This is a genomic window from Duganella sp. OV510, assembly GCF_900100205.1.
In the GTDB taxonomy this organism is placed as follows: domain Bacteria; phylum Pseudomonadota; class Gammaproteobacteria; order Burkholderiales; family Burkholderiaceae_D; genus Rugamonas.
Genome location: NZ_FNEQ01000001.1, coordinates 450,979 through 507,974, shown reverse-complemented (window position 1 = coordinate 507,974; position 56,996 = coordinate 450,979). Strand labels below are relative to the sequence as shown.

At 63.5% G+C, this 56,996-nt stretch carries 52 protein-coding genes (2 of these 52 only partly in view); 16 read left to right on the top strand and 36 right to left on the bottom strand.

Annotation, left to right across the window (positions count from 1 at the left end):
- Window positions 1-4,370: the 5' portion of a HAMP domain-containing protein gene (locus tag BLS51_RS02420; protein ID WP_090178863.1), read on the bottom strand. Its footprint begins 526 nt before the window's first position; the window shows 4,370 of its 4,896 coding nt (coding positions 1-4,370); the start codon lies at window positions 4,368-4,370; its stop codon lies off the left edge, out of view.
- A gap of 3 nt (window positions 4,371-4,373) precedes the next feature.
- On the bottom strand, window positions 4,374-6,236 hold the full coding sequence (locus BLS51_RS02415; protein WP_090178866.1) for a putative bifunctional diguanylate cyclase/phosphodiesterase: 1,863 nt from the start codon (window positions 6,234-6,236) through the stop codon (window positions 4,374-4,376).
- Window positions 6,237-6,556: 320 nt separating this feature from the next.
- Here BLS51_RS02415 and BLS51_RS02410 point away from each other — a divergent pair, with 320 nt between their 5' ends.
- Genes BLS51_RS02410 through recD form a run of 4 tightly spaced genes read left to right on the top strand, consistent with a single transcriptional unit; the run spans window position 6,557 to window position 18,655 of the window.
- Window positions 6,557-9,559, top strand: coding sequence for a CHASE domain-containing protein (locus BLS51_RS02410; protein WP_229207415.1), 3,003 nt, complete (start codon window positions 6,557-6,559; stop codon window positions 9,557-9,559).
- Between the two features lie 36 nt (window positions 9,560-9,595).
- Window positions 9,596-13,012, top strand: coding sequence for an exodeoxyribonuclease V subunit gamma (recC, locus tag BLS51_RS02405; protein ID WP_090178873.1), 3,417 nt, complete (start codon window positions 9,596-9,598; stop codon window positions 13,010-13,012).
- Window positions 13,009-16,701 carry an exodeoxyribonuclease V subunit beta gene (gene recB, locus BLS51_RS02400; RefSeq protein ID WP_090178876.1) on the top strand — a complete coding sequence of 1,231 codons (3,693 nt, stop codon included), beginning with the start codon at window positions 13,009-13,011 and terminating at the stop codon, window positions 16,699-16,701. The genes recC and recB overlap by 4 nt, the downstream gene beginning before the upstream one ends.
- Entirely contained in the window at window positions 16,691-18,655 is a 1,965-nt protein-coding gene (gene recD / locus BLS51_RS02395; protein WP_090178879.1) for an exodeoxyribonuclease V subunit alpha, read from the top strand. The genes recB and recD overlap by 11 nt, the downstream gene beginning before the upstream one ends.
- A gap of 159 nt (window positions 18,656-18,814) precedes the next feature.
- Here the strand turns inward: recD and BLS51_RS02390 are convergent, their stop codons facing one another.
- From BLS51_RS02390 to BLS51_RS02380, 3 genes are all read right to left on the bottom strand, one after another.
- Window positions 18,815-19,693 (bottom strand): serine hydrolase, encoded by an 879-nt coding sequence (locus BLS51_RS02390; protein WP_090178882.1) that lies wholly within the window; start codon window positions 19,691-19,693, stop codon window positions 18,815-18,817.
- 256 nt (window positions 19,694-19,949) lie between these two features.
- Window positions 19,950-20,171 carry a TOBE domain-containing protein gene (locus BLS51_RS02385; protein ID WP_090178885.1) on the bottom strand — a complete coding sequence of 74 codons (222 nt, stop codon included), beginning with the start codon at window positions 20,169-20,171 and terminating at the stop codon, window positions 19,950-19,952.
- 83 nt (window positions 20,172-20,254) lie between these two features.
- Window positions 20,255-21,271, bottom strand: coding sequence for a sulfate ABC transporter substrate-binding protein (locus BLS51_RS02380; RefSeq protein WP_090178890.1), 1,017 nt, complete (start codon window positions 21,269-21,271; stop codon window positions 20,255-20,257).
- 190 nt (window positions 21,272-21,461) lie between these two features.
- Here BLS51_RS02380 and BLS51_RS02375 point away from each other — a divergent pair, with 190 nt between their 5' ends.
- Window positions 21,462-21,992, top strand: a complete 531-nt coding sequence (locus BLS51_RS02375; RefSeq protein WP_090178895.1) for a GNAT family N-acetyltransferase — start codon at window positions 21,462-21,464, stop codon at window positions 21,990-21,992.
- On the opposite strand, the gene BLS51_RS02370 is transcribed toward BLS51_RS02375, so the two are convergent.
- Complete coding sequence (locus BLS51_RS02370) at window positions 21,989-22,792, bottom strand: class II glutamine amidotransferase (RefSeq protein WP_090178900.1); 804 nt, start codon at window positions 22,790-22,792, stop codon at window positions 21,989-21,991. The two genes, BLS51_RS02375 and BLS51_RS02370, sit on opposite strands and share 4 nt — an antisense overlap.
- A 158-nt stretch (window positions 22,793-22,950) precedes the next feature.
- On the opposite strand from BLS51_RS02370, the gene BLS51_RS02365 reads away from it, so the two are divergent.
- A complete protein-coding gene (locus BLS51_RS02365; protein ID WP_090178903.1) occupies window positions 22,951-23,772 on the top strand; it encodes an EAL domain-containing protein in 822 nt (273 codons plus the stop codon).
- Window positions 23,773-23,779: 7 nt separating this feature from the next.
- Here the strand turns inward: BLS51_RS02365 and BLS51_RS02360 are convergent, their stop codons facing one another.
- Window positions 23,780-24,115: an energy transducer TonB gene (locus tag BLS51_RS02360; RefSeq protein WP_175472495.1), complete on the bottom strand. Its 336-nt coding sequence runs from the start codon at window positions 24,113-24,115 to the stop codon at window positions 23,780-23,782.
- A gap of 413 nt (window positions 24,116-24,528) precedes the next feature.
- On the opposite strand from BLS51_RS02360, the gene BLS51_RS02355 reads away from it, so the two are divergent.
- The 5 genes from BLS51_RS02355 (at window position 24,529) to BLS51_RS02335 (ending at window position 29,219) form a co-directional block, all read left to right on the top strand.
- A complete protein-coding gene (locus BLS51_RS02355) occupies window positions 24,529-25,107 on the top strand; it encodes a YcbK family protein (protein ID WP_090180761.1) in 579 nt (192 codons plus the stop codon).
- Between the two features lie 46 nt (window positions 25,108-25,153).
- Window positions 25,154-25,564: a hypothetical protein gene (locus BLS51_RS02350; RefSeq protein ID WP_090178909.1), complete on the top strand. Its 411-nt coding sequence runs from the start codon at window positions 25,154-25,156 to the stop codon at window positions 25,562-25,564.
- Window positions 25,565-25,588: 24 nt separating this feature from the next.
- A complete protein-coding gene (locus tag BLS51_RS02345) occupies window positions 25,589-26,362 on the top strand; it encodes a transporter substrate-binding domain-containing protein (protein WP_090178913.1) in 774 nt (257 codons plus the stop codon).
- A 3-nt stretch (window positions 26,363-26,365) separates the two neighbouring features.
- On the top strand, window positions 26,366-27,028 hold the full coding sequence (locus BLS51_RS02340; protein ID WP_090178916.1) for an amino acid ABC transporter permease: 663 nt from the start codon (window positions 26,366-26,368) through the stop codon (window positions 27,026-27,028).
- Between the two features lie 73 nt (window positions 27,029-27,101).
- Window positions 27,102-29,219 (top strand): putative bifunctional diguanylate cyclase/phosphodiesterase, encoded by a 2,118-nt coding sequence (locus BLS51_RS02335; RefSeq protein ID WP_229207417.1) that lies wholly within the window; start codon window positions 27,102-27,104, stop codon window positions 29,217-29,219.
- Here the strand turns inward: BLS51_RS02335 and BLS51_RS02330 are convergent.
- The 12 genes from BLS51_RS02330 to flgB all read right to left on the bottom strand — a co-directional run bounded on the left by BLS51_RS02330 (window position 29,216) and on the right by flgB (window position 39,233).
- Window positions 29,216-30,277 (bottom strand): hypothetical protein, encoded by a 1,062-nt coding sequence (locus tag BLS51_RS02330; RefSeq protein ID WP_090178922.1) that lies wholly within the window; start codon window positions 30,275-30,277, stop codon window positions 29,216-29,218. The genes BLS51_RS02335 and BLS51_RS02330 overlap by 4 nt on opposite strands.
- A gap of 19 nt (window positions 30,278-30,296) precedes the next feature.
- Window positions 30,297-31,208 carry a flagellar hook-associated protein FlgL gene (gene flgL, locus BLS51_RS02325; RefSeq protein WP_090178927.1) on the bottom strand — a complete coding sequence of 304 codons (912 nt, stop codon included), beginning with the start codon at window positions 31,206-31,208 and terminating at the stop codon, window positions 30,297-30,299.
- Window positions 31,209-31,218: 10 nt separating this feature from the next.
- Entirely contained in the window at window positions 31,219-32,589 is a 1,371-nt protein-coding gene (flgK, locus tag BLS51_RS02320) for a flagellar hook-associated protein FlgK (protein WP_090178930.1), read from the bottom strand.
- Window positions 32,590-32,670: 81 nt separating this feature from the next.
- On the bottom strand, window positions 32,671-33,096 hold the full coding sequence (locus tag BLS51_RS02315; protein WP_090178935.1) for a rod-binding protein: 426 nt from the start codon (window positions 33,094-33,096) through the stop codon (window positions 32,671-32,673).
- Between the two features lie 9 nt (window positions 33,097-33,105).
- Complete coding sequence (locus tag BLS51_RS02310; protein ID WP_090178938.1) at window positions 33,106-34,218, bottom strand: flagellar basal body P-ring protein FlgI; 1,113 nt, start codon at window positions 34,216-34,218, stop codon at window positions 33,106-33,108.
- Window positions 34,219-34,244: 26 nt separating this feature from the next.
- The gene (gene flgH / locus BLS51_RS02305) at window positions 34,245-34,910 is read right to left on the bottom strand and encodes a flagellar basal body L-ring protein FlgH (protein ID WP_090178943.1); all 666 of its coding nucleotides are present in this window, start codon (window positions 34,908-34,910) and stop codon (window positions 34,245-34,247) included.
- Window positions 34,910-35,701, bottom strand: coding sequence for a flagellar basal-body rod protein FlgG (gene flgG, locus BLS51_RS02300; protein WP_175472493.1), 792 nt, complete (start codon window positions 35,699-35,701; stop codon window positions 34,910-34,912). The genes flgH and flgG overlap by 1 nt, the downstream gene beginning before the upstream one ends.
- A gap of 21 nt (window positions 35,702-35,722) precedes the next feature.
- Window positions 35,723-36,451 (bottom strand): flagellar basal body rod protein FlgF, encoded by a 729-nt coding sequence (locus tag BLS51_RS02295; protein ID WP_090178951.1) that lies wholly within the window; start codon window positions 36,449-36,451, stop codon window positions 35,723-35,725.
- 10 nt (window positions 36,452-36,461) lie between these two features.
- Complete coding sequence (locus BLS51_RS02290; protein WP_090178954.1) at window positions 36,462-37,739, bottom strand: flagellar hook protein FlgE; 1,278 nt, start codon at window positions 37,737-37,739, stop codon at window positions 36,462-36,464.
- A gap of 12 nt (window positions 37,740-37,751) precedes the next feature.
- Window positions 37,752-38,429 (bottom strand): flagellar hook capping FlgD N-terminal domain-containing protein, encoded by a 678-nt coding sequence (locus BLS51_RS02285; protein WP_090178958.1) that lies wholly within the window; start codon window positions 38,427-38,429, stop codon window positions 37,752-37,754.
- A 2-nt stretch (window positions 38,430-38,431) separates the two neighbouring features.
- Window positions 38,432-38,854, bottom strand: coding sequence for a flagellar basal body rod protein FlgC (flgC, locus tag BLS51_RS02280; protein WP_090178962.1), 423 nt, complete (start codon window positions 38,852-38,854; stop codon window positions 38,432-38,434).
- 16 nt (window positions 38,855-38,870) lie between these two features.
- Window positions 38,871-39,233, bottom strand: a complete 363-nt coding sequence (gene flgB, locus BLS51_RS02275; RefSeq protein ID WP_090178965.1) for a flagellar basal body rod protein FlgB — start codon at window positions 39,231-39,233, stop codon at window positions 38,871-38,873.
- A 231-nt stretch (window positions 39,234-39,464) separates the two neighbouring features.
- Here flgB and flgA point away from each other — a divergent pair, with 231 nt between their 5' ends.
- Window positions 39,465-40,112, top strand: a complete 648-nt coding sequence (gene flgA / locus BLS51_RS02270) for a flagellar basal body P-ring formation chaperone FlgA (protein WP_229207418.1) — start codon at window positions 39,465-39,467, stop codon at window positions 40,110-40,112.
- On the opposite strand, the gene BLS51_RS02265 is transcribed toward flgA, so the two are convergent.
- The 17 genes from BLS51_RS02265 to BLS51_RS02185 form a co-directional block, all read right to left on the bottom strand.
- Window positions 40,093-40,845 carry a glucosaminidase domain-containing protein gene (locus BLS51_RS02265; RefSeq protein ID WP_229207419.1) on the bottom strand — a complete coding sequence of 251 codons (753 nt, stop codon included), beginning with the start codon at window positions 40,843-40,845 and terminating at the stop codon, window positions 40,093-40,095. The two genes, flgA and BLS51_RS02265, sit on opposite strands and share 20 nt — an antisense overlap.
- Window positions 40,846-40,861: 16 nt before the next feature.
- Complete coding sequence (flgN, locus tag BLS51_RS02260; protein ID WP_229207420.1) at window positions 40,862-41,296, bottom strand: flagellar export chaperone FlgN; 435 nt, start codon at window positions 41,294-41,296, stop codon at window positions 40,862-40,864.
- Window positions 41,293-41,565 (bottom strand): flagellar biosynthesis anti-sigma factor FlgM, encoded by a 273-nt coding sequence (locus tag BLS51_RS02255; RefSeq protein ID WP_090178972.1) that lies wholly within the window; start codon window positions 41,563-41,565, stop codon window positions 41,293-41,295. Before BLS51_RS02255 ends, flgN begins: the two co-directional genes overlap by 4 nt.
- A gap of 39 nt (window positions 41,566-41,604) precedes the next feature.
- Window positions 41,605-42,654 (bottom strand): flagellar motor protein MotB, encoded by a 1,050-nt coding sequence (locus BLS51_RS02250; RefSeq protein ID WP_229207421.1) that lies wholly within the window; start codon window positions 42,652-42,654, stop codon window positions 41,605-41,607.
- The gene (gene motA / locus BLS51_RS02245) at window positions 42,638-43,555 is read right to left on the bottom strand and encodes a flagellar motor stator protein MotA (protein WP_090178974.1); all 918 of its coding nucleotides are present in this window, start codon (window positions 43,553-43,555) and stop codon (window positions 42,638-42,640) included. The genes BLS51_RS02250 and motA overlap by 17 nt, the downstream gene beginning before the upstream one ends.
- Window positions 43,556-43,607: 52 nt before the next feature.
- Window positions 43,608-44,345: a FliA/WhiG family RNA polymerase sigma factor gene (locus tag BLS51_RS02240; protein ID WP_090178977.1), complete on the bottom strand. Its 738-nt coding sequence runs from the start codon at window positions 44,343-44,345 to the stop codon at window positions 43,608-43,610.
- Between the two features lie 31 nt (window positions 44,346-44,376).
- Complete coding sequence (locus BLS51_RS02235) at window positions 44,377-44,859, bottom strand: flagellar basal body-associated FliL family protein (RefSeq protein WP_090178981.1); 483 nt, start codon at window positions 44,857-44,859, stop codon at window positions 44,377-44,379.
- An 8-nt stretch (window positions 44,860-44,867) separates the two neighbouring features.
- Window positions 44,868-46,340 carry a flagellar hook-length control protein FliK gene (locus BLS51_RS02230; RefSeq protein ID WP_090178984.1) on the bottom strand — a complete coding sequence of 491 codons (1,473 nt, stop codon included), beginning with the start codon at window positions 46,338-46,340 and terminating at the stop codon, window positions 44,868-44,870.
- A complete protein-coding gene (locus BLS51_RS02225) occupies window positions 46,337-46,654 on the bottom strand; it encodes a hypothetical protein (protein WP_090178987.1) in 318 nt (105 codons plus the stop codon). Before BLS51_RS02225 ends, BLS51_RS02230 begins: the two co-directional genes overlap by 4 nt.
- Complete coding sequence (fliS, locus tag BLS51_RS02220; protein WP_090178990.1) at window positions 46,647-47,039, bottom strand: flagellar export chaperone FliS; 393 nt, start codon at window positions 47,037-47,039, stop codon at window positions 46,647-46,649. The genes BLS51_RS02225 and fliS overlap by 8 nt, the downstream gene beginning before the upstream one ends.
- 37 nt (window positions 47,040-47,076) lie before the next feature.
- A complete protein-coding gene (gene fliD / locus BLS51_RS02215) occupies window positions 47,077-48,495 on the bottom strand; it encodes a flagellar filament capping protein FliD (RefSeq protein WP_090178992.1) in 1,419 nt (472 codons plus the stop codon).
- Between the two features lie 100 nt (window positions 48,496-48,595).
- Window positions 48,596-49,027: a flagellar export protein FliJ gene (fliJ, locus tag BLS51_RS02210; protein WP_090178995.1), complete on the bottom strand. Its 432-nt coding sequence runs from the start codon at window positions 49,025-49,027 to the stop codon at window positions 48,596-48,598.
- On the bottom strand, window positions 49,024-50,337 hold the full coding sequence (gene fliI / locus BLS51_RS02205) for a flagellar protein export ATPase FliI (protein ID WP_090178998.1): 1,314 nt from the start codon (window positions 50,335-50,337) through the stop codon (window positions 49,024-49,026). The genes fliJ and fliI overlap by 4 nt, the downstream gene beginning before the upstream one ends.
- Window positions 50,334-51,050, bottom strand: coding sequence for a flagellar assembly protein FliH (gene fliH, locus BLS51_RS02200; RefSeq protein WP_090179000.1), 717 nt, complete (start codon window positions 51,048-51,050; stop codon window positions 50,334-50,336). Before fliH ends, fliI begins: the two co-directional genes overlap by 4 nt.
- Window positions 51,047-52,087, bottom strand: coding sequence for a flagellar motor switch protein FliG (locus tag BLS51_RS02195; protein WP_090179003.1), 1,041 nt, complete (start codon window positions 52,085-52,087; stop codon window positions 51,047-51,049). The genes fliH and BLS51_RS02195 overlap by 4 nt, the downstream gene beginning before the upstream one ends.
- Window positions 52,071-53,837, bottom strand: coding sequence for a flagellar basal-body MS-ring/collar protein FliF (gene fliF, locus BLS51_RS02190; RefSeq protein WP_090179006.1), 1,767 nt, complete (start codon window positions 53,835-53,837; stop codon window positions 52,071-52,073). Before fliF ends, BLS51_RS02195 begins: the two co-directional genes overlap by 17 nt.
- Window positions 53,838-53,858: 21 nt before the next feature.
- Window positions 53,859-54,209 carry a flagellar hook-basal body complex protein FliE gene (locus tag BLS51_RS02185; protein ID WP_090179009.1) on the bottom strand — a complete coding sequence of 117 codons (351 nt, stop codon included), beginning with the start codon at window positions 54,207-54,209 and terminating at the stop codon, window positions 53,859-53,861.
- A gap of 598 nt (window positions 54,210-54,807) precedes the next feature.
- Here BLS51_RS02185 and BLS51_RS02180 point away from each other — a divergent pair.
- The 4 genes in view from BLS51_RS02180 to fliQ are tightly spaced (at most 13 nt apart) and all read left to right on the top strand, a layout consistent with a single transcriptional unit that may run on beyond the window.
- Entirely contained in the window at window positions 54,808-55,704 is an 897-nt protein-coding gene (locus tag BLS51_RS02180) for a FliM/FliN family flagellar motor switch protein (protein WP_090179012.1), read from the top strand.
- Window positions 55,705-55,706: 2 nt separating this feature from the next.
- On the top strand, window positions 55,707-56,078 hold the full coding sequence (locus BLS51_RS02175) for a FliM/FliN family flagellar motor switch protein (RefSeq protein WP_175472492.1): 372 nt from the start codon (window positions 55,707-55,709) through the stop codon (window positions 56,076-56,078).
- Between the two features lie 8 nt (window positions 56,079-56,086).
- A complete protein-coding gene (fliP, locus tag BLS51_RS02170) occupies window positions 56,087-56,842 on the top strand; it encodes a flagellar type III secretion system pore protein FliP (protein WP_090180770.1) in 756 nt (251 codons plus the stop codon).
- A 13-nt stretch (window positions 56,843-56,855) separates the two neighbouring features.
- On the top strand, window positions 56,856-56,996 hold the 5' portion of the coding sequence (fliQ, locus tag BLS51_RS02165) for a flagellar biosynthesis protein FliQ (RefSeq protein ID WP_090179020.1). The gene runs 132 nt beyond the window's last position; only the first 141 of its 273 coding nucleotides appear in the window; its start codon is at window positions 56,856-56,858; its stop codon lies beyond the right edge, outside the window.

Here is a 56,996-nt window from a genome sequence, read left to right as displayed (position 1 = left end):
TTCGCCACTTCCTTGCGATCCAGGTCTTTGGCGGTATTGATGACCACCGGCAGGTCGCGCAGCGAGCCGTCCTTGCCGATGATGTCCAGCAGGTCGAAGCCGCTGATATCGGGCAGCGTCAGGTCCAGCACCATGCAATCGAAATGTTGTTCGCGCAAGGCATTCAGCGCCGCCTGTCCGGTATCCACCGCGACGATATGAATGTCCACATCGCCGATCAGCGCCACGATGGATTCGCGCTGTGCCGGTTCATCATCAACCACCAGCAGGCTGCGCTTCCCGCCCAGCAGGAACTTCTGGATGCGTGAGAACTCCTCCTGCAAGGCTTCCTTGCTGACTGGCTTGTTAAGGTAGGAAATCGCTCCCAGTCGCAGCGCACGCTCACGTTCGCGCAGCGACGACATCACATGCACCGGAATATGCCGCGTGCTCGGGTCGCGCTTCAGTCGGTCCAGCACCGTGAAGCCGTCGATGTCCGGCAAGTCCAGGTCCAGCAGGATGGCCGATGGCAGATAATCGCGCGCCAGGCTCAGGGCCGAATCGCCATGCATGGTGACGATGCCCTTGAAATTCTTCTCGCGCGCAAAGCCCAGTACCACCTGCGAGAAGCGCTCGTCGTCTTCGATGATGAGCACCGATGGATCGCCCGGCGCCACCAGCCCGCGATCATCGCTGCCGCTGAACTCATCGAGATCGGCGTCCAGCTCACTCAGGCTGCTGTGCTCCGCCAGCACCGTCTCGACCTGCGCCGGCGGCGTGTAGACCACCTGCGGCGTTGGCAGCGGCAGACGTACCTGCGGTGCGCGCACCATGTCGTAATTGATGAAGCCCGCGCGGTTATACGGCAGGAACAGCGTGAAGGTCGAGCCGCTGCCAACCACCGACTCGACGCGGATCTCGCCACCCAGCAGACGCGCCAGCTCGCGCGAAATCGACAGGCCCAGGCCGGTGCCGCCGTATTTGCGCGCGGTCGAACCGTCGGCCTGCTGGAAAGCTTCGAAGATCAGTTGCAGCTTGTCCGAGGCGATGCCGACGCCCGTATCGCTGACTGCGAACGATAGCACCGCATCGGCATGCAGAAGATTGGGGTGGTCGCTGGTGAAACCGCTGCTGACAAGGCTGATGCGCAACGACACCTGGCCGTGGGTGGTGAACTTGAAGGCGTTTGACAGCAGGTTTTTCAGCACCTGCTGCAAGCGCGTGGTGTCGGTCATCATGGCTGTCGGCAGATTGTCCTTCAGCTCCACCGAGAAGCCCAGGTGCTTGGCTTCCGCCATGTGGCGGAAGGTGCGGTCCACATAGTTGCGCAGGTTCTGGAAGCGGTATTCGGAAACATCCAGCGTCACCGTGCCCGACTCGATCTTCGACAGGTCGAGAATGTCATTAATCAGCGTCAGCAAGTCGGAGCCGGAGCCGTGGATGGTCTTGGCGAATTCCACCTGCTTGCCGGACAGGTTGCCGTCCGGATTGTCGCCCAGCTGCTGCGCCAGGATCAGCAGCGAATTCAAAGGCGTGCGCAGCTCGTGCGACATATTCGCCAGGAACTCGGACTTGTACTTGGACGACAGCGCCAGCTGGGTGGCTTTCTCTTCCAGCGCCAGCTTGGCCTGTTCCACCTCGCGGTTCTTGCGCTCCACCTCGATATTCTGCTCGGACAGCAGGCGCGCTTTCTCCGCCAGCTCCTGGTTGGTCTGTTGCAGTTCCTGCGCCAGCGACTGCGATTGCGTCAGCAGCGACTCGGTACGGCTGTTCGCCTCGATGGTGTTCAGCACCACGCCGATCGATTCCATCAGCTGGTCGAGGAAGGACAGGTGGGTCTCGGTAAAGCGGTCCAGCGAAGCAATCTCGATCACCGCCTTCACCTGCTGCTCGAACAGGATAGGCAGCACCACGATATTGTTGGGCGGCGCCGCGCCCAGACCGGACGACACCACGATGTAATCGCGCGGCACATCGGTCAGCCAGATACGCACCTTCTCCAGCGCGCACTGGCCCACCAGGCCTTCACCCGGCAGGAAGGAGGTCGGCAGCTTGCGGCTGGAACGGTAACCATAGCTGGCGATCATGCGCAGGCGCGCGTCGGATTCCTGCGAATCCATCATGTAGAACACGCCGTGGTGCGCCGATACCAGCGGCGCCAGCTCGGACAGAATCAGCTTGGTCACTGCCTGCAAGTCGCGCTGGCCCTGCAACAGGCGGGTGAAGCGCGCCAGATTGGTCTTCAGCCAATCCTGCTGCGCGTTCTTCAGCGTGGTGTCCTTCAGGTTACGGATCATCTCGTTGATGTTGTCCTTCAGGTAGGACACCTCGCCGCGCGCCTCCACCTGAATCGAGCGCGACAAGTCGCCGCGCGTCACTGCCGTTGCTACCTCGGCAATCGCTCGCACCTGGTTGGTCAGGTTGGCCGCCAGCTGGTTGACGTTCTCGGTCAAGTCCTTCCACGTGCCGGCCACGCCGGAAACGTTAGCCTGGCCGCCCAGCTTACCTTCGGTGCCCACCTCGCGCGCCACGCGCGTCACCTCGGAAGCGAAGGAGGACAGCTGGTCCACCATCACGTTGATGGTGTCTTTCAGTTCAAGAATTTCGCCTTTGACGTCCACCGTGATTTTCTTCGACAGGTCGCCACGGGCCACCGCTGTCGTCACCGCCGCAATGTTACGTACCTGGCCGGTCAGATTGGACGCCATGAAGTTGACGTTATCGGTCAAGTCCTTCCACGTGCCGCCGACGCCCGGCACATACGCCTGGCCACCCAGCTTGCCCTCGGTGCCCACCTCACGCGCCACGCGCGTTACTTCGGAAGCGAAGGAGGACAACTGGTCCACCATCACGTTGATGGTGTTTTTCAGTTCCAGAATCTCACCTTTCACGTCCACCGTGATCTTCTTCGACAGGTCGCCGTTGGCCACGGCGGTGGTCACGTCGGCGATGTTACGCACCTGACCGGTCAGATTGCCCGCCATCGAGTTCACGCCATCGGTCAAGTCCTTCCAGGTGCCGGCCACGCCGGGCACGTTCGCCTGGCCACCCAGCTTGCCCTCGGTGCCCACCTCGCGCGCCACACGCGTTACTTCCGAGGCGAAGGAGTTCAGCTGGTCCACCATCACGTTGATGGTGTTTTTCAGCTCCAGAATCTCACCTTTGACGTCCACCGTGATTTTCTTCGACAAGTCGCCATTCGCCACGGCGGTGGTCACATCGGCGATGTTACGCACCTGGCCCGTCAGGTTACCCGCCATCGAGTTCACCGAGTCGGTCAAGTCCTTCCACGTGCCGGCCACGCCTTTCACCTGCGCCTGGCCACCCAGCTTGCCTTCGGTTCCCACCTCGCGCGCCACGCGCGTTACCTCGGAAGCGAAGGAGGACAGCTGGTCCACCATCACGTTGATGGTGTTTTTCAGTTCGAGAATCTCACCTTTCACGTCCACGGTGATCTTCTTCGACAGGTCGCCATTGGCCACCGCTGTCGTCACCGCCGCGATGTTACGCACCTGACCGGTCAGGTTGGACGCCATGAAGTTGACGTTATCGGTCAAATCCTTCCAGGTGCCGCCGACGCCCGGCACATACGCCTGGCCACCCAGCTTACCCTCGGTGCCTACCTCTCGCGCCACGCGCGTCACCTCGGAAGCGAAGGAGCGCAGCTGGTCCACCATCACGTTGATGGTGTCTTTCAGTTGCAGGATCTCGCCACGCACGTCTACCGTAATTTTCTTCGACAAGTCGCCATTGGCCACTGCCGTCGTCACCTCGGCGATGTTACGCACCTGCGAGGTCAGGTTACCCGCCATCGAGTTCACCGAGTCGGTCAAATCCTTCCACGTGCCGGCCACGCCTTTCACCTGCGCCTGGCCACCCAGCTTGCCCTCGGTGCCCACCTCGCGCGCCACGCGCGTCACTTCGGACGAGAATGACGACAGCTGCTCCACCATGGTGTTTGCGGTCATCGCCGCGCGCAGGTACTGGCCTTTCAGCGGATGGCCGTCGACCTCCAGCGCCATGGTCTGCGACAGGTCGCCCTTGGCCACCGCGCCGATCACGCGCGCCATTTCGGTGGTCGGGCGCACCAGGTCATCGATCAGGGTGTTGACGGAGCTGATAATGGTGCCCCAGCCACCGGTGGTGTTGGTAGTTTCGGCGCGCTGCGTCAGGCGGCCTTCGCGGCCCACCACGCGGCTGACTTCCGTCACTTCGCGCACCATGCGCGCCTTGGTGTCGATGATATCGTTGAGCGTATCGGCGATCTTGCCGGCCATGCCGACCCAGTCGGACGGCATGCGCACTGAAAAGTCTCCTTTTTTCAGCGCCATCAGTGTGAACAGCAAAACCTTGGCATCCAGCTGTTCGCCCAAGTCGGTCATATTATTCATAGCTTATTCCTCGTTGCTTAGGAGGGAAGGTGAGTTGATATCGCTGGTTTGCTCCAGCAGTCCGGCCGCCGGTAGCGGCGGATAAAACAGGTCGCCCTGGCAGGCCTGGCAGCCCAGTTCCTGCAGCACTTCCAGCTGCAATCGCGTTTCCACGCCCAGCGCGATAACGCGCATCGACAGCGCCCTGGCCAGGTGCACGACGGCAGCCACGATGTCGGTGCCGCCTTCGTCGTTGCCAATGCCGTGCACAAAGCTGCGGTCGATCTTCAGCGCGTTCAGTTGCCAGCGCTTGCACGCCGCCAGCGACGAGCGCGCGCTGCCGAAATCGTCCAGCGCCAGGCGCACGCCACCGCTCTGCATTTGCGTCAGCAGTTGCGCCAGCGGCTCGCTGGGCCCGAGCAGCAGCTTTTCATTCAGTTCGATACCGATGCTGCAAGCGGGCAGGCCATGCTTGCGCATCGCCGGCAGCAGCACTTGCAGCAGATCCGCATGCAGCAGCGGCGCCGCCAGGTTGATCCAGATGCACAGCGGCCGGCCGGGCGGCGTGGCGTTCAGGCTTTGCCACAGCGAGGCCTGGGCGCAGCTTTGCGCGATCACCCAGGCGTCGACCCGGTCCAGCAGCGTACGATCCATCACATGCGGCAGAAACTGCGCCGCTTCCAGCAGGCCGCGCAGCGGATGGCGCCAGTACAGCAGCGCCTCGGCACCGATGACACGGCCGCTGGTCAGCTCCACCTGCGGCTGGTAACGCAGTTCCAGCTGGTTGGCGGCCAGCGCCTTGCGCAACTCCAGCGACCATTGCTCGCGTTCGCGCTCACGGACATTCAGTTCCTCGTGGAAGAACTGCACCGGCGTGGCGCCATTCTGCTTGGCGTGGTACATGGCGGTGTCGGCGTTCTTCATCAGCACCTGCGCGTTGGCGCCATCTTCCGGATACAGTGCGATGCCGATGCTGGCTCCGGTCTTCAGCCGCTGTCCGCCGACCTCGAACGGCAGGGCGCAGGCCATCTCGATCTTGCGGCCCACGCGCGCCGCATTGGCGGACGCCGCCTTGCCTTCGATCAGCACCACGAACTCATCGCCGCCAAGGCGCGCCACGATGTCGGCCACGCGCACCGCCGCCGTCAGCCGCGCCGCCACCTGGCGCAACAGTTCGTCGCCGGCCTCGTGGCCATGGCTGTCGTTGATCTGCTTGAATTTATCCAGGTCGAGGAACAGCAGGGCGAAACCGACGCCGCTGCGGTCTGCGGTCGCCACCGCATGCTCCAGCTGCTGAATCAGCGCGCGGCGGTTCATCAGGTTGGTCAGCGCATCGCGTGTCGACAGGTCGTGCGCGCGCTGCTCCGCCAGCTTGCGTTCCTTGATCTCCTGTTCCAGCTCGCCGTTGATGCGCTCCAGGTCTTGCAGGCGCTGCACGCGCAGGTCTTGATTCAGCCGTGCCAGCTCATCGCTCTTGATGCGCAGTTGCAGGTGGTTGGCCGCCAGTTCGACAAACACCGCCACCTTGGCCTGCAGGATTTGCGGTATCACTGGCGTGAACAGGTAGTCGGCTGCGCCTTTCTGGTAGCCCTTCAGGCGGTTCAGTTCATCCGCATAGTGGGCGGTGATGAAAATGATGGGCGTGCCGGCGGAACGAGGATGCGAATGAATGGCTTCCGCCGTTTCATAACCATCCATGCCAGGCATGCTGACATCCAGCAGGATGACGGCGAATTCATGTAGCAGCACCTGGCGCAGTGCCTCCTTGCCCGAACTGGCGGTGATCAGTTCATACAATTGCTGATCCGCCGCATCCAGCAGCAAGCTTTCCAGTGCAAACAGGCTGGCCTGGTCGTCGTTGACGAGAAGAACTTTCGGGATCTGCACGGCGGCGGTTAACGGTAGCGGTTTGGGAGTTAAAAGATACTCTTGTATTGGACGGAGTCAAGCAAAATTGTGCGCTGCCGCATGCCAGCGGCGCGTGCCATTTTATCGTTTTAATAATTATGATTCCACTATTTCTAGCTCGGAAAATATTATCGGAATATAATTTTCCTCAGCGCACGATTGCCAGCACATTCTGTGCTGAATTCTCACCAATTGTTCCTCTGGTTCCCGCACGGCATTGATAGTATGCTGCTGTGATGCAAAATTCTTCCACTTCAAAAGTCGGCTCGCGGCTGGTGTTCTGGGGCGTAGGTTGTCTTTTGGCAACTGGCACCGGTGCTTTGTTGTACAGCGCCGCCTCGCGCACCGTTGAAGAAGATGCGGCGCAGCGGTTTGAGAACCTGGCGCGCAGCACGCAATACGGCATTTCGGCGCGCATCAAGTCGTATTCCGACCTGACGCGCGGTCTGGCTGCCTTGTTCCAGACTTCGGACCAGATCAGCCGCACGCAATTCCACCGCTATGTCGCCAGTCTGGGCATTCCGCACCACTTCCCGGCCATCGAAGCGCTGACGTGGGCGCCGGTCATCAGCGACGCCCAGCGCGATGCCTTTGTCGCCGGTGTGCGCGCCGAAGGCTATCCGCAGTTCGACATCAAGCCGGCGGGGCGGCGTGCGCAGCATGTGGTGCTGAGCTATCTGGAGCCGATGGTGGCCGAGCGCCACGGCATCGACCTTGCCGCCAACCCGGCCATCGCCAGGATGCTGGAACTGTCGCGCGATACCGGCAACGTCGCTGCATCCGGCCAGCCTATTGTGTTTCAGCGGCCGGCGCCGCATTACGGCCTCGGCGTGCGCCACCCGGTCTACCGCAGCGGCATGCCGCTGACCACGGTGGCCGAACGCCGCGCTGCCTATCTGGGATCGGTCGGCGCCGGTTTCAGCATTCCCAAACTGATCCAGGGCGCGATCGATGAAATGGCGGTGCGCCAGGTGCATCTGATGCTGTATGCCGACGGCAGCGCCCACGTCGAGCAGCGCCGGCTGGTCATCGAGGGCAGCGACCGCCTGCTCTTTAATGACACCGGCGAGATTACTGCGACCCCGCTGCCGGCCGCCCAGCGCGCCGACTATCTGGAAACCGTGCTGCCGATCGACTTCAATGGCAGCTTATGGAAGGCGCAATTCCAGGTCCGCAAGGATGTGCTGATGACCGGCTTCGATGTGTATTTCCCATGGATCGCGACGCTGACCGGCTTTGCCGGCACGCTGCTGATATATAGCTATCTGTTCGTGCTGTATTCATCGCGGCGGCGCGCCATCAAGCAACGCGTGCTGCTCGACACGGTGCTGAACAATGTCGATGCCCACGTCTATATGAAGGACCAGAACCGGCGCTTCCTGTATGTCAATGCGCGCATGGCAGAGTGCCTGGGCCGGCCGGTTCATGACATCATCGGCAAGCTGGATCGCGAGCTGATGCCACCCGCCGAGGCGGATGCTGCCTGGGCGCAGGAGCGGCCGGTGTTTGCCGATGGTGTCAAGCGCACCGGCGAAACCCAGTTCGTCGACCGTGACGGCGTGCTGCAGCAGCTGTGGACCGTCAAGGTGCCGGTGGAGCTGGGGCGTTCGGCAGCGGCGGTGATCGGCCTTGCCACCGATGTGACGGCGCTGCACAAGCTGAAAGACGAAGCCGACGCGGCCAACCAGGCCAAGAGCGACTTCCTGTCGAATATGAGTCACGAGATCCGCACGCCGATGAACTCCATCATCGGCATGGCCCATCTGGCGCTGAAAACGGTCACGCACCCGAAACAGCGCGACTATTTGCAAAAGATCTACCACTCCGGCCAGCACCTGCTGGGCATTATCAACGACATCCTCGACTTCTCCAAGATCGAAGCCGGCAAGATGGACCTGGAGGTGCTGGACTTTACGCTGGATGCGCTGCTGGCGAATATCTCCAGCCAGCTGGGCGAGAGCGCACAGGCGCGCGGGCTGGAGCTGGTGTATGAAATCCGCCCCGGCCTGTCGCACCAGTTGCGCGGCGATCCGCTGCGGCTGGAGCAGGTGCTGCTGAATTTCGTCAGCAACGCTATCAAGTTCTCGGACAACGGCAAGGTGATCATCCGCGCGCGGCCGGTGGAGGAACGCGACAGTCACATCATGGTGAAATTCGAAGTGGTCGACCACGGCATCGGCATGACGACCGAACAGGTGGAGCAGCTGTTCCAATCCTTCCACCAGGCCGATACCTCGACCACGCGGCGCTACGGTGGCACCGGCCTCGGACTGGTCATCAGCAAGCAGCTGGCGGAGCTGATGGGCGGCGGCGTGGGCGTCGACAGCACGCCGGGCCAGGGCAGCACCTTCTGGTTCACCGCGCGCCTGGCCAAGGGCGTGTGCTTCCTGGCGCAGGGCGACGAGGCAGTGCGCCAGGAGGTGCTGGATAGCATACGCGGCGCCTCCATCCTGCTGGTCGAGGACAATATCTTCAGCCAGCAGGTGGGCCAGGAACTGCTGGAAGACGCCGGCGCCACCGTCTGCGTCGCCAACAACGGCAAGGAGGCCATTGACCTGCTGCTGAAGGAGCGCTTCGACTGCGTGCTGATGGACGTGCAGATGCCGGTGATGGATGGCTACGAGGCCACGCGCCTGATCCGCGCCCATCCCAAGCTGTCGGCAACGCTGATTATCGCCATGACCGCGAACGCCGGCCGTGGCGACCAGCAGCGCTGCCTGGACGCCGGCATGGACGAATTCGTGACCAAGCCAATCGCGCCCAAGCTGCTGTTCAACATGCTGTGCAAGTGGATGAGCCAGCGGACCAGGACGTCCAGCGACCTGGCGCGTCCGCTGGCGCCACCACCGCCGTCGTATTTCACCATGGCGTCGCCGCCAGTGTTCGTGCCACGCCAGACGGCGCCTTCGGCGCCGGCCATGCCGGCTCCTGCGCCGGCGCCCGAAGCGCCGGCGCTGCTGTTCGATGTCGACGCGCTGGCGCAGACCTTCGGCGGCAAGGCGGACAAGATGCGCAAGTACGCGCTGCTGTTTCTTTCCTCCGCCCGCGACGGTCTGGCCGAAATGGACGAGGCGCTGGCGATGGAAGACCTGGCGCACCTGGCAGAGCTGGGACACCGCACCAAGTCGGCCGCGCGCGCGGTCGGCGCCATGCAGTTCGGGAACCTGTGCTACGCCCTCGAACAGGTGCGCAACGACGCCGACAGCGACAACGCCGAACGCTTGATCCGCGAACTGCACGCCATGCTGACTGTGCTGGATCAACATATCGAACAGGAACTGCTGGCATACGACCCAAGCTAGAGCGATAATACAGCCTCGATCACTTTGAACAGTCCTATGCACCCTGGCATCACCCCCGGCCTGCTGATTTTGCACGGCAATCAGATGGAACAGTTGCGCGCCGCCGTCTTCCAATGGCTGCGCAACCACCCGCTGGGGGCGCTGGAGTCGGAAATCTTCCTGGTGCAATCGAACGGTGTGGCCGAGTGGCTGAAGATCGCGCTGGCCGAGGAGATCGGCATCTGCGCTGCCTCGCGCGTGGCGCTGCCTGCGCGCTTCCTGTGGGACGCCTACCGTGGCATGCTGGGACGCGAGCGCGTGCCACCCATTTCCGCTTTCGACAAGGGCCCGCTGACCTGGCGTCTGATGCGCCTGTTGCCGACGCTGCTGGCCGAGCCGGTGTTCGCGCCGCTGCGCCACTTCCTCGCCGACGGCGAAGCGGAGCGCCGCCTGCAACTGGCCGAACGCCTGGCCGACCTGTTCGACCAGTACCAGGTGTACCGGGCCGACTGGCTGGACGACTGGGCGGCGGGCCGCGACCAGCTGCGCAATGCGCGTGGCGACATCACGCCGCTGCCGGACGACCAGCGCTGGCAAGGGCAGTTGTGGCGCGCGGTGATCGCCGACGTCGAACCGCACGAGCGTGAACTGGGCCGCGCCACGGTCCACACCGAATTCGTCCGCGCCAGCGCTGCCGGCGAGGAGCCGATGGGCCGTCTGCCGCGTCGCGTGGTGATCTTCGGCGTCTCGGCATTGCCGTTCCAGACCTTGCAGGCGCTGGCCGCGATCGCCCGCTACACTCAGGTGCTGCTGGCGGTGCCGAATCCTTGTCAATACTACTGGGGCGACATCATCGAAGGACGCGACCTGCTGCGCAGCGCGCACCGTCGCCAGCAGCTGCGCAACGGCCAGGACCTGGGCCAGATTCCGCTGGAAGAACTGCACGCGCACAGCCATCCGCTGCTGGCCAGCTGGGGGCGGCAGGGCCGCGACTTTGTGCGCATGCTGGACGAATTCGACGAAGCTGCGCAGGCTCATGCCGCCGACAACGATGACGTGGCGCCGCTGCGCGTGGACCTGTTCAGCGAAGGCGACGGCGACACGTTGCTGACACAGGTGCAGGCCGCCGTACGCGAACTGCTGCCACTGTCCGAGCATCCCGGCGTGCCGCCGGCAGACAAGGACCGGTCGATCGAATTCCACGTCACCCACAGCGTGCAGCGCGAAGTCGAAGTGCTGCACGACCAGTTGCTGAAAATGTTTGCCGACGCCGAACGTGGCGGTCGGCCGCTGCGCCCGCGCGACGTGGTGGTTATGGTGCCGGACATCGATACCTTCTCCGCCGCCATCCACGCGGTTTTCGCCCAGCACCGCCGCAGCGACGCCCGCTACATCCCGTTCGAGATCGGCGACGTCAATGACCGCAGCGTCAATCCGCTGCTGGTGGCGCTGGAATGGCTGCTACGGCTGCCGCAGCAGCGCTGTCGCCAGAGCGAGGTGCGCGACCTGCTGGACGTGCCGGCTTTGGCCGGCCGGTTTGGTCTGCATGAAGACGACCTGCCGACGCTGGGCCGCTGGATCGAAGGTTCCGGCGTGCGTTGGGGCCTGGATCAGCAGCACCGCAGCGGCCTTGGCCTCGGCCCGGCCGGCGAGCAGAATGCCTGGATCTTCGGCGTGCGCCGCATGCTGCTCGGTTACGCCAGCGGCGCTGGCGACAGTTTCGCCGGCATCGAACCTTACGGCGAAGTCGGTGGACTGGATGCCGCGCTGGCCGGCTCGCTGGCGCAACTGGTGGAGGCGCTGCTGCACTGGCGCGCCGTGCTGGCCGAAGCGCGCTCGCCAGCTGAATGGGGTGTACAGGCGCGCGCCTTGCTGGCCGCCTTCTTCAAATCCGGCGAAGAGGGCGACCGCCTGACGCTGGCGCAGCTGGACGACGCCCTGAACAAATGGCTGGACACCTGCGAAGGCGCCGGCTACGACGAAGCCGTGCCGCTGGCTGTATTGCGCGAAGCCTGGCTGGGCCTGATGGACGAGCCGACGCTGAATCACCAATTCGTCTCCGGCGGCGTCACCTTCTGCACCTTGATGCCGATGCGCGCCGTGCCGTTCCGCGTGGTCTGCCTGCTCGGCATGAACGATGGCGACTTCCCGCGCCGCGCGCCGAAGGCCGACTTCGACCTGCTGGCGCTGCCCGGCATGTCGCGTCCCGGCGACCGCTCGCGCCGCGACGACGACCGCTACCTGATGCTGGAGGCAGTGCTGGCCGCGCGCGACAAGCTTTATATCAGCTGGGTCGGACGGAATGTGCGCGACAACAGCGAGCAGCCGCCGTCGGTGCTGGTGTCGCAGTTGCGCGATTACCTGGTCAGCGGCTGGCAGCTGGACCTGCACGCGCGCACCACCGAGCACGCCTTGCAGCCGTTCAGCCGGCGTTACTTCGAGGCTGGCGGCCTGCTGACCTATGCGCGCGAATGGCGCGAGGCGCACGGCGAGGAGGGTACGGCCAGCGAGACGGCCGAACTGCCGCCATTCGACATCGACGACAAGTTCCGCCTGAAACTGGGCAGCTTGAACAACTTCATCCGCCAACCGGTGCGCTTCTTCTTCCGTCAGCGTCTGGGTGTGATGTTTGGCGAAGCGGCGCTGGTGGGCGAGGACGAGGAACCGTTCTCGCTGGACGCGCTACAACGCTACGTGCTGGAAGATACGATGCTGGATGACGCCGAAACGCCGGAACTGATCGAAGAGGTCTACGACAAGCTGACGCAGCGTGCCGGGCGCCTGGCGCGTGAAGGCCGGCTGCCGATAGGCCTGATCGGTCAGCAGTATCAGGACAAGCTGGTCGATGCGCTGGTGCCGGTGCGCTGCGCCTGGCTGACGCTGCGCCAGCATTACAGCTTGCCGGCGCCGAAGGTCGCATTGAACCTGGTGCTGGCCGGCGTGCCGCTGGACGACTGGATCGACCAGCTGCGCACCAATGGCAACGACACTGTCTGGCTGGCGCAGATGTCCTCGCGCGTGGCCGACAAGCAGGGCAAGCCGCGCGGCGACAAGCTGATCGCGGCCTGGCTGCGCCAGTTGGCCATCTCCGCCACCGGCATGCAGGTCACCGGTTACCTGGTTGCGCGTGACGCCATCGTGACCATGCAGCCGCTGGACCGGGAGCAGGCACAGGAGGCCCTGCGCGAGCTGGTCTGCCTTTGGCGCGACGGCATGAATCGTCCCTTGCCCACCGCCTGCAAGACCGCGCTGGCGCTGGTGCGCGAGGGCGATCCGCGCGCCGTCTACGACGGCGGTTTCGACCTTCATGGCGAAAACGAAGACCTGTGCCTGAAGCGCATGTGGCCGGACTTCGCGGCGCTGAGCGCCGAGGCGGATTTTCATGATGTCTCGCTGGCGCTGTATGGACCACTGGCGGACTGGATGGAGCAGTGCATCACAGTCGAGCAGATCGAAGGCGAGGGCACAGCATGAGCAACGTCGCCAACCAGCTTGCGCCGCTGACCTTCCCGCTGCACGGCTCGCGCCTGATCGAGGCCAGCGCCGGCACCGGTAAGACCTGGACCATCGCCGCGCTATACGTGCGGCTGGTGCTGGGCCACGGCGGAGACGACGCCTACCGGCGCCCGCTGCTGCCAGCCGATATTCTGGTGATGACCTTCACCCGCGCCGCCACGCGTGAACTGTCCAACCGCGTGCGCGAACGGCTGGTGGAGGCGGCAGCCTACTTCCGTGAAGCCGCGCCGCACGCCAATCCGGACGACTACCTGGACCAGATCCTCGAATCCTATCCGGATTACGCCGCCCAGCAGCAGGCCGCACACCGCCTGCAACTGGCGGCGGAAACCATGGACGAAGCGGCCATCTTCACCATCGACGCCTGGTGCCAGCGCATGCTGCGCGAGCACGCCTTCGACAGCGGCAGCCTGTTTGACGAAGAACTGGTCAGCGACGAGCAGGCGCTGTTCGAGGACGCTGCGCACGATTACTGGCGCCAGCAGGTCTATCCGCTGAATGCTGTCTCGCTGGACGCGTTGCTGTCGTGCTGGAGCGATGTCGGTGCGCTGAAGTTCTCGATCCGTGAGCTGGTGAAACGCGCAGACATCATCGGCCAGGCCAGTGGCGATTCGCTGGGCGTATTGATCGCTAACGTGCAGCGCGAGCAGCAGGCGCAGCTGGCCGAACTGAAAGCCGGCTGGTACGAACGCGCCAACCGCATGGAACAATGGATCGCCCAGCTGCGTGCTGCCGATCCCAAGTGCCTCAACGGTAACAAGATGCGGCCTGACTCCCTGGTCGCCTGGTTCAACGGCCTGCGCGAATGGGCGCAGAACCCGGTGAGCGTGCGGCCGGATATTTCGGACACCGCCTGGAACCGCCTGACCACCGAAGGCGTGGAAGACGCTTTCGCCAAGAATTTCAGCACCGTCGTACCGGAAGATTTCGAAGCCACGCTGCCGCTGAAATTCGCGCTGGCGGAAATCGCCCCGCTGTCGCATGCGCTGTATCGCCACGCCGCCGCCGCAGTCGCCGCGCGCATGGCCGAGCTGAAAAAGCGCAGCCGCCAGTTCGGCTTTGCCGACATGCTGGATCGCCTGAACGCCGCCCTGCAAGGCGAAAACGGCGCCGCGCTGCGCAAGCGCATCACCGACCAGTATCCGGTGGCGCTGGTCGACGAATTCCAGGATACGGCGCCCAATCAGTACCAGATCTTCAACGCGCTATACCGCGTGGCCGACAACGACCCGCAAACTGGCCTGTTCCTGATCGGCGATCCGAAACAGTCGATCTACGGTTTCCGTGGCGCCGACATCCACAGTTACCTGTCGGCGCGCCGCGCCACCGCCGGCCGCCACTACCAGCTGGGCACCAACTATCGCTCGACCCGGCCGGTGGTGGACGCCGTCAACCATCTGTTCCTCAACGCCGAGGGGCGCGGCGATGGCGACGGTTTTGCGCGCGGCGCCTTCCGCTTCCGCGATCCTGCCACGCGCGACAACCCGCTGCCATTCGAGGCGGTCGGCGCCAAGGGACGCAAGGAGCGCATGGTTGGCGCCGACGGCGACGTGCCGGCACTGGTCATTGCCTGTAGCGCCGCACAAGACCTCAAGGCCGACAGCTACCGTGAATTCTTCGCCCACTACTGCGCGGAGGATATCGTCGCGCGCCTCAACGACGAACGCACCGGCTTCCAGGGCGACACCTTTGAACGCCTGAAGCCGGCCGATATCGCCGTGCTGGTGCGCGACCGCAAGGAGGCGGCAGCCATCCGCCGCGCGCTGCAACGGCGCGGCGTGCCAAGCGTCTACCTGTCCGACAAGGACTCGGTGACCGACAGCGAGGAAGCGGCCGATGTGCTGCGCTGGCTGTCGGCGGTGGCCAATCCGCTGGACGGCGCGCTGGCGCGGGCGGCGTTCGCCACGCGCACTGCCGGCCTGCCGCTGGCCGAACTGGCGCGCCTGTCGTCGGACGAACTGGCGTGGGAAGAGCGCGTCGAACAACTGAAGGCGCTGCACATCATCTGGCAGCGCCAGGGCGTGCTGGCCATGCTGCGCCGCTTCATCCATGAACTGCAACTGCCAGCAGCGCTGTTGCAGCAGGTCGGCGGCGAACGAAGACTGACCAATCTGCTGCACCTGGCGGAACTGCTGCAATCGGCCAGCCGCCAGCTGGACGGCGAACAGGCGCTGATACGCTGGCTCGCCGAACAGATCGAAGGCGGCGAGGGTGCCGGTGACGAGCGCGTGCTGCGACTGGAAAGCGACGCCGAGCTGGTGAAGGTGGTCACGGTCCACAAATCCAAGGGCCTGGAATATCCACTGGTGTACCTGCCGTTTGCCGTCACCGCGCGCAAGGTCGAACGTCGCAACCGCAGCTTCTTTGAATTCAGCGACGACGACGGCGTGCGCCAGATCGACATGGCGCTGACCGACACCGCGATGGAACTGGTCGAAAAAGCCCGCCTGCAGGAAGACTTGCGCCTGATGTACGTTGCGCTGACGCGCGCGCGTCACTTCCTGTGGCTGGGTGTGACCGCACTGTCAGCGCGCAAGGCCGGGGACAACACGCTGCATGAATCCGCGCTCGGCTACCTGCTGACCGGTGGCGCAGCGCTGCCGTCGGACCTGATGCTGGAGCGCTGGCAGCATACCTGTAAGGACTGCACCGATATCAGCATCGCCACGCTGGCGATGGATGCGCGGCAGGTGACGCGCCTGAGCCGCGTTGAACACCGCCCGCCACTGCTGGAGCCGCAGCATTACAGCGGACATTTCGAGCGTGACTGGTCGGTTGGCAGTTTCAGTTCGCTGGCGCGCCGCACCGGCCCGACCGGCATCATCAGCGCCGCCGGCCCGGTGCCGCGTGACGCCCAGCAGGAAAAGCTGCTGGAAGATGACGGCCAGCCAGCCATGGTCGTGCCGTCGCGCGTCGAAGACACGCCATGGCATCGCTTCCCGCGCGGCTCGGTGCCCGGCAACTTCCTGCACGAGCAGCTGGAGTGGATGGGACAGGAAGGCTTCGACATTGTCAGCCATGAGCATTTCGAAACACGCCTGACGCGCCGCGTCGAGCGCGCCGGCTGGGGCAACCGCCTCGACGACACGCTGGCCTGGCTACGCGAAATCGCCAACACGCCGCTGCCGCATGTGAATGCGCCGCTGAGCGCCATCGCTGCGCCGCTGCCGGAGATGGAGTTCTGGTTCCCCAGCGAGCGTCTGGCCACCGGCGCGCTGGACCAGCTGTGCGCCAAGCACCTGCTGGGCGGCGCCGCGCGGCCGGCGCTGCCGGAGCGCCAGCTGCACGGCATGCTGAAAGGTTTCTGCGACCTGGTGTTCGAGCATCAGGGCCGCTACTGGATACTCGACTACAAGTCGAATGCGCTGGGCGGTGGCGATGCCGCCTATCATGAGCCGGCGCTGGTGGCGGCGATGGCCGACCATCGCTACGACATCCAGGGCGCGATCTACATGCTGGCCTTGCACCGCCTGCTGCAAAGCCGGCTGGGCGACGCCTACGATCCGGCCACACAGCTGGGCGGCGCCATCTTCATGTTCCTGCGCGGCATAGGCAATCCGCAGACGCGCGGCTGCTACTGGATCGCGCCGGACCCCGATCTTCTGGACGGGCTGGATAGCCTGCTGGGTGCAACCAATGAGTCATGAATTTTTCGCGCAAGTCGATGCGCTGACCGAGGCCGGGCAACTTCGCCGCCTGAGCGGCGCCTTTGCCCGCTTCATCGCGTCGGTGGGCGACAGCTCGCCGCAACTGATGGCGGCCTGCGTGCTGCTGTCCGAACTGGAAGGGCGTGGCCACAGTTGCCTGATGCTGGATGAGCTGAACGCCGACCCGGCCGCGCTGCTGGGCTGGAGCGGCGACGAGTGGCGCGAGCTGCGCGCATCGGTCGGCGACTGGCCGGAAAGTACGGCCGCATGGCGCACGCTGCTGCTTGATTGCCAGCAGGTGTGGGCGGCGCACAGTGCCGACGACCATCAGCCGCTGGTGCTGGATGGCGAGCGCCTGTACCTGCGCCGCTACTGGCAGGACGAAACCCACGTCGCGAAGGCGGTGCGCGGCCGCGCGCTGGGCGGTGTGCTGCCGCTGGACGACGAGGCGCAGACGGCGGACATCCGCCGCTGGCTGGACATCCTGTTCCCGCACGCTGCGCGCGGCGGTGGCCCCGACTGGCAAAAAATCGCCTGCGCGGTGGCCATGCGCGGCAAGCTTGGCATCATCACCGGCGGGCCCGGCACCGGCAAGACCTACACCGTGGCACGCCTGCTAGCCTTGCTGTTTGCCACCGCCGGCGAGCGCCAGGCCGGCCTGCGCGTGGCGCTGGCGGCGCCGACCGGCAAGGCGGCGGCGCGGCTCAAGCAATCCATCGATACCGCGCTGGACGAGCTGGCCGACAAGGTCGGCGGCGAGCTGCCGCTGCGCGAACTGGCTGCCCGCATGGGCGCGGCGCGCACGCTGCACAGCCTGCTTGGGGCGCGGCCGGATACGCGCGCCTTCCAGCACAATGCCGGCAATCAGCTGGAGGTGGACGTGTTGATCGTCGACGAAGCGTCGATGATTCACCTGGAAATGATGTCGGCGCTGCTGGCGGCGCTGCCGGAGACCGCGACGCTGATACTGCTGGGCGACAAGGATCAATTGGCGTCGGTGGAGGCGGGGGCGGTGTTGGGCGACCTGTGTCACAACGCCGAGGCCGGCGACTATCTGCCGGAAACCTTGTCGTATGTACATGCCAGCACCGGCCAAGAGATTCCGGCCGGCTTCGAAGGCCATGGCGGGCCGATTGCCCAGCAGACAGTGATGCTGCGCGAAAGCCGCCGCTTTGGCGGACCGATCGGCGCGTTGGCGCTGGCGGTCAACAGCGGTGACGCGGCGGCGGCTGTCAATGTATTGCGCGAAGGACGAGATGCCAGGATTGCCTGGACTGATCTGGCGCAATCCGCAGACCTGCTGCAACTGGCGCTGAACGGCCGGCCGGGCGCGGAGGGCGGGTATCGGCAATATTTGCAGTTAGTTAAAAATTCCCCTGCTGAGGTCGATGAGATCGTACAACTTGCCTGGGTGAAATCCGTGCTGAAGGCGTTTGAAAGCTTCCGCATCCTGTGCGCGGTGCGGGAGGGCGAATGGGGCGTGGCGGGACTCAATGATGCTATCGAGCAAAAATTGCAGTCGGCGGGTTTGCTCAAGCGCACTGGTGAGTGGTACGTCGGCCGGCCAGTGATGGTCACGCGTAACGATTATGCGACCGGTGTTTTTAACGGCGATATCGGCTTGACCTTGCCCGATCCGGCGCGGCCGGGGGCGCTGCGGGTGTACTTTTCGGAAGGCGAAACGGTGCGCAGCGTGCTTGCCACAAGGTTAAGAAATGTCGAGACGGCGTTTGCGATGACGGTGCATAAATCGCAAGGGTCGGAGTTCGCGCACACGGCCATGGTGTTGCCGAAAGACGGCGGCGGCATGCTGGCCAGGGAGTTGATTTACACCGGCATCACGCGCGCGCGCGACTACTTCACGTTACTCACGCCGAACGGGCAGGTGTTGCTGGATGCGATAGGCCAGCGCACCCAGCGGGCGAGTGGCCTGCGCAATTTGCTCGGCCAGTGAATTGCCGCGCCGAACTCCAGCGCGGCGTTTAAGCCAGGAATTGGCGCGTTGACGCCAGAATCTGGCGCCATTCCGCTTGCTTTTTCCTCTACGCACGCGTTACCACCTAGGATCTGACCGCGTACGCGGTCAGATCCCACATGGCGGTGCGGGGGAAGCTTACATCGCGCGACGCACGCGCTTGGATTGCTTGACCGCCTTCTTCTTGGTCTTGGCCGACGCTTTCATGACTTTTGGTTTCTCATCCGGACCAGCAATCAGGCGGCGAATCTTGACCGCATCCATATTGCGCACCGAGTTGGCGCCTGCATTCAACAGTACCAGCGTGTTGTTCTTTCCACCAGATTTGAAGCGCATGATCAGGCAGCGGCCTGCCTCTTCGGTGTAGCCGGTCTTGGACAAGCCGACATCCCAACCCTTGGCGCCAACCAGGCGGTTGGTGTTGTGATACTCCACCTTGCGGCCCTTGATCTTGATGATGTCCTTGGTGTCGGTGGTGATGCGGCGGATCTCCGGATACGCCGATGCCGCCGTCGCCATCTTGATCAGATCGGTTGCGGTTGACACATTGTGCGGCGACAAGCCAGTCGGCTCCTCGATCACCGTCTGGGTCAAACCCAGCGTACGGATCTTGCTGCGCACCGCCATGCGGAACGCCGGCGCACCGCCCGGATAGGTGCGCGCCAGCGATGCAGCGGCACGGTTGTCTGACGACATCAGCGCCAGTTGCAGCACATCGCCGCGTGACAACTCGGCGCCGACCGGCACGCGCGAGGCGCTGTGTTTCAGCGTATCGACATCTGCACGATCGATTTCGATCATCTGGTTCATGTCGAGTTTGGCGTCCAGCACCACCATCGCGGTCATCAGCTTGGTCAGCGAGGCGATCGGCACCTGGTTATCGGCATTCTTTTCGAGCAGTACTTTACCGGTGGCGTCTTCCACCACCAGCACCGACTGCGATCCGAGCGACGGTCCTGCGGCAAACGTCACCGCAGTAAACGAACTCAGCAATACAGCAACTATTTTTTTGAGCATGGTATGAATCAGGGAATAGGAAGTCTATCGGACACGTCTGGGCGACGCGGCGCGCGTAAAAGGTCTAGCTATACGGCAATATTCTCTAAGGGAAGACAATAACATTAAAGTGGCTTCTCGTCTATTGTGTGTAAGCCTCGGATTCTTATATATTTTTTGCCACAAAGATGGTCTTAAACAAAAAAGCCCTGAGGCGGGAGCTCCTCAGGGCTTTCTTTCGTTGCCGGCGGCGGCGGCGGCCGGGACGGTTGCTAAACTAATTGCCGATCTTGGCAATCGAAACTTCGGTGGATTTCACCAGCGCGATGACTTCGCTGCCGACCTTCAGGTCCAGGTCCTGGATCGAGCGCGAGGTGATCACCGAGGTGACGATGCCGTGCTGGGTTTCCACATCGACTTCCGAAACGACTGGGCCAAAGATGATTTCCTTGATCTTGCCACGGAATTGATTACGTACGTTAATTTCAGAAATGGCCATCGTGCTTCCTTTGTCTGGTTGATTACTACGCCTCCAGATTACGGGCACGCTGGCCGTTTGAGAACGAATCTCTCCGTATATTGTTATTTGTTATAAATCTTGTCGAACTCGGCGCCGTCGGCAAAGTGCTTGGCCTGGGCTGCTTTCCAGCCGCCAAACACATCATCGATGGTGAACAGCGTGACCTGGCGGAAGTTGGCGTTGTACTTCTTGAAGGCTTTCTCCGAACGTGGGCGCAGCGAGTGCTTGGCGATGATCTCCTGGCCTTCTTCGCTGTACAGGAAGTTGATGTAGCCGGTCGCCTGCTTGCGCAGGTTGCGCTTTTCGACCACGCGGTCAACCACCGCCACCGGCGATTCCGCCAGGATGGAGATCGAAGGGTAGACCACGTCGAACTTGTCGCCGAATTCTTCACGCACCAGGTTGACTTCGTTTTCGAAGGTCACCAGGACGTCGCCGATCTCACGCTGGGTGAAGGTGGTGGTGGCGCCACGGCCACCGGCATCCAGCACCGGCACGTTCTTGAAGATCTTGCCGACCAGGTCGCGCGCCTGCGCCTCGTTGCCGCCTTTTTTGATCACGGCGCCCCAGGCGGCCAGATAGGTGTAGCGGCCATTGCCGGAGGTCTTAGGATGCGGAATGATGACTTTCACACCAGGCTTGGCCAGGTCGGCCCAGTCCTTGATCTGCTTTGGATTGCCTTTGCGCACCAGGTACACCATGGTGGAGTAGAACGGCGACGCATTGTTGGGAAATTTCTTGGCCCAGTCGGCCGCTACCGCGCCACGCTCGACCAGGATATCGATGTCGTTGGCCTGGTTCATGGTGACCACCGAGGCTTCCAGGCCATCGGCGACCGAGCGCGCCTGCTTGGACGAGCCGCCGTGCGACTGGTTGACGCTGACCGTCTCGCCGGTAGTTTTCTTCCAGTCGGCGCTGAAGGCCGGGTTGATTTCCTTGAACAGCTCACGGGTAACGTCATAGGCGGCGTTCAGCAGCACGGTGTCGGCGGCGTGCGCCTGAGGCAGGCCGAGCAGGGTGGCCGAGGCAGCCAGGAAGGACTGTAAAACGAAGCGGCGAGTCGATTTTGTGGTGGTCATAATGAGCTTTCGTAATATCAAGACGTCCATGGTGTAAAATTTCGCCCGGAAAAGATACGAATTTTTCGTAATATGCTTAGAAGTTCATTACAAATCGTATATGGACTTTCGAAAACATTCGTGTGCAAACGGCCTGTCCCGGCTTAGTGTATAGTCGTTCCCAGCACTAAAGTAATGTTTGTGAGCCTAAATGAGTCTTGAAATTCGTATTGCTGCGTCGACGGATGCGGAGGCAGCATGCAATGTATTGCGCCGTTCGATCAAGGAATGCTGCGAACTGGATCATAAGAATGATCCCGCCATTCTTGATGCCTGGCTAGGCAATAAAACTCCGCAGATGGTGGCCAACTGGTTCAGTTCGCCCACCAATTTTTCGCTGGTCGCGATCAGCGAAGGCACCGTTGTCGGCGTCGCCCTGCTGACCGGCGCCGGTAAGGTGGCCTTGTGTTATCTGCTGCCGGAAGCGTGCGGCAAGGGCGTTGGCAAGGCGCTGCTGAAGCGCATGGAAGAGCAGGCCTGTGACTGGGGCGTGAAAGCGCTGCAATTGCACAGCACGGCTACCGGCAAGGACTTCTTCGCCCAGCGCGGCTATATCGATGCCGGCCTGGTGCGTTCGCCCTATGGCGTGGAGACGGTATTCTTCTGGAAGCAGCTGGACGAAGACGCCACCTGCCCGAATGCGCCCAAGCGCAAGAAATTCTGCAATTGCAATACCGCCTAGTAAGCCACCTTCAGATTCTCCTGCCGCTGTTCCGGCAATGCTCCCACTTCCACCCCACCGGCGAACAGTTTCAGTTCGCCAGCCGCAAACTGCGTCCACTGCTCGTTGGAGGTCAGCGGCTGCGTGGCGATCACGGCGATGCGGTCGTCCAGATGGTTGTGGCGGCTGAAATCGATGCTGAGATCGCAATCGATCAGGTGCGCCACCGAGAACGGATATTCGCGCACCACCACATGCAGGTCGGTGCTGCAATGGGCAAACAGCAGCTCGCCATTCGACAGGATGAAATTGAAGGTGCCGTAGTCGGCGATTTCGCCGGCCAGCGTTTCCAGCGCCGCGTACAGGACGTGACGCTCCGGCTGGGTGGCGAAACGCAACGCCAGCCCCGAGAGCACATGGCAGAAGGCGCGCTCGCTGTCGGTGTCGCCCCACGGAGCATACAGGCTGGGATTCGGATCGAACAGTTTCAGGTCGCCGTTATGGGCGAACGACCAGGTCTGGCCCCACAGCTCGCGGGTGAACGGGTGGCTGTTTTCCAGCGAGACACGGCCTTGCGTGGCCTTGCGGATATGCGCCACCACGCTGCGCGCCTTGATCGGGCTCTGCTTGAATTGCGCCGCCAGCGGCGAGTGGATCGATGGCAGGTAATCGGTGTACAAACGGCAGCCGGTGGGCGTGTGCAGCGCGATGCCCCAGCCGTCCTTGTGTTCGCCGGTGCGGCCGCCGCGTTCGGCAAAGCCGGCAAACGAGAAATCCACTGCGGCCGGTTTATGGCTGCTCATTGCGAGGAGTTGGCACATGGGCTGACGACATAGAGTTAAACGATGACCTCACGATAAAGGCCGCACCGCAGCGCAGGAACGAATGTTTTGGCATAACCTTAGGCGAAAGCATTCGTTCAGCTTTGCGTGGCGCGGGAATACGCTGTCGACATTGTCAGTATCCCAAGAGGAATCCCATGTCATATCCCATCCTGCAGAAGTACCTGGCGCGTCTATCCGACGCCACCGGCGCCGCTTCCAGCATCTGGCTCGATCACGAGGGCAAGGCGCAAGGGCGGTTTTTCAATTGCACCATGAGCAGCGCGTTCCAGCCTGTCCGTCACCTGGACGGCGGGGCAGTGCGGGCTTATGAAGGCCTGGCGCGCAGCGTGTCGGCGCAGGACCAGGGCCTGTCGCTGTGGAAGCTGCTGGATCACGCGGCCAGCGACGACGAATCCATCGAGCTGGACCGGCTGTGCCGCATGCTGCATTCGATTAATTTCTTCCGCCAGGCCAGCGACTCGGCGGCCGACCTGTACCTGAACGTGCATGACCGCCTGCTGAGCGCGGTCAGCAGCAATCACGGCCACGCGTTCCGCCGCATTCTCGATGCGCTGGAGCTGCCGCTGAACCGCGTGGTGCTGCAACTGCCGGCGGCGACGCCGCAGCAGGGCTGGCTGTTGAATTATGTGTCGGACAACTATCGCCGCAACGGCTTCCGCTTTGCGGTCAACGTCAGCAGTGCGCGCGATGCGCTGGGCGTGCTGGAGCGACTGCGGCCGGATGTGTTCAAGCTGGACGCGCGGGAATTGCAGGACAGGGAAGGATTGGAACAATTGCTGCAGCGTTGCGCTGCGTCCCGGGTGGAGCTGGTGTTCAAGCGGCTGGAAACGCCACAACACCTGGCGGCTCTGCGCGAACTCAGCGCGGCCGCAGGTGTATCACTGCTGGTGCAAGGATATCTGCTGGACGAACCGCGCGCGGCTTTGCTTCAGGAGCCGGCGCGGTGGGCAGCATGACAATCACTTAGTTCAGAACCCATTTGTATTGCACTTGGGCCCAGACCGGCGCTGCGCCGTTGCTGGCTGGCTGGAATTTGCAAGCGGCGCTGGCGCGCAGCGAGGCTTTGTCCAGGGCGACGTGGCCGCTCGACGAGATCACTTTGGTGTCTTGCACGTTACCGTTGGCGTCAACCAGCACGGCCAGTTTGACGTTGCCTTGCAGTTCGTCGTCTTGCCAGGTGTTGCGGTAGGCCGGGGCGTCGCAGTTGGCGTTGGCCAGGCGTGCATCGGTAGCGGCGCCAGCTGGGTTGATGGTCGACAGCGAGATCAGGCCAAGGGCGATGATAGAACGGATGATCATGGTAGGGCTCCAATTAATTAGTTCATCGGGAAAACAAATCTGGTATGGCTGAACTATAATGCGGCGCACCATATATGGATACTTTATTGTTGGAATGCCAGCCATTAACAAGTCGTATAACTAGGCAGCAAAAACCATTTCCGATACACAATAAATGCATCACTCACACAGATGTATCATTTCTTAAGCGCAAGTTAAGGGTATCGGGGACAGTTTGTGCTTCCCTCCGCATAAGCTATAGTGTCAACATTGCTTTACATGGATAAACTATGGCATCGCGCAGAGATTTCATTCAGCGGGGAGTCGGACTGACCGCCGCGAGCTTTTTGTCTGTGCCGCTGATCGGTTGCGCTTCCAGCGCGCCGGTGCGGCATGGCAACATAACAACCACCACGCCGAAACCGGTCAAGCAGATGGCGCGCGCTGCCGAGCAGTCGGCGCCGTCCGGCACCGGCGGCATGATGGAACCGCCACCGGATATCTTCGACGCCCAGGCGCTTGACCTGGAGTTCTGGCTGCGCCCGCGCACCATCGAGGTGACGCGTCCGGCGAGCAAGGAGCGCGCCAAGCTGCTGTACTGGAAGGATGGCGAGATCATCCAGTCGGCCTACGAGGACTTGTGCCACCTGATGCGTGACGTCAATGGCGGCAACGAGGCGCGCAACATCGATCCCAAGCTGTTCGAGACACTGTGGGGCACGCAGGCTTTCGTGCAGCGCTACGGCATCGAGTCGCCGGTGGAGATCCTGTCCGGCTACCGTACGCCGGCCTCCAACGCCAAGCTGCGCGAGGCGGGCGTGCCTGCCGCGCGCCAGTCGCTGCACATGGTGGGGCGGGCCGCCGACATCCGTCTGGCCAACCTGAATTCCGAGGTGCTGGGCGGCCTGGTCAGGAGTTTCCGCCAGGGGGGCGTGGGCTTCTACTACCGCGCCGGTCCGCGCGGTGGCTGGATACACGCCGACACTGGCTTGCAACGCACCTGGAAAGGTTGACACCGGATCGGCTACACTGGCGGCTTGGGAAAGCAACAGGAACATCATGCAAGACAATAACGAGCCGCCACGCTTCCGTCCGGTCCCGTGGAGCGGGCTGGAAACGCCCGCCGACGTGGAGCTGTGGATCGAGGAACATAACCAGGCGCTGCAACAGCACATCGGCAAGCATGAAACCGGCTATGGCGTATGCTTCACGCTGGCCGAGGGCGGCGACATCTATCTGCAAACCACGCAGGACGGCTACCTGGTGCTGGATGTGACCGAAGACGCCGCATGGGTGACGCCGCTGATCATGGCGGCCGCGCGCGTGCAGGAAGCGCCGCCGGGCCGCATGTGGGTGCTGCCCGATGATAAGCTGGTGCAATTGATGATAGGACTGAGCGGCCTGATCGCCAGTTCCATCCTGGTCGTCGGCCATAATTTTGGCCTGCGTCGTCGCATGGGCGCCTGGTAAGCGTCCCGTCTTTAAAGGAATTTCATGCTCAAACGCGAATTTCTGCTGGCGCTGGCGCTCAGCATTGCGCTGCCGGCCTCGGCCGCCGACCTGCTGGCCACCGTCAAGGCGCGTGGCACGCTGAAGGTGGCGCTGGAAGGTACTTATCCGCCATTCAATTACAAGGAAAAGAATGGCGAGCTGGCCGGCTACGATGTCGATGTCGCCAGACTGCTGGCCGGCAAGCTGGGCCTGAAGGTGGAATTTGTCAGCAGCGAGTGGGCCAGCATCCTGGCCGGGCTGGCAGCCAACAAGTATGACGTCATCATCTCGCAGGTGGGCATCAATCCGAAGCGCGAGCAGGCGTTTGATTTCTCGCAGCCATACATTTATTCGATGCCGCAGCTGATCGTGCGCAATAACGAGACAGCGGCCTACAAGACGCTGGCCGACCTGAAGGGCAAGAAGCTGGGCGTGGGGCAGGGCAGCGTCTACGAGCAGCAGGCCAAGGCGGTGCCGGGCATCGACGTGCGCAGCTATGCGGCGGCGCCGGACACCATGTCGGACCTGGCGGCAGGCCGCATCGACGCCGCGCTCAACGACAGCCTGATGTCGGCCTACCTGCTGAAGATCTCGAAGCTGCCGATCAAGGCCGGCGCCCAGGTTGGCGTCGCCGAGCGCATGGGCATTCCGTTCAAGAAGGGCAATCCGCAATTCAAGCAAGCGCTCAACAAGGCGCTGGCCGACGCGGCGGCCGATGGCAGCCTGAAGGCGATTTCGGTCAAGTGGTTCGGCGTCGACGTCAGCAAAGCGCCGTAAGCGATGGAATGGCTGCAGCTGCTGCGCGAAGCGGCGCCGATCATGTTGCGCGGCGCCGGCTACACGGTGCTGTTCGCGCTGGCGGCCATGGTTGGCGGCCTGCTGATCGGCTTCCCGGTGGCGGTGCTGCGCATGCTGCCGTATCGCCTGCTGGCGTGGCCGGCCCATGTGTATGTCAGCCTGATGCGCGGTACGCCGCTGCTGGTGCAGATGTTTGTCATCTACTATGGCTTGCCCAGCGTCGGTATCGAGTTTTCGCCAGTGACGGCCGGCATCCTGGCACTCAGCCTGAACTCGGGCGCCTTCCTGTCTGAAAGCCTGCGCGGCGCCATCACGGCGGTCAGCCAGGGCCAGTGGGCGGCCAGCTACAGTCTGGGCCTGGGTTACTGGCGCACGCTGTACCACGTGGTGTTGCCGCAGGCGCTGCGGGTTGCCGTGCCGGCCATGAGCAACACGCTGATCAGCCTGATCAAGGATACCTCGCTGGTGTCGGTCATCACGCTGACCGAACTGATGTTGTCGACCAAGGAAGTCATTGCCACCACCTTCCAGCCGCTGCCGCTGTATCTGGCGGCAGCCGCCATCTATTGGATGCTGAGCCTGCTGTTTGAGGCGCTGCAACGGCGCGCCGAACAACGCTTGAACCGCGCGCACCGCTCACGATAGCCAGTCCGCTCGACATCGCCGTTGCGAGGTGTTAGTCTTAAGACATCAAACAAGGGGGTGTATGGATAAGACTATGCACACTGAGCTGCCGGGCCTGTCGGTGTTTGGCGGGGCGGCTGCGGTCGCGCCTTATGCGGCGCTGGATGGCGGTGTCGCGCCGTTCAGCTTCGATGATCTCTACCTGCTGGCGCCGGTCGGCTATTTCGTGCTGTCGCTCGACAGCACCATCTTGCAGATGAATCTGGTCGGCGCCGACCTGCTGGGCCTGGCACGCGCAAATCCGGACAAGGCCACGCTGCGCCAGTTCATCGCCCCGCGCTTTCACGAAGACTTCGACCATTTCCTGCGACGTGCCGTCAACAGCGGCCAGCCCGAGCATTGCAATGTGCAGATGCTGCGCAGCCGCAACCAGCAGGGCTTTCCGGTATCGCTGCACGCCAGCGCTGCCCGTGGCAGCCAGGGCATGCGCGTGGTGCTGGAGCCGGCCGAGGGCAAGCAGCCGGCGCTGGAGCGCAGCGAGGAGCGCTTCCGCCGCATCGTCCACAACGCCGAGGATGGCATCTGGGAAATTGACGCTGCCGCCCGCACCAGCTTCGTCAACCCGAAGATGGCGCAGCTGCTGGGCTACGCCATCGAGGAAATGCTGGAGCAGCCGCTGGTGACCTTTATGGACGAGGAAGGCCGTATCATTCTCGAACGCAATATCGCACGCCGCCAGCAGGGTCTGGCCGAGCGCCATGAATTCAAGTTCATCCGCAAGGATGGGCGCGAGCTGTGGGCCACGCTGGTCACCAATCCCATCTTTGACGCCGGCGGCAGCTACCGTGGCGCGCTGGCGCTGGTCAGCGATATCACCGATCACCGCGCCTCGGCCGAGCTGATCTGGCAACAGGCCAATTTCGATGCGCTGACGGCACTGCCCAATCGCCACATGTTTCACGACCGGCTGGCGCAGGCGCTGAAAAAGGCGCAGCGTGATGGCGCACAGCTGGCGCTGCTGTTCATCGACCTGGACGGCTTCAAGCAGGTCAACGACACACTGGGCCACGCCCTGGGCGACGCGCTGCTGGTGGAGGCGGCGCGGCGCATCGTCCGCTGCGTGCGCGGTGCCGACACCGTGGCGCGGCTGGGCGGCGATGAGTTCAGCGTGATCCTGCCTGGCATCGAACAGGCCAGCAGCGTCGAGCGCATTGCCCACAATATGCTGGCGGCGCTGAACCGGCCGTTTGCGCTGGAGGCGGCGCAGCCGTCGGTGTCGGCCAGCATCGGCATCGCGCTGTATCCGGACGATGCCACGGCAGCGGAAGACCTGCTGCGCAGCGCCGACCAGGCCATGTACGCCGCCAAGCAGGCGGGCCGCAACCGCTACAGCTATTTCACCCGCGATCTGCAACTGGCGGCGCAGGCACGCCAGCAGGCCACCCAGGATTTGCGCCTGGCCTTGCAGCAGCGGCAGTTCGAGCTGCACTACCAGCCCATCGTCAACCTGCGCAGCGGCAAGATCGAGCGCGCCGAAGCGCTGCTGCGCTGGCGCCATCCGCAGCGCGGCCTGCTGGCGCCGGCCGAATTCCTGCCGCTGGCCGAGGCGGGCGGCCTGATGCTGGAGCTGGGCGACTGGGTGTTCCGCCAGGCGGCACGCCAGGCGCGCCACTGGCAGGATGAGCTGGGCACCGGCTTCCAGGTCAGCGTCAACCAGTCGCCGGCGCAGTTGCGCGGCGATACCGCGCTGTATGTCGACTGGCTGCAGCATGCCGCCAGTCTGGGCCTGCCGCCGCGCAGCATGGTGCTGGAAATTACCGAAGGGGTGCTGATGGAAGGCCGCTCGCCGGCCGCCGAACGGCTGCGCGACTTGCGCGAGATGGGCTTGCAGGTGGCGCTGGACAATTTCGGCACCGGCTATTCATCGCTGTCCCACCTCAAGCATTTCGGCATCGACCTGCTGAAGCTGGACCACAGCTTCATCCAGCACCTGGCCTCCGACAGCGGCGACCTGGCCATGTGCGAGGCGCTGATTGTCATGGCGCACAAGCTGGGGCTGCGGGTGGTGGCGGAGGGCGTGGAGACCACGGCGCAAAGCGGCCTGCTGTCGATGGCGGGCTGTGACTACGCGCAAGGCTATGTGTTTGCCGGCGCCTTGCCGGCGGTGGAGATGGCGGCGCTGGCAAAGCGCGGCCTGCCGTTACTGCACTAGGAGTTGCGCAGGCTGAGCAGCGACAGCACGCGCTCGCGGCTGATGCCGGCCAGCGCCGAGGTGATCGACAGCAGCGACTGGTAGCCGGGCTGCTTGGTGGTGGTGACAAAGTTCTGCGCCACCTGGTCCATGCCGCTGCGGGTGGCTTCCGGCGCGGCGCTCTGCACGCGCGCGGTGACTTGCGCCAGCGCCTGGCGCACCGAGGCGATCGACTGCTCGACCTTGGCCAGCGCGCCAACCACCTGGGCCAGCGTGCTGCGGATGGCTTCGGAATCAGTGACTTGCCAGTTGTCCGGCTCGACTTGCGGCGCGGCGGCCTCGGCCTTGACCCGGTTCAGCTGGCCGCTCGGGAAGCGGATGCCGCTGCCCTGCACCGCGATGGTGTCGCGGACATTGGTCCATTGCGCTTCCGAGGTCGAGAATTCCAGCTGGCCATCGTCATTGACGCGGGCGCGCACGCCGGCCGGCGACAGCGCCTCGTCGAAGCGCTGGGCGATCTGCACGTCCGACAGCCCGGGTTCCAGCACCACCGAACGGACGTTCTGGCCACCGCCGATCGACACCGCCACCACTTCGCGGGCGCCGCTGCGCAGATTGGCCAGGTTCATGCCGCGCACGGTGAAACTGGTGTCGCTGCCCTTGCTGCTGAATTTCAGTTGCGCGTCCAGCGTGCCGCCCGAAGCGGCGCTGCGGTTGCGCCAGCTGTTGCTGAACTGGCGCACGCGCGCTTCCAGCGTGCCGTCGGCGCGCTGGCGATTCGCCAGGCGGGCGCTCAGGTCGGTCTTCAGGTTGCGCAGCTGGGCGGCGCTTTGTTCGAGGAAGTCCAGCGCCTGCTGCGCGCCGGAAATATCGCCTTGCAGCGGCTGGTCCCAGTTGCTCAGCCCACGGCGCAATGGCGCCGCCGGGTTCGGCGTCGGATTCACCGGCGTCGATGTTGCCGCGTTCTCGCCATTCAGCCCCAGCGAGGTGCCGTCCACTGCGGTGGCATTGCCTGCATTGCCGGCGTGCTGCGAGCCGGGAACAATGACTTGTGGCGTGGAGGTGGACGAGATTTGCATACGCGGACTGGATTAAAGATTACAGGACGTTGAACAGCGACAGGTTGGTGATCTTGGAATACGCCTTGTACGACGCCTGCAGCGCGTTGTTGTAGCCGTTCAGCTCGGTGGCGGCCTCGGTCATGTCGAGGCTGCCCAGGTCGAGTATCGCGGTCTTGTTCGACAGGCTGACGTTGGCGTGGTTGCCGTCCAGCGTGGCCATGACGTTCTGCGCGCCGCCGAAGCTGGCGATCTTGCCGGCGATCAGGTCCAGCGTCTCCATCGCGCCGTCCATATTGGCTTTCAGCGCTGCCTGCACATCGGCTGCGCCCGGATCGAGGTCAGGCTGCGACAGCGCGGCGATGGTGCTGTCCATCTTGTTCAGCAGGTCTTCCAGGCCTTTGACGTCGACGTTGACGGTCTGGGTGATGCCGTTGCCGACCACCGATTTCTGCTCGTTGGTGTTGCCGGTGAACGAGTAGCGCGAGCCGGCCAGGGCATTTTCGTCATAGGTCATCGACGGCGTGTTGGTCAGCGTGCCGGAGAACACGTAGCGGCCTTCCTGGTCCTTCTGGTTGGCCGAGTAGAACAGGCTGTCGCGCAGCGAGGTCATGGTGGTGACCATCGACTTCAGGTCGTCCGGCGTGTTGCTGGCGTCCGAGGCCCAGACCAGCAGGTCGTGGCTCTGCGTGATGTCATTGACCATGCTTTGCAGATAGGTCTCGTTGGTCGACAGGCGGATCTTGATGGCGGCGATATTGTCGCGGTACTGGCCGACGATGGACTGCTCGCGGTCCAGGCGCGACAGGCGCACCGAGGTCACCGGATCATCGGACGGCACGCCGATCTTGTTGCCGCTGGCCATGCGGGCGGTCAGCGAGGCAAGCGCGCTCTGGTTATCCTGCAGGCCGCGGGTCATGGTGGCCTGGAACTGGCTGGTGGCGATACGCATTGCTTACTCCTTAACCGAACATTTGCAGCGTTGAATCGAACAGCGCGTTGGCCACTGCAATGACCTTCATGTTCGCCTGGTACATATTCTGGAATTCCATCAGGTTGATGGCTTCCTCGTCGGTGTTGACGGCGCTGGTCGACTTCCAGTCATCTTCCGCCTGCGAGCGGATGGTGGTGGCGGTGGTTAGCTGCGCCTTGTTCTGCTGGCTGTCGATGCCCAGCTTGCCAACCAGCTGGGTGTCGGCGTCGCCCAGCAGCAGCGTGCCCAGCGTGGTCAGCGTGATCGGCTGGCCCTTGATGTCGATGAGTTTCTGCAGGTTGCCGCTGTCGCCCGGCGTGCCGTCGCTGGAGAACGCCAGGTCGGTGGTCTTGATGCCTTCGGTAATTTCCAGCAGGCCGGTGGCGCTGGTCGGGTTGAACACCAGCAGCGGTTCGCCGGGGCTGCCGTCGCTCTTCTGGCCGGTAGTCAGCACGGCATTGACCTTGTCGGCCATCTGCTGGGCAATTTCCTTGATCGAAGTCTGCAGCGGCAGCAGGGTGTTGACCTTGTAGTTGCCGAGGCCGCCCAGCTGGCCGCCGACTGCGGTTTCATCCAGCGGGAACTTGACGTTCTGGTAGCTCAGTGTCAGCACTGGCGCGCCGCCATCGGTGGTGAAGGCCAGCGTTGACGAGGCGAAACCGACCACCAGCGGCTGGCCGCTCTTCAGCGAGACGTTGACGCTGCCATCCGGATTGCTGACCACTTCCACGCCGACCTGGGCCGAGACGCTGTCGATCAGCTGCTCGCGCTGGTCCATCAGCGCCGAGGTATTGGTGCCGCCGACGCCGACCGAGACGATCTGCTTGTTCAGCGAGGCGATGCTGGCCAGCGATTGATTCAGCGACGGCAGGATGGCGCTCTGTTGCTGCTGCACCGAGATCGACTGGTTGGCGGTGACGTTGTAGATCGAGTTGAACTGCTGCGACATCGAGTCGGCAGCAGTGATCACCTGCTGGCGCAGCGGGCTGGAGGTCGGATCGACGCCGGCCGCGTTCAGCGCCTTGAAGAAGTTGTCGATGCCGTAGCTCAGGCTCGACTTCGGATCGCTCATCACGGTTTCCATCTGCGTCAGGTAAGGCTGCACCTGCGAGCGGTAACCCAGCTCGGAATTGGCGCGCCACATCTGTTGCAGCTTGTAGGAATCACTGAAACGCAGCAGCGAGCCGACCTGTACACCATTGCCCGGCGACAGGTTGCCGGAGTCGGTGGCGATCGCCTGCAACAGCGCGCCCTGGCGGGTATAACCTTTGGTTTGCGAGTTGGCGATGTTCTGGCTGACGGTATTCAGTGCAGCCTGGGCAGCCAGGGCGCCCGACAGGGCGTTGTACGAAATGGTCATGTTGCGGGTCTTTCCTGGTGAAGTCCGAAGGGCCTGCGGTGCGCTGCGCCCATCGGCCCGATATGCGTAACAGGCGACCGATTATTGCTGCTGATTAAGCGTTTTGTCGGAATTTTGCGAAGCAGCAACATTGGCCTGCGGCGCAGATTGCTGTTGTGGCAATAGTTGGCGCAGGATGGCGTCAGCCACGCCGAAGGCGCGGCGATTGGCCAGCTGGTCGGCCACCAGGTTGTCGGCCATGTCCAGCATGTCGTCGTTGATGCGGCTCTTGTTCGGGCTGTCCTCGGCGGCAAAGGCACGGGTGCCGTCGCGCATCTGGTGCAGCATCTTGCCGATGAAGAAACTTTCAAACTTGACCGCCGCTTCGGTAGCCTTGGCGCGGTAGGCCGGATCGACATTGTCGCCCGGCTGGGCCGGCTGCGCCGCCACTGCGTTCGGGCTCAGCTGGCCGGCAGTGCCGTTGGCCAGCAGGCGGGTAGCGGAGAACTGGCTGTTGTCGTAGCTCATTGCGTGTCCTTAAATAACTACCAGTTCGCCTTCGATGGCGCCGGCCTGGTCGAGTGCCTGCAGGATGGCCATGATATCGTCCGGTGTCGCTCCCAGGCTGTTGACCACGTCGATGATCGATTGCAGCTTGGCGCCAGCCGGCCATTTGAACATCTGTGCCGGGCCTTGGTCGGCGCTGACCTGCGACTGTGGCGAGGCCACCGTCTGGCCGCCGGCCAGCGCGTTCGGCTGGCTGACCTTGGTGGATTCGGAAATCACCACCTTCAGCGAGCCGTGGGTGACGGCGGCAGCGCGCACGCGCAAGCCTTCGGCGATCACCACGGTGCCGGTGCGCGAATTGAACACCACTTTCGGCGCATCTTCGCCGACGTCGACATTCATCGATTCCAGCTTGGCCATGAAGGCCACGCGCTGGGTGGGATTATTCGGCGCCACCACGTCGACGCTGGTGGCGTCGCTGGCGGTGGCGATGTCGCCAAAGCGCTTGTTGATCGAGTCGACGATGTTGATCGCGGTCTGGAAATGCGGGTGGCGCAGCGACAGCCGCACGGTCGGCTTGGTGTTGAAGTCGGTCGGGATCTCGCGCTCGATGTTGGCGCCGCTCGGGATGCGGCCGGAAGTTGGCGTGTTGACCGTGATCGACGAGCCGGACTTGCCTTGGGCGCTGAAACCGCCCACCACCACATTGCCCTGCGCCAGCGCATACGTTTCGCCGTCGGCCGCGCGCAACGGCGTCAGCAGCAGGGCACCGCCACGCAGGCTCTTGGCGTCGCCCATCGACGACACCACCACATCGATGCTCTGGCCCTTGCGGTAGCCAGGCGGGAACACCGCCGACACCATCACGGTGGCGACGTTCTTGGATTTTGCATCGGTGCCGTCCGGTACCTTGACGCCGAACTGCTTCAGCATATTGATCACCGACTGGCTGGAGAACTTGACCTGGGTCGAGTCGCCGCTGCCGTTGAGGCCGACCACCAGGCCATAGCCGACCAGCGGATTGTCGCGCACGCCTTCGATGGCGACCAGGTTGCGCAGCGCCTGCGCCGCCTGCACCGGCACGGTGGCGCCCACGGTGAGGCTCAGGGCCAGCGACAAGGCAATAAGCTTGCGGAATTTCATGGGATCACCCGTTTTTCAAATCAAACTCAGAACGGCATCAGCGGGCCGGCGAAGAAGCGCGTCAGCCAGCCCGGCTGCTGGACGTCGGCCAGCGTGCCCTGCGCCGAGTAGGCGATGCGGGCGTTGGCAATGCGTTGCGACGATACCTGGTTGTCGGCGTCGATGTCGGCCGCGCGCAGGTAGCCGCGCAGGCGGACGAATTCCTCGCCATTGTTCAGGGTCAGGGTTTTTTCACCGGACACGCGCAGCAGGCCATTTGGCAGCACTTCCTGCACAATCACGGTGATGGCGCCGCTCAGCGCATTCTGCTGCGTGCTGGTCGAATCGCCGGTGAAGGTGTTGGAGGCGCCCAGGCCGATGCTGGCTTTCGGGAACGTCTTGCCCAGCAGATTAGGCGCATTGATATTGTCGGCCGACTCTTTCGAGAAGCTGGTGCCGGCTTTCTTGCTCGCCTGCGTGGTTTCCTGCAGGATGATGGTGACGATGTCGCCGACACGGAAAGCGCGGCTGTCCGAGGTCAGCGACAGGCCGAGGTCGGGGCTGAACACGCCACCCGAGACGCCGCGCGGCGCGATGTTGCGGTTGACCGCCGGCGGTTCGTCGGACGGGCCGGGACGCACCGCCGGCGGCTGCAATGCGGCGCAGCCGGCCAGCGACAGCGTCGCGAGCAGGGCGGTGACAGCTTGTTTCATCAGCGTGCTGCCTGCGACAGGTACTGCAGCATGTTGTCGGCGGCCGACAGCACCTTGGTGTTCATCTCGTAGGTGCGCTGGGCGGCGATCATGTCGACCATCTCTTCCACCACCTGCACGTTCGAGCCTTCCAGCGTGCCCTGCTTGATCTTGCCCCATTGCGCGGTGCCCGGCTGGCCTTCGGTCGGCGTGCCCGACGACGGCGTTTCGGCAAACAGGTTTTCACCCAGGGCCAGCAGGCCGGTCGGGTTGATGAAGGACGTCAGCGTCAGCTGGCCCAGCTGTTGCGGTGCGACGTTGTCGGCGACCTTGGCCGAGACGGTACCGTCTTCGCCGATCGACAGCGCGGTGGCGTTGGCCGGAATGGTGATCTGCGGGATCAGCGGCAGGCCGCTGGCGTTGACCAGGATGCCGTTGGCGTCGACCTGCAACTGGCCGGCGCGGGTGTAGGCGGTGGTACCGTCAGGCTGGCGCACCGACAGGAAGCCGTTGCCCATGACCGAGATGTCGAGTTCGCGGCTGGTGGTTTGCAGTATGCCCTGGGTGAACACTTTTTGCGTGCCAACCATGTGCACGCCGTTACCCAGCTGCACGCCGGACGGCGCCAGCGTGTTATTGTCGGCGCGCTGCGCGCCCGGCTGTGCTTCCACCGAGTAGAACAGGTCTTCGAACACCACGCGGTCGCGCTTGAAGCCGACGGTGTTGGCGTTGGCCAGATTGTTGGCGATGGTTTGCAGTTTCTGGTCCTGCGCCTGTACGCCGGTCTTGCTGATCCACATTGCTGGATTCATGATTTCTCCCTGGGTGTGTGGTTAGCTACCGCTGATCAGGCGGTTGCCGGCTTGAACCATCGAGTCAGTCGACGAGAACAGCTTCATCTGGATTTCAAAAGTACGGTTGAGGCTCATGACCGAGACCATCTCCTCGACCGCCGACACATTGCTGCCTTCCAGGTGGCCTGGGCGCAGCACCACGGTGGGATCGGTCGCCAGCGGGTTGCCGTCGCGGGCGACGATCAGGCCGGCTTCATTCTTGGTGACTTCCGACGCTTCCGCCTTTACCAGGCGCAGCTTGTCGATGGTCTGCATGGTGGTGGTGCCGGGTGCCTGGATCGAAATGGTGCCGTCGTTGCCGATGTCGATGCGGGTGTACTCGGGCAGCGTAATCGGGCCGCCTTCACCCAGCACCACGTTGCCGTTGACGCGCAGCGTGCCGTTTTCGTCCAGCACCATGGCGCCGGCGCGGGTGTAGGCTTCGCCGCCGGCGGTCTGCACCGTCAGGAAGCCGTCGCCGGCCACCGCCACGTCGAGGTCGCGGCCGGTGCTTTTCATCGTGCCCGGCTTGGTCGACACGCTATTCGCCTGCAATTGCGACATGTGGCGGTCGTCGTAGCCGTAGCCGTTGACGGTCTGCGCCGACGACTGCTCCATATTGGCGCGGAAGCCGTTGGTATCGGCGTTGGCCAGGTTGTTGGCGTGTACCTGCTGGCCGCGCAGGGCCCGTTCGGCCCCGCTCATGGCGGTGTAAATCAGCGCATCCATGCGTCAGTCCTTAGATCGCCTGCATCAGCGATTGCAGCATCGTGCTCTCGGTCTGGATGACCTTCGAGTTCGCCTGGTAGTTGCGCTGCGAGGTCATCAGGCCAACCAGTTCGGAGGTGATGTCGACGTTCGACTGTTCCAGCGTGCTGACATTGATCTTGCCGTTGATGCCGACGCCGGCAACGTCGGTGTTGGCCACGCCGGATTCGTTGGAGGCGCTCCAGCTGGTGTCGCTGATCTGGGTCAGGCCGCCTTCGTTGGCGAAGGTTGCCAGCACCACTTTGCCGACGGTCTGGGTCAGGCCGTTGCTGTACTTGGCGATCACCGAACCGTCGTTGCCCAGCGAAACGCCGGCAAAGGTGCCGGCCGAGTAGCCGTCAGTCGGGGTGTTGGTGGCGGTCGACGGTTCGCCGGAGAAGAAGGTGGTGCCGGTGTAGTCGATGGTCACGGTCGGGGCCAGCTTGGCGCCGCTGGCGAAGTTCGGCCACAGCGCCGGGTCCGAAGTGTCGACGCCGGTCAGGTCGAGCGGCTTGGTGATCAGCGTGCTGGTGGCTGGATCGTCCGGGATCAGCTGGCCGCTGTTGGTGTCGAAGTTGAGCGTCATGGTGTCGCCGACCGCGTTGCCGTCCAGCGCATAGTTGACGGTGACGGTGCCGGTGGCGGTCAGGCTGAAGTACTGGGTCAGCGAGTGCTGCTTGCCCAGCGTGTCATACACATTGGTGACCTTGGACATATTGTAGGTGCTGGCTTCCGGCGGCGTGTCAGGGGTCACGGCCGGCACGCTGGCGCCCGGGAAGCCGCTGACGATTTTCCAGTCGGACGACAGGTTGCCGATGTAGGAGGCGGCGGTGGTCACCTGGGCTGGAATCGCGCCGTTAGGAATCTTCAGGTCGCCTTCGGCGCCCAGTTCGGTGCTAGGCGGCGTCATCGCCTTGCCTTGCACGCGGCGGCCCGAGGCGTCCACCAGGTAGCCGTCCAGCGAGGTGTCGAAAATGCCGACGCGGGTGTACTGCAGCGAGTTGTCGGCAGCGCGGGTGACGAAGAAGCCACGGCCGCTGATCGATGCGTCCAGCGAGCGGCCGGTGTTCAGGATGCCGCCCGACAGGCCGATGTTCTGGGTGACCGAACCCACCTGCACGCCATTCAGCTGGCTGCCTGCCACCAGCGTCGAGAAGTTGGCGCGGTTGGCCTTGTAGCCGTAGGTGCCGGCGTTGGCGATGTTGTGGCTGGTAACGTCCAGCGATTCGTTGATGGCCTGGATGCCCGACAATGCAATATCAAAACTCATGATGGCTGATCCTTAGAGAGTGGATTGAGTGGCGGTCGCAGGACCGTTAAATGCGGTGATGTTGGCGGTGGAGGTCTCGCCGATGTTGGCTACATTCAGTACCACGCTGCCGGTGGCGCTCAGGCGCACGCTGTTCAGGCGGCCCTGGATATCGATGGTCGGCGTGGTGCCGCTGCTGGTGGTGACCTTCATCGTGTAACTGCCTTCGGCCAGGCCCAGCTTGGCCGGATCGATGGTGAACGGCACCGTGCCCGGCGCTTGCGTGCCGAGGTTGATGGTGTGCTCGACGCCGTCGCTGCCAGTCAGCACCAGCTTGGTGGCGCTGCTGGAGGCTTCCAGCGTGGTCTGGCCGACGACCGGCGTGCTGCCGTCGATCTTGACGGTGTCGGTTTCGGCCATCACGTTGGAACCGACCTGCTGGCCCAGCGACAGCACCTGCATGCTTTGCAGGATGCTGGAGTTGGTGCTGGTCAGGTTGGACAGGTTCTGCAGCGTTTCGGTCTGCGACAGCTGGGTCAGCTGCTGGACAAACTGCGCCGGATCGGTTGGCGACAGCGGGTCCTGGTTGCGGATCTGCGCCACCAGCAGCTTGGTGAACATGTCCGACGCCTCGCTGGCGGTATTGCCAGTGATGCTGGTACCGCTGGTGGCGGAGGTGGACGTGCCGTTGTTAAGGAGACTGACTGCCATGATTAGCCTTCGCCGAGTTTAAGGAGGGACTGCTGCATCGTGCGGATGCGGCCGAGAACTTCAACATTGGTTTCAAAGGCGCGCGAGGCCGACATCATGTCGGTCATCTCGGCCACCTGGTTGACGTTGGGGTAGAACACCATGCCTTCGGCATTGGCCATCGGATTGCCCGGCTCGTAGACCTGGCGCAGCGGCTCGGCCGATTCGACCACGTCCAGCACCTGCACCTTGCCGCCGGCGCTGTTCATGCCCTGCGGGCTGTCGCTCATGACGGCGGCAAACACCGGCTTGCGCGCGCGGTAGGTGTCGCCTTCGGTGGCGGCCACCGAGTCGGCATTGGCCAGGTTGCTGGCGATGGTGTTCAGACGTACCGACTGGGCCGCCATGGCCGATCCGGCAATCTCTGAAATATTCTTGAAGGACATACGCTAGGCTCCTGGATTACTGGCCGGAGATGGCCTTGGCCAACCCCTTGAACTTCATGTTGGCGAAGGTCAGGCTGGTCTGGAAGTCGGTGGCGTTCTGCGAGAAGGCCGCCTGCTCGACGCCGATCTCAACGGTATTGCCGTCGCGGGTAGGATGGTAGGGCACGCGGTACAGCAACGCGCTGTCGCCGCCGTCGCCGAGTTCGCCATTACCCTCGGACTGGATGTTGGCCAGTGTGGCGCTGAAGTCCATGTCCTGCGCCTGGAAGCCGGGCGTGTTCTCGTTGGCGATATTGGCCGCCAGGATGCGCGTGCGCTCGGAGCGCAGGGCCAGGGCGTCGCCGTGCACGCCTGCCGCATCTTTGAAGTTAATGCCCATACTCTTCCCCTATGTGGACGTTGCAGTAAAACACGGTTTCATGACTCACAACTGCTAGCTGCCATGTAGAATGACGGCCGAGCGCTTCCCAGCGCCACCGTCTTCGGCATCATAGTAGAGGTATTGCTCATGTTCAACAAATCTATTGTAACTGTTTCGGCCGGGATGTTGCTATGTTGCATTCCATTTTCTTCGGCTTTTTGCGCCAGCGGTCCGGTGGCGGCAGCACAAGTGCCGTCCATTGTGGAAGCGGCAGCGCGCCAGCAGGTCACCCGCTGGGCCGAAGCGGCGGGCTTGAGCGAACCCCAGTTCAGCGTCACGGTGGTGCCCGGAACGCGGCCGCTGACGGGCTGCCAAGGGCCGGTGACAGCACAGGGCGCTGATACGCGGCTACCGAGCCGCATGCGTTTTGTCGCTGTCTGCGCCGGCAGCAATGGCTGGCGGTATGAGTTCATCGTGCGTGCGCAAGTGACGGCACGCATTGCAGTGGCAGCAAGTGACTTGCCGCCTGGGAAAGTTCTTTCAGACGAAGATCTGTTGCTGGAGCGCCACGATATCTCATCGATCGCCGACACCATCGCCGATCCGCAGGACGCGGTGGGCATGAGCGGCAAGCGCGCGCTGCGCGCCGGCGAGGTGTTGCGCCGCAATGTGCTGATGGCGCCGACGCTGGTCAAGCGCGGCGAGCCGGTGCTCATCGTCGCGCGCCACGAGCAGATCGAGGTCAGCATGGCTGGCGATGCGCTGGACAGCGGCGCGCGCGGCGACACGGTGCGGGTACGCAATGCGAATGGCACGGTGATCCGTGCCCGGGTGACGGGCGCTGGCACGGTAGTCCCGCTGTCGGCGCCGGTCACAACTAGTTCTCCGTCGGAGTAGGGCCGAGCTGGCCGCCGCGCTGCAATTGCGTGGCGACCTTGCTCAGCTTGTCTGCGTAATTCGGGTCGGTGGCATAGCCGCCGCGCGCCAGGCCGCTGGCGAAGGCGCGCGCATCGCTGCCGGTGTTGAGGGCGGCCGCGTAGCGCGGATTGCCGGTCAGCAGATCGGCATAGTCGCGGAAGGCGCTGGCGGTGTCGGGATAGCTGCGGAAGCGCTCGGTCTTCTTCAGCATGGCGCCGTGTTCATATTCTGTGGTGCTGGCGAGCGTCACGTCACCCTGCCAGCTGCCCCCGGCCTTCAGGCCGAACAGGTTGTTGGCATTTGCCGGGCCGTTTTTCAGCGGTTGCTTGCCCCAGCCGGATTCCAGCGCCGCATGCGCGGCCACCAGCTCGGGCGACACGCCCAGCTTGCCGGCGGTTTCCTGCGCCCACGGCTTGATCGAGGCCAGGAACTGTTGCTGGGTGTCGCGGTCGACGCCGTTGCCGTCTTCATCGATGCTGCCGCTGGCACGGTTGCGCAAGGCCATGGCTTGCAGGCTCATCGCCTGGGAGGAGGGGGCGGCGTCCTGGCGGAAGCCGCCGTCGCCGTTGGCGATATAGGTGGCGACGTCGGCCTGGACTTGCTGGAAGGCGGTATTAAAGGCGCCGGCAGGCGCAAAACCGCCAGTGGCCGCAGTGGGGCGGCTGGCGGTCATATTCGATACGGTTGCGGCAGTGGGTGCGGTGGTTTGCATCCCAGTGGTTATCCCACTAAGCTGGCGCATAGATCTGCTCCTCGCCATGCAGCACGCGCTGCATGATGGTGTATTGCTCTGCCAGCAAATCGCCGTTGCGTTTGCTGAGACGCTTGCACTCGATCACCGCTGCTTCCAGCGATGCCCAGTCCGCTTCCATTTTCTCTCGTGCAGTATTTTTCAGCAAGGCAAAAGCTTGGGCCATATTGCCAGTATGACCAACTAAACGTTGTACCAGCGCCACGCGCTCGGCGCGGCGTTGTTCCATGGCGTCAACTAGCGAGGTGATAGCGTCGGCGGCGGCCGACAGTTCGCCGGCCTTGTGGCGCAACGCCGCCTCGAATTGCGCCTGCAACTGTTGCTGCAACTGCGGGTAAGCCTGTAAATCGGTGGCGATGCCGGTCAGCAGGGCGCGCATCGCGTCCTGGCGCGACAGGGTGCTGATGCTCAAGGCTCGCTCCCGTGGAAGCGCTGGATCAGGCCGGCCAGCTTGGCCGGGTCGAACGGCAGCTCGCCCTTGGCCAGCGCATCGCGCAGCAGGTCGACCTTTTCCTGATCGATTTCCGGCATCTCGCGCAGCGCTTGCAGCGCCGGTTGCATGACGGACGATTGCAGCGGCGCCGGCGTCGGCGCCACCACGGCTTCCGGGGCGTCGGCCGGGGCGCTGTCAGCCACGCGCTGGACGGCCATGCCGTCCGGTGTCGGTGTCGAGATTCTCATGCGGGTGCCTCGTGTTGGCTTGGTTTCCATACGTGTGTCTTATTTGTTACGGCGCGGATCGCGCAGCGGGCTCTCGGCCTGGCCGCCGCTGAGCTGGTTGCGCAGTTTTTGCAGCAGCGTCGCGTCCGGCAATGCGGTATTCACATCGTGGATCAGCGGCGAGCTATTGTCCGGCATGCCGAACATGGCGGCAATGGTCTTGGCCTGGGCGGTGGTCAGTATCAGCAGCTCGATGCGGCGGTTGACGCCGGCGTCGGCACGCTTGATGTCAAGCGGCGCGCGGTCGGCCATGCCGACTACCTGCAGCACCGATTCCGGGTTCATCGAGCCGGCCAGCAGCTGCGAGCGGGCCGACATGGCGCGGTTGGCCGACAGCGTCCAGTTGGAGAAGGCGGCGTAGCTGGTGTCGGCGTATTGCAGCGAATCGGTGTGGCCGACGATCAGCATCTGGTTTTCCATTTGCTTGAACAGCGGACCCATCTTGCGCAACAGCGAGCGGAACTTGTCGGTCGGCACCGCGCTGCCGCGCACAAACATGCCCTGGCGGTCGGTGTCATGCATCATCACGCGCAGGCCGTACGGCGTGATCACGGCTTCCAGGTTGGAGGTCAGGCCGAATTCGGCGCTCATCTTGGTCAGCGCCTTGGACAGCGCAGCCAGATCGTCCGGGCTGTCATACTTGACCTTGGAGGTCGGCGAGCTTGGTGTGCTTGGCGTGTCGTCGGACGGTTCCTTGCTTGGCTCGTCGGTGGTTTCCGCCTTGGATTTCTGCTTGCCCTCGGCTTCGGTGTTGCCGAAGTGCGGCATCGGGAAACGGTCGATCAGGCTGCCGCGCGGGCCGCCGACCTGCTCCGGCATGACGCCCTTGCCTTGGTCGGTCTTGGCGCCGTCGGCCTCGGTCAGGATCTGTTCCAGCGATTCGGTGTTACGCGCCGCCATCAGCCACAGCACCAGGAACAAGCACATCAGCGCCAGACAGAAGTCGGCAAACGCTACCTTCCAGGCGCCGCCGTGGTCGTCGTGTTTGTGCTTGCCGCCACCGCGCTTGACGATGGTCTGGTCATGCGCCTTGTCATGCGGCTTTAGCACCACGGCCTCCACGACGCGAGTCATCGGCTGGCGCGCTGTCGCGGCCTTCCAGGTCATTGATCCAGCGTTCCAGCTGGGCGAAGCTCGGCTTGATGTTCAGCGCCACCAGGCGGCGGCCGGCGTCGATCGCCAGCAGCGGCGGCTTGCCGGCCACGTGGGTTACCAGCACCACCTTGACGGTTTCCTTGTTCGACGCTTCCGAATTGATCAGCTGTTTCATCATGTTGCACAGCGGGTCGATCAGGCCGTAGCAGAAGAAAATACCGATGAAGGTACCGACCATCGCCGCGCCGACGTGCTCGGCGATCTCGCCCGAGGTTGCGCCTTCGTTGACGGTGTTCATGGTGATCACGATGCCCAGCACGGCAGCCAGAATGCCGAAGCCCGGCATCGCCTCGCCGATCTTGCCCAGCGATTTGGCCGGCTGTTCCAGCTCGGTGTGGATGGCTTCCAGTTCCTGCTCCAGCACGCCTTCCAGCTCGTGCGCGTTGATCTTGCCCATCGCCATCAGGCGGAAGTTGTCGACGATGAAGGCCAGCAGTTTCGGCTCTTCCAGCACGCGCGGATAGCGCTGGAACAGCGGGCTGTCTTTCGGCGCCTCGACGTGGGCGTCCAGCGCCTTCAGGCCGCCGGCCGCCAGTTGCAGCAGCTCATACATCAGCAGCAGCAGCTGACGCTGGAACTCCGAGTCGTATTTTTTCTTGGTGATGATCTTCTTGATCTGGGTCATCATCTCCTTCAGCACGTGGCTGGGGTTGCCGATGACCAGCGCGCCCAGGCCGGCGCCGGCAATGACGATCAGCTCGATCGGCTGCCAGATCTGGTGGAACGCGCCACCCATCATGAAGAAGCCGCCGAAGACGCTGCCTAAAACTATGAGGAGACCGACTATTTGCTGCATGATGATTCGCCTTTCCGCGTCATTTTCTTAATCCCTGCCGCACCGCGCCCGCTCAGGCGCTTTGCAGTACTGCTTTCATTTTGTTCAGCGCCGCCTTGTTGAGCTGACAGACGCGGGCGTCGGTCAGGTCCAGCACGGCGGCGATTTCCTTGTAGCTCAGCTCGAACTCGTAATACATCTGCACCACCCGCTGCTCGCGCTCGTCCAGCCCGCGCAGCGCCTGCTCCAGGCTGCGCCGCACCATCAGCTGGTCTTCCGGGCTGGGTGCGCTTTCGTTGCTGACGCTGTCCTGCAGGATGTCGTCGAAGCTGGCGATCAGCTCGGCGTTCTCGTCCAGCAGGTAAGCCTGGTAGGCTTCCGGCGACAGTTCCAGGCCGCTCATGATTTCCTGTTCGCTCGGTTCGCGGCCGAGCTTGCGGGTCAGCGCGCGCACCGCGTCGCGCAGCTTGTGGCTTTGCTGGCGCACCGCGCGCGGGCGCCAGTCCTGGCGGCGCAGCTCGTCCAGGATGGCGCCGCGGATGCGCAGGCTGGCGTAGCTGCCGAAGGCGCCGTCCGGCTCGCCGTAGCGGCGCAGCGCTTCCAGCAGACCCATCAGTCCGATCTGTTCCATGTCGTCGCGGTCGATGGCGCCGGCGATCTGCGAGTTCAGCTGACGCACGATGCGCTTCACCAGCGGCGCATACGCCATCAGGTGCTTTTGCTCGTCGGCCACGCTGTGCATGGACGGCGCCGCGCCGTGCTCACTGTAGCCTTCTGCATAAGTGTCAGCGAATTCTTCTACGTATCCCATGCCCGCTCCACTTGTGTTCATGTGTCCTGGCTTACTCGACGATGAGCTTGCCTATCATGATTTCGTCAAACGGCTTCTCGCGGCCTTCCTGTTCGAACTCATGGTCGAAGGCCTTGTTCAGTTCTGCGGCAAACTGGTCGATGGTCATCACGCGCGCGCTGGCCATCGGCAGGTTGGACAGGGTTTTCACCGCGACGCTGCGCAGCATCGGCAGGTTTTCCTTGGTTTCCTTTTCACGCTTGGCGTCGGTGGCCACCACCAGGTCGGCGGACAGGTAGTGGGTCACGTTATCGCTCGGCTCGTGGCGCAGCATGACCACCACCTTGTCCACCGTCAGGTACTTCGGCGGCAGTTCGGATTTCTTTTCTTCCTTCTTCGGCTTCTTCTTGACGTCCTTGCTCTCTTCAGCGTGCTCTTCGCCGCCTTTCGACATGTACCAGACTGCGCCTCCAGCCACTGCGGCGCCGACCACGGCAACCAATACAAAGGCGATGATGACTTTCATGTTCTTCATTTAACAGATTACTCCCCGGTCATGGCAAAGGTGGCGGTGCTGTCGTCTTCCGACAGGGCGCGGCCTGGTGTGCGGCCGTCATCCTGGCTGCGCTGTTGACCATTGCGGCCACCCTGGCCCTGGTCTGCCTGGGCTTGTGCGCGCGACGACGATACGCTGACTGACACATCGGCGAACTGACGGCTCGACAAGTCCTGGCGTACGCCGTCGCTGATGGTGTTGAGCTGGCGTACGACTTCGCTGTTGCTGGCCGACAGGTTGATCTGCAGCGAGCCGGCGCTGTGGCGGATCGAGATTTCGATGGCGCCCATGTTGGGTGGTTCCAGGCGGATGACCGCCTGGTCGCTATTGCGCTGCAGTTGCAGTTGCAGGCGGTCGCCCAGCGCTTCGCGCAACGGCTGCTGCCATTGTTCCGGTGTGCCGGCCAGCTTGACGGTGGTGCTGGCCTGACCATTGGCTGGCACAGTGGCCTGGCTGACGTTGATGCTGCTGACGGTGGTGGCGTGGGCGGTGACGCTGCCGTTGCCATCGTCGGCGGCACTGCTGGCGGCGGCGCCGACGGCGACCGTGGCCGCTGGCGTGCTGCTGTCAGCCACGCGTGGCGTGCTGCGCGGCAGACTGGCGTAGTTGACCGGCGGCGGCGTGACAGCGCGCTGTTCCTGCGGCAGCGCGCTGTCGGCGCTGATATTCGATGGCGCCACAGCGGGTGCGGCGACCGGCTTGTCGGCATCCGCCTGGCGCGCGGCGGCAGCGGCCAGCGCGGCATTGTTGGCGGCAGCGCTTTGCGGCGCCACCACCGGCGCGGCGACCGGCGCCACGGCGGCTTGCGCGGCGACGGCGATATCGTCGCTGGCTGGCGTCACCGCGACACTGGCGGCAGCCAGGTTGAGGCGGGTGGCGCTGGCGTTCAGGCTGGAGGCGGCGCTGACGGCGTCGACGCGCACGGCATCACCATCGGCGGCGGCGGGGGCTGCAACCGGCGCCGGCGGCGCCACGTTCAGCATCGAGGTAATCATGGCCGGCAGCACGTCGCTGGCGGCGGCGCTGCCGGAACCGGTGGCGTCATCGCTGTCGGTCTGGGTGCTGGCATCGGCGCTGCTGTCGTCGCTGGCGGCGCCGGCCACGTCGGCCAGGTTCAGCAGCTGGGCAAACAGCGGGGTGGCGGCAGGCGCGGCGCCGGCGGCAGCCTGGGCAGCCTGGGAGGCTGCGGCGGCATCAGCGGCGGTGCTGCGCGCCGGTTGCTGTGGCGCAGTCGCCTGTTGCGGGCTGCTGCTCTTGGCTGGCGTACCGGCCTTGGCCGTGTTGCTGGTGCTGGCACTGTTGGCGCTGTTGCTGGACGGCTTGGCGGTGCTTGCCGTGGCGGCGCTGCGGCCATTGCCGGCAGCAGCCGGGGCAGGGGGCGTATTGGCGGCCACCGGAGCGGTCAGTTCGGCTTGCGCGGCCTTGGCCGCTGCCGTTGCGCTGGAGAGTGTCATCGTCATGCTTGGATTCCGTTTTCTGCTATTTCGCTGTCGAGGGCATAAGCCACAAAGCCCTCTCTGTTGGTCTGCATCTCTTGCAGCCGGCGGCCGAGTTCATCGGTCGCGTGGTTGCAGCGTTTGACTGCTTCTTCGTGCATCTGGCGCAGCGCCGACAGGGCGGCCAGCTCGGCGCTGGTCCATTTGCCTTGCGCCGCCATCTGCGGCAGCACGGTCCCCATTAACGTGTTAATCGCCGCCAGCGTCTTCCAGTCCTCGGAAGCGATGGCGGCGCTCATTTTCTGCGCCATTTGCAGCAGGGTGCGTTGCCTATCCATTGGTTTTCGCCTGGACGCCCAGCCACCCTTTTTTAATCGTTGTCAGCAGCGTGGTCACCTCATCGATGATGGCCGGGTCCAGGCTGACGCCAGCCGTGTACAGGCGGCCGGCGCAGTAGTCATACAGGCGGCCGAGGTTTTCCACCACCTCGCCGCCATTGTCGAAGTCAAGCGAGCTCGACAGACCGTTGATGATGTCGGTGCACTTGTTCAGGCTCTTGGCCTTCAGCTCGTAGCGTTTGCCGACGATATGGCCGCGCGCGCGCGCCAGCTCTTCGAGCAGGCCATCGGTGAGCACCAGCACCAGTTCAATCGGCGAGGCCCGGGCAACCTGGGCGTCGAGATTGGTGGAGTGGTAACTGCTATAAGCTTCCTGATTCATCATGATTCACCAAACGGTCTAAAAATTACTGGTTATTGCTTCAGCTGTCGCTGTCAGGCGTGAACATCGCCGTGAACATATTCGACGTGTTGGTCATGTTCGCCTGCAGCGTTTGCAGCGCGGTGAACTGCGCCAGATAACGCTTGTAGGCGTTGTCGAACTGGTTTTGCACCACAGCCTGACGGTCGGTCAGATCGCTTTGCAGGCGGTCGTTCTGTGCCTTGCGCTGCGTGATCAGGCCGCCGGCGCTGCTGGTCCACAGCGTGGTCAGCTTGTTCATCGCGCCCAGCACGCCGCTGTCGACGCCGATGCCGGCGCGGCCGAACAGCTTGTCCAGGCCTTCCGGATTGGCGGCGATGGCTTTGTTCAGGCGGCCCGAATCCAGCGTCAGCGTGCCATCCTTGTTGGCGATCAGGCCGTAGCTGATCAGCGACTGGCCGCCGGTGGCGTCACGCAGAATGCCATTCAGGCGGTCGCGCAGATTGAGCACGCCGGAGTCGTTGTAGAAAGCGGCGTCGGCCGAAGTGGTGGCTGAGCCGGTAGCCGTGGTCAGCGTGTGGTCGCCAGCTGCGGTCAGCGTCTTGATGCTGCCCAGCAGCGCGTTGTAGGCGTCGACAAATTTCTGCACGTTGGCAGCGGTGCCGCTGTTGTCGGCGGCGATGGTCAGCGTCACTGCGGCGTCGTTGACGCCCTGCGCCTGGGTGATGGTGAACTTGACGTCGTCGACCACGCTGAAGGTGTTCGACCCCTGTTCGATCTTGGTGCCGTTTTTGCCGCCGGCATAGACGATGGCGTTGCTGGCGGCGGTCAACACGGTCTGGTTGCCGGTGCCCAGCGCGGCCTGCAGGTTGGCGTCGCCGAGGCCGGCGGTATTGATTTCCTTGACGATGTTGTCGGCGCCGGTGGCGTTCGAGGTCAGCACCAGGCGGGTATCGCCATTGATGGTCATGGTCGAGGCGGTGATCTGCGACTTGTTGTCGGCGGCGGCGTTGATCGCGGCGGCGACTTCCTTGGCGCTCAGTTTGCCGTCCTTGTCGCCATCGGCGCTGGCCAGGTCGACCTTGATGGTGGTGCCGTTCATCAGCACCACGTCCATGCTGCCGGCGTTGGTGGCGTCACTGCTGGCAACGTTGTACGACACCTGGCCGGCGGTGGCCAGCTGCTGCACGTAGAACGCATAGGTGCCGGCCTGCGCTGCCGAAGTGGCGGTGGCGGTGCCGATCGCGGTATTGCTGAAGCTTGCCTTGGTGGCGCTGACCGAGGTGGTGCCGGTGGCCAGGCCCGCCAGCGCCGACTGGAAGGTGCTCAACGCCGAACCCAGCTTCGTCAAGCCGGTGGCCGTGGCAGTCGCCGCAGCCGATTGCCGGTCGAGAATGGCCTTGGTCGAGCTGACGTAATCGTTGGCCAGGCCTTCGGCGTAGGTTTGCGGATCGTAGGTTGGGGCGGTGATGACTGCCATGATCTTGCTCCTGGAAAGGATGAATGAAGTGTACCCTGTTATAGGGCGACCTTAATCGTTTCCGTATGAAAATATTTGGGACAATTTTTTGTAACGGCGCTTATTTTTGGCCGCGCAGCCACAATTGCGTTGCCAATTCGTCATGTTGCTTGCGTTCTTTGGCGTTTTGCTCGCGGTTTACCACCTTTTGCGTCTTGTCCAGCACCTTGCCCAGCACTTCACGCTTGGCCCAGGCGGCGTTCAGCGCCTGTTGCGAAACCGCCATATCGGCTTCGTGCATGTGCAGGTCGAGCCGGTGGCTGTCGGCCATCGCCATCACTGCCTGCTTGTAATTGCCGCAATTGCCGGCCAGCGCAGGGTGCAGATTGCCGCTGGCGCCGCTATTGGTGTACAAGCTGGTCAGGCGCTCCAGGTTTTTCTGGTAACGGTCGCGCAGATTGGTCTTTTCCGCCATCTCGGTCTGCAAGCGCTCGACTTCCGTATTGCGCAGGGCCACCAGCGTGGTCAGGTTACGGATTTTATGTTGGCTCATGTCGTCATCAGCTTTTCAAGTTGCGCAATGCACTGGGCAATCGGGGCTTCTTCCTTGGTGCCCTGACACAGAAAATCTTCCACCTTCGGGTGCAGCTGTACTGCCTTGTCGGTGACCGGATCGGCGCCCGGCACATAGGCGCCCAGCGGAATCAGGTCACGCACGCGGTCATGGCGGGACATGCTGGCCTTCAGCGCGCGCGCCGCCATCTGGTGTTCGTGGTCGATCACTTGCATCATGCAACGGCTGATCGATGCCGCAATATCTATCGCCGGATAGTGGCCGCGCTCGGCCAGCTCGCGCGTCAGCACGATGTGGCCGTCGAGAATCGCACGCGCGGTGTCCACCACCGGGTCCTGCTGGTCATCGCCTTCGGCCAGCACGGTGTAGATGGCGCTCATGCTGCCGGACTGGTTTTCGCCATTGCCGGCCGATTCAATCAGCTGCGGCAGGTTGGAGAACACCGACGGCGGATAGCCCTTGGTTGCTGGCGGCTCGCCCAGCGCCAGCGCCACTTCGCGCAGCGCCATCGCATAGCGGGTCAGCGAGTCGACCAGCAACAGCACATTCTTGCCCTGGTCGCGGTAGTGCGCGGCGATCGAGTGGCACAGCTCGGTGGCCATGACACGCATCAGCGGGCTTTCATCGGCCGGCGCGATCACCAGCACGGCTTTCTGCAAGCCTTCCTTGCCCAGCGACATATCGACAAACTCGCGCACCTCGCGCGAACGCTCGCCGATCAGCCCAACCACCACCACGTCGGCAACGGTCTGGCGGGTCATCAGGCCCAGCAGCACGGACTTGCCGACGCCGGAACCAGCCATCAGGCCAACCCGCTGGCCCTTGCCCAAAGTCAGCATGGAATTGATGGCGCGCACGCCGACGTCCAGCGGTTCTGTCACCGGCTTCTTGCGCAGCGGGTGGATGCGCGGTGGTTGCGATTCCAGCGGGAAATCGCCGGTCAGCTTGCCCAGCCCGTCGATCGGTTCGCCGAGGCCATTGACCATGCGTCCCAGCCAGCCGGAGCCGATCTGCAGGCTGATTTTTTCAGGGGAGGGCAGCACGCGGGCGCCGGTGGTCAGGCCGACCGCCTTTTTGAACGGCATCAAATAGGACACTTTTTCGCGGAAACCGACGACTTGCGCATCCAGCCATTCGCCGCCGACTGTCTCTATCTGGCAACGCTGGCCGGTGTGCAAAGGGCAACCCACGGCCTCAAGCAACAAACCGGAGGCGCCCACCAGGCGGCCCGTCGGGGTCGCCATGGGTACCGAACCCAGTTCCAGATTGCGTAAGGCATCTGCGATCACTCTTCGATCTCCGGTTCATCGCCGCTGTCGGCGATCTGCAGTTGATTATCGACCTGTTCCATGACCGCCGCAAGACGTTGATGGCAGCCGGCGTCGACTTCATTATCGCCCGCCTTGATGCGGCATTCCCCTACCTCAAGACGGGCATCGGGGATCAGGTTCCAGCGCTTGGAGCGTTTCGGGTCCAGCTCGGCAATCCGCTTCAGTTCTTCCGGATTCAGGAATACATCGATTTCATCGCGGGTCGGCGGCATCGACGCCAGCGTTTCCTCGACCAGCGCCATCAGCTGCACCGGCTGCAAGGCCAATTCTGCGCGGATGACCTGGCGCGCGACTTTCGCCACCAGATCCACCACTTCCTTGCGTTGTGCGGCACGGTAGTCGGAGCGCAGTTTCTTCAGGCTTTTCAGCATGGCGTCGACCGGGCGCGCCATCTGGTCGTAGGCCACCAGCGTTTCGTGGCGGCCTTCTTCGCGACCCTGTTCCTGGCCGGCCTGGCGGCCGTTTTCAAAGCCGTCCTCCTGGCCGCGTGCGAGGCCGATCTCGTAACCGTCGCGCTGGCCCTGTTCAAAGCCTTCGCTGACCGATGCGGCCCACTGCGCGCCACCGTCGCCGCCATGGCCGTGACCATGGCCCTGCGCGGCAGCCGCCGCCGCGCGCTGGGTGGTGAACTGCGCCAGCGGCGGGAAACGATAAGAACGGAACTGCTTCATTCAACCACCTGTTCCGCAAACAGCTGGATCTCGACTTCGCCGGCGTCGGCCAGCGCCTTGACGGTGGCCATGATTTCCTGGCGCGTCTGTTCGATACGCGACATCGGCACCGGACCGGCGCGGCGCATCATGTCCTCGAAGGCTTGGGCCTGGCGTTTCGGCATGGTTTTCAGCACCGCATCCCGCACCGCGACATCGGCGCCCTTGAGCGCGATCGCCCATTGTTCCAGCGGCACGTCTTCCAGGATGCGGGTGATTGCCTGCTCGGTCTGGTTGCCGAGGATGAAGAAGTCGTACATCGACAGTTCGATCTTCGACACCACTTCCGGATCGTGGGCGCGCAGCAGCTCGACCATCTGCGCGCGGTTGCTTGGCAGGCGGTTGAGGATCTCGGCGGTCTGGCGGATGCCTTCGACGCTGGTGCCCTGCGAATCGAAGGAGCTCAGGCAGCGGTCCACCAGCTCGTCCAGTTCCTGCAGCAGGTCGGCGTCGACTTCTTCCATGCGCGCCAGGTTCAGCAGCACCAGGTCGCGCGTGTCCTGCGGCAGGCCGTCGATGATCTGGCCGGCCAGCGCGGCGGGCAGGAAAGCCAGGAACACCGCCTGCATCTGCACGTGTTCGTTGGAGATGTAATCGGCCAGCCATTTCGGCGAAGCCCACTGCAGGCGCGCCATCTTCGGCCGCAGCTCGTCGCCGTAGATGTTGTTCAGCACGGTGTTGGCGAGGTCGCCACCCAGCGCCAGGTCGAGCGAGCGCTTCAGGTAGGAGCGCGACGCGCCATGCACGCCGGACTGCTCGCGGTAGTCGTCGAAGAACTTCTGCATGGCGTTCTTCACCGACTCCACCTTGATGCCGCTCATGCGCGACATCACTTGCGTCACTTCCAGCAACTCCTCGCGCGACAGGCAGCGCAGCACGGCGGCAGCCGGCTCTTCGCCGATGCTCAGCAGCACGATGGCTGCCTGTTCCACCGGCGTCAGCTTGGTTGGCATGGCGTATTCGCCGCCATCATCATCCATGTTATTGAGTTCGGCCATTTTTCTGCATCCATTGTTTGACGACTTCGGCTACGCGTTCCGGTTCTTTTGCGGCCAGGACTTTCAGGTGGTCGACCATGACGTCCACGGCGGAGCCTGGTGGCGGCAGATCGTAGTTTTCCAGCAGCGGCACCACCGGCATGCCTGGCTGGGCAGAGCCGCCCAGCGCTGGCGTGCTGCCTGGCGCGGCGCCGTCGGCCAATACGGCCTGTTCCTTGGCGGCGGCTTCCTTGGCTTCGCGGGCGGCGGCCACGGCAGCCTGTTCGGCGGCGCGGCGTTCGGCGGCGACGCGGGCGGCTTCCTTCGGATCCGGCGTAAAGCGCACGGTGATCAGGCGCATGATAGGGCGCAGCAACAGCAGGTAGCCGAGCAGGGCGGCGACCGCGTAGATCGCGTACTTGCTCATGTCGACGATGTTGTCGCGCTCTTCCCACCAGGCCACTGGCGCGGCCTTGGCCGGGAAGTTCATGGCCGACACCACCAGCTGGTCGCCGCGCTCGGCGTTGATGCCCAGGCCGTTGCGCAGGATCTTGTCGATGTTGGCGATCTCGGCGGCGCTCCAGCCGGTTTTCGGCGTCGGCGAAGCAGCTTGCGCCAGCACCACGGCCACGCTCAGTTTTTCCAGGCGGCCACGGCTGCGCTTGGTCTGGGTGATGCTGCGGTCATACGCGTACTGGCGGGTGGTGGCGTTCTTGCGCGCGCTGCCGTCCGGCTGCTGGGCGTTCGGATCGGCGGCGCCGCCGGCGGTCTGCTGGGCGGCGGCAGCCGGATTGGCGTTGGCTGGCGGCGGACGGTTGGACAGCGTGCCCGGCACGCCCATCACCAGGCGGTTGCGGTCCTGTTCTTCGCGCATCGCTTCGCTGGTCACTTTTGGATCGGCGCCGTATTTTTCCACGGTTTCTTCGACGCGGTCGTTGTCGACGTCGGCCGCTACCGACATACGGTAGTTGTCGTCGCCGATGACCGGGCCGAGCAGGCCCTTGATATTCGATTTGACCTGTTCCTGGTAGCGCCTGGCGGCGTCGTTGCCAGTGGTGCCGGCGTCAAAGCCGTCGGCCAGGTCGATGTGGGCCGACAGCAGGTTGCCGCTCTGGTCGACCAGGCTGACGCGCGCCGGCGACAGGCTGGCGACGCTGCCCGACACCATGTTGATGACGGCGGCGATCGCTTCCGGCTGCAAGGTGGCGCCCGGTTTCAGCTGTACCACCACCGAGGCCGAGGACTTCTCGCCGTCCGACGACACGAAGGAGGTCGACTTGGCGATCGACAGGTGCACGCGCGCATGCGAAATCGCGTCCAGCGTCATGATCGATTGCGCCAGTTCGCCTTCCAGGCCGCGGCGGAAACGCACGTCCTGGACGAATTGCGACACGCCCAGCGGGTCGTTCTTGTCCATCAGTTCCAGGCCGGCCGGCAGCTGCGCGGTCACGCCCTTGGCGGCCAGCAGCATGCGTACCTTGCCCAGCATCGAATCCGGCACCAGTACCTGGCCGCTTTCCGGGTGGATGCGGTAAGGGATGTGCTCGCCATCGAGCACGGTCATCATGTCGGGCGCCGAGACTTTTTCGCGCGCGCCGAAGACCGGCTTGTAGCTGGACTGGTTGCTCCACATATACATCAGCACCAGCGCCGTCAGGCCGATGGCCAGCATCAGCAGCGGGTACAGGGTTTTCAGCAGGGCGGGAGGCAGCGACGGCGCCGACGGATTGGCGCGCCAGCGGTCGAAGGCGGACTTGAAGGTGTTAATCACGTTAAATGCTTTCGCGGAGGCTTACAGCGGTAATTTGATCAGTTCGTCGAGGCCGCCCATGACTTTGTTGCGCACTTGCATCAACATCGAGAAGGACAGGCCGGCTTCCTGGCTGGACAGCATGGCGCCGACCAGGTCGTCGCTCTTGCCGGAATCGACATCGGCCATCTTCTGGCCGGCCGCCACATCCTGGCCGTTGACGCTGTCGATGGCGTTTTGCATCGACTGGGCAAACGAGAAGGCTGGCTGCGCGCCTTGCGCGCCAAACTGGTTGGCGGCCGCAATCTGGGTGTGCTGGCTGGCCAGGTCTTGCGCCGCGTTGGTCAGCGACGCCAGGTCGGCCTGTATCAGGCTGGAGAATCCGTTGCTCATCTTGCTACCCCCGTTTTTGCGGTGTTTTTACCGCTTTGAATCCAGATGACTACCATAGCGAGATTGCCGAAAAGCAGCAAGTGCAATGGAAGAATAAGTGACGATCTATAGCTAACCTGCTACACATCCGTTGTGCATGTCACAGTCTTGCAAGAAAGATAGTGTACGGATGTCGGACTAAATCGGACGCGCCTGCTGCTTGAAGGTCGGGCGCGGTCGGCATGGTCGCGGTGGCGGAAATGTCGAATGTCAAATCTCCGCAGCGCGCCGTGGACGGGCGATGAAAACTGTTATTTCGAAGCAAATCTCGTTATAAATCATTTACTAAGCGCCATTTGTTCATGTATGTTGCGGAGCAGCGTAAGCAGCCGACAATCTGAACTAAGCTTACCGACTAGCAACATTCTTGTAAAGCGATATTTGTCTTGGAGGAAATTTTTGAAGCAAATATTGTTGGTTAGCAATAATGTGAATTTTCAGGTATGCTGATGCCGAGATCTTCCTACTTTTATAAAAAATTGCGCAGCAAGTAACCAGTTTTTAGCTGGATAGTGCGATGATGGAGGAGTAGGAAAGAATTAACCGCCATGGCCAATACATGACAACGACAAAACAGACGCAACATCAAGTGCTGGACCCAAGCCTGCTGGGGCGTCCGGTACATTTGCTGCATATCTTTGCGGCCCAGTTGCGCGACGATCTGGCGCAATCCATGCGCCTGAATATGAATCGCCGCTACTGGGGCGGCTTTCAGGTCGACGACGTCGCCTTCAGCCGCCTGGAAGGCAGCGAGATCCGCAGCCGCTGGCTGAGCTTTGCCGCACCGGCCGGCCAGATCGCCTTTTCGATGGAACGCAAGGTGCTGCTCAGCGTGCTGAATTACCGCTACGGCAGCGGCGCCAAGGCCGACGCCAAAAGCGACACCGCCGCCGCAGTGGATGAAAGCACGGTGCGCGTGACCGCCACCGAGGAGCGCCTGGCTGTGGTACTGGGGCAACAGTTGGCTGGCACGCTGGCCGGCCGCATCGAGCTCAACCTGCCCGCCAGCGACAAGCCGGCGCTGGCCGAAGGCGAGGCGCACGAGCCCGTCGACAACGAATTCAAGCCGGCGCCCGGCTCGCATCCGCCCAAGGGCAGCTGGGCCATCACCGTCACTGTCGCCGACGTCAGCAGCGGCGCCACCGGCCAGTTCTGGTTTGCGCTCGACAAGCAGCTGATGTCCAGCGTGCTGCGCGGCCTGCTGCGCGACCGCGACAACGGCAAGAAGGCCAAGAGCGCCGCACCGCTGGCGCAGCGCCTGCAGGTCGGCCTGGTGGGCCGGCTGGCCAGCAAGGAAGTGTCGCTGGGCAGCTTGTACGATTTGCAGGTTGGCGACGTCATCCCGATCAGCCTGGCGAGGGCCGACGTCCTGCTCGAAGATTCGCGCCTGTTTACCGCCGCAGTCACCGAGCACAAAGGCAAACTCTGTTTAACCTCTTTTGAAGACGCAGAATAATGATGAACATGAACGTAGCCAATCCTAGCGACGCCCTGCTGGAAGACCTGTCCGAAGAGATGATCATCGACCAGCCGGGCGCGGAGCTGACCGATCTGCCTGCCGCTGCGCCGCGCCGCGACCTGCCGGCCATGATGCGCAAGATCCCGGTGACGCTGACGCTGGAAGTGGGTTCGGCCCGCATCTCGCTGGAAGAGCTGATGAATATCGGCGCCGACAGCGTGGTGGAACTGGATGTGCTGGCCGGCGAACCGCTGGTCATCAAGGTGAACGGCACTGCCATCGGCCGCGCCGAAGTGGTGGTGGCAGGCGAAAACTACGGCCTCAAAGTGATCGACCTGGATGGCCTGAATCTGGACATGATGACTCCATGATCCGGGGCATGAATGCGCACTGGCGGCGTCGCCTGCTGGCGGCCGCGCCGGTGGCTGCCTTGCTGGGCCTGGCTTGCATGCCCGCCCAAGCGGTCGACCTGCTGGCCAATGTGGTGCCGGGAGCGAAGACCGAACTGACGGTCAAGATGCAAATCCTGATCATCATGACCTTGCTGGGCTTGCTCCCGGTAATGGTCATGATGATGACCAGCTTTACCCGTTTCGTGATTGTGCTGTCGCTGCTGCGCCAGGCCCTGGGCCTGCAGCAGGGCTTGCCCAACCGGGTGATTACCGGCGTGGCGCTGATCCTGACGCTGCTGGTGATGCGGCCGATCGGCAACGAGATCTGGACCGAGGCCTTCGTGCCCTACGACCAGGACAAGATCGGCCTGGAAACCGCGCTGCAGATCGCCGAGAAGCCGATTTCGCGTTTCATGATGGCGCAGACCAGCAAGGCGGCGTTGCAGCAGATCGCCCACCTCGCTGGCGAGGACAAGATCACCGATCCGACCCAGCACGCCTTCACCGTCAAGCTGGCGGCGTTCGTCTTGTCGGAGCTGAAGACCGCGTTCCAGATCGGCTGCATGCTGTTCATTCCTTTCCTGGTGATCGACCTGGTGGTGTCATCGGTGCTGATGGCGATGGGTATGATGATGCTGTCGCCGCTGGTGATTTCCTTGCCGTTCAAACTGCTGCTGTTCGTGCTGGTCGACGGCTGGACGCTGACCGTCAACACGCTCGTGACGAGCATCCAGGCTTACTGATAGGGCGACGCTGATGTTGACACCTGAAATAGCTGTCGACCTGGTGGTCGAATCACTGCACATCGTCATGCTGCTGGTGGTGGTGCTGGTGGTGCCCGGCTTGATCGTCGGCCTGCTGGTGGCGCTGTTCCAGGCCGCCACGCAGATCAACGAG

Bases quoted from the DNA above. Each gene is read 5' to 3' on its own strand.
- recC (WP_090178873.1), top strand. From the start codon at position 9,596: ATGCACCCTGGCATCACCCCCGGCCTGCTGATTTTGCACGGCAATCAG.
- recB (WP_090178876.1), top strand. From the start codon at position 13,009: ATGAGCAACGTCGCCAACCAGCTTGCGCCGCTGACCTTCCCGCTGCAC.
- recD (WP_090178879.1), top strand. From the start codon at position 16,691: ATGAGTCATGAATTTTTCGCGCAAGTCGATGCGCTGACCGAGGCCGGG.
- BLS51_RS02390 (WP_090178882.1), bottom strand. From the start codon at position 19,693: ATGCTCAAAAAAATAGTTGCTGTATTGCTGAGTTCGTTTACTGCGGTG.
- BLS51_RS02385 (WP_090178885.1), bottom strand. From the start codon at position 20,171: ATGGCCATTTCTGAAATTAACGTACGTAATCAATTCCGTGGCAAGATC.
- BLS51_RS02380 (WP_090178890.1), bottom strand. From the start codon at position 21,271: ATGACCACCACAAAATCGACTCGCCGCTTCGTTTTACAGTCCTTCCTG.
- BLS51_RS02375 (WP_090178895.1), top strand. From the start codon at position 21,462: ATGAGTCTTGAAATTCGTATTGCTGCGTCGACGGATGCGGAGGCAGCA.
- BLS51_RS02370 (WP_090178900.1), bottom strand. From the start codon at position 22,792: ATGTGCCAACTCCTCGCAATGAGCAGCCATAAACCGGCCGCAGTGGAT.
- BLS51_RS02365 (WP_090178903.1), top strand. From the start codon at position 22,951: ATGTCATATCCCATCCTGCAGAAGTACCTGGCGCGTCTATCCGACGCC.
- BLS51_RS02360 (WP_175472495.1), bottom strand. From the start codon at position 24,115: ATGATCATCCGTTCTATCATCGCCCTTGGCCTGATCTCGCTGTCGACC.
- BLS51_RS02355 (WP_090180761.1), top strand. From the start codon at position 24,529: ATGGCGCGCGCTGCCGAGCAGTCGGCGCCGTCCGGCACCGGCGGCATG.
- BLS51_RS02350 (WP_090178909.1), top strand. From the start codon at position 25,154: ATGCAAGACAATAACGAGCCGCCACGCTTCCGTCCGGTCCCGTGGAGC.
- BLS51_RS02345 (WP_090178913.1), top strand. From the start codon at position 25,589: ATGCTCAAACGCGAATTTCTGCTGGCGCTGGCGCTCAGCATTGCGCTG.
- BLS51_RS02340 (WP_090178916.1), top strand. From the start codon at position 26,366: ATGGAATGGCTGCAGCTGCTGCGCGAAGCGGCGCCGATCATGTTGCGC.
- BLS51_RS02335 (WP_229207417.1), top strand. From the start codon at position 27,102: ATGCACACTGAGCTGCCGGGCCTGTCGGTGTTTGGCGGGGCGGCTGCG.
- BLS51_RS02330 (WP_090178922.1), bottom strand. From the start codon at position 30,277: ATGCAAATCTCGTCCACCTCCACGCCACAAGTCATTGTTCCCGGCTCG.
- flgL (WP_090178927.1), bottom strand. From the start codon at position 31,208: ATGCGTATCGCCACCAGCCAGTTCCAGGCCACCATGACCCGCGGCCTG.
- flgK (WP_090178930.1), bottom strand. From the start codon at position 32,589: ATGACCATTTCGTACAACGCCCTGTCGGGCGCCCTGGCTGCCCAGGCT.
- BLS51_RS02315 (WP_090178935.1), bottom strand. From the start codon at position 33,096: ATGAGCTACGACAACAGCCAGTTCTCCGCTACCCGCCTGCTGGCCAAC.
- BLS51_RS02310 (WP_090178938.1), bottom strand. From the start codon at position 34,218: ATGAAATTCCGCAAGCTTATTGCCTTGTCGCTGGCCCTGAGCCTCACC.
- flgH (WP_090178943.1), bottom strand. From the start codon at position 34,910: ATGAAACAAGCTGTCACCGCCCTGCTCGCGACGCTGTCGCTGGCCGGC.
- flgG (WP_175472493.1), bottom strand. From the start codon at position 35,701: ATGAATCCAGCAATGTGGATCAGCAAGACCGGCGTACAGGCGCAGGAC.
- BLS51_RS02295 (WP_090178951.1), bottom strand. From the start codon at position 36,451: ATGGATGCGCTGATTTACACCGCCATGAGCGGGGCCGAACGGGCCCTG.
- BLS51_RS02290 (WP_090178954.1), bottom strand. From the start codon at position 37,739: ATGAGTTTTGATATTGCATTGTCGGGCATCCAGGCCATCAACGAATCG.
- BLS51_RS02285 (WP_090178958.1), bottom strand. From the start codon at position 38,429: ATGGCAGTCAGTCTCCTTAACAACGGCACGTCCACCTCCGCCACCAGC.
- flgC (WP_090178962.1), bottom strand. From the start codon at position 38,854: ATGTCCTTCAAGAATATTTCAGAGATTGCCGGATCGGCCATGGCGGCC.
- flgB (WP_090178965.1), bottom strand. From the start codon at position 39,233: ATGGGCATTAACTTCAAAGATGCGGCAGGCGTGCACGGCGACGCCCTG.
- BLS51_RS02265 (WP_229207419.1), bottom strand. From the start codon at position 40,845: ATGCAAACCACCGCACCCACTGCCGCAACCGTATCGAATATGACCGCC.
- BLS51_RS02255 (WP_090178972.1), bottom strand. From the start codon at position 41,565: ATGAGAATCTCGACACCGACACCGGACGGCATGGCCGTCCAGCGCGTG.
- motA (WP_090178974.1), bottom strand. From the start codon at position 43,555: ATGCAGCAAATAGTCGGTCTCCTCATAGTTTTAGGCAGCGTCTTCGGC.
- BLS51_RS02240 (WP_090178977.1), bottom strand. From the start codon at position 44,345: ATGGGATACGTAGAAGAATTCGCTGACACTTATGCAGAAGGCTACAGT.
- BLS51_RS02235 (WP_090178981.1), bottom strand. From the start codon at position 44,859: ATGAAGAACATGAAAGTCATCATCGCCTTTGTATTGGTTGCCGTGGTC.
- BLS51_RS02230 (WP_090178984.1), bottom strand. From the start codon at position 46,340: ATGACGATGACACTCTCCAGCGCAACGGCAGCGGCCAAGGCCGCGCAA.
- BLS51_RS02225 (WP_090178987.1), bottom strand. From the start codon at position 46,654: ATGGATAGGCAACGCACCCTGCTGCAAATGGCGCAGAAAATGAGCGCC.
- fliS (WP_090178990.1), bottom strand. From the start codon at position 47,039: ATGATGAATCAGGAAGCTTATAGCAGTTACCACTCCACCAATCTCGAC.
- fliD (WP_090178992.1), bottom strand. From the start codon at position 48,495: ATGGCAGTCATCACCGCCCCAACCTACGATCCGCAAACCTACGCCGAA.
- fliJ (WP_090178995.1), bottom strand. From the start codon at position 49,027: ATGAGCCAACATAAAATCCGTAACCTGACCACGCTGGTGGCCCTGCGC.
- fliH (WP_090179000.1), bottom strand. From the start codon at position 51,050: ATGAAGCAGTTCCGTTCTTATCGTTTCCCGCCGCTGGCGCAGTTCACC.
- BLS51_RS02195 (WP_090179003.1), bottom strand. From the start codon at position 52,087: ATGGCCGAACTCAATAACATGGATGATGATGGCGGCGAATACGCCATG.
- BLS51_RS02185 (WP_090179009.1), bottom strand. From the start codon at position 54,209: ATGAGCAACGGATTCTCCAGCCTGATACAGGCCGACCTGGCGTCGCTG.
- BLS51_RS02180 (WP_090179012.1), top strand. From the start codon at position 54,808: ATGACAACGACAAAACAGACGCAACATCAAGTGCTGGACCCAAGCCTG.
- BLS51_RS02175 (WP_175472492.1), top strand. From the start codon at position 55,707: ATGAACATGAACGTAGCCAATCCTAGCGACGCCCTGCTGGAAGACCTG.
- fliP (WP_090180770.1), top strand. From the start codon at position 56,087: ATGAATGCGCACTGGCGGCGTCGCCTGCTGGCGGCCGCGCCGGTGGCT.